This is a genomic window from Halanaerobium sp. ST460_2HS_T2, assembly GCF_003337665.1.
GTDB lineage: Bacteria > Bacillota > Halanaerobiia > Halanaerobiales > Halanaerobiaceae > Halanaerobium > Halanaerobium kushneri.
This window is the reverse complement of sequence record NZ_QPJF01000021.1, coordinates 16,764-71,432: the sequence shown is the minus strand read 5'-3', so window position 1 is coordinate 71,432 and position 54,669 is coordinate 16,764. Positions and strand designations below refer to the sequence as shown.

Genomic DNA, 54,669 nt, shown 5'->3' with positions numbered 1-54,669 from the left:
CATTTCCTTATTCAATTTTTTTAAATCTAAAAATTGAACTAAACCCATCACTTACAGTTTTTCACTATTTTCTTTGCCTATTTTGCAAACACCTAAAATTAAGTTTTAATTAATTCAATTTTACGACCATCTTTTTTTTGTAAAGTTTTTTTGAATTCAACAAATGAAAATTCCTTAAGCACCAGCTGCTGGTAAGCTTTAATTTCCTTAAGATAATGACTGTCAGAATTCTGCATAAACTGCAGATTTTTTATAAAAGGAAATTTATTTAAAAAAAATTCTGGATTAGTATTTTTGGATATTTCTACAGTACTCAACTCAAGTGTAGGTGGGATAAATCCAAGCTGAGAAACAATACTATTTTTTCGATCCAGATGAGAAGGTACAACAAGACCTCCCAACTCACAAACCATATTTAGACATTTTTCCAGATTCAAATCAACTGCAGCTGCAAGTAATCTGTTTACCTTACTCTGAAATTGATCATTATAATCACATTTTATTTGAGGTCCAAAAAAGTCCTCATCATTTGCCTGATTAGGTAGACTATCATAGACAATCTGCTGCCACTCAAAAAGTTTCATAAGATCTGGAAAATAACAAAGAATGTGAATTTCTTCTTTTGTCTCAACCTCCATTGCAGGAATGAAATTCAAATTATGATTTTCACAATGATACTTAAATACTTCTACATTTTCGGCACTATTATGGTCTGTTAAAGCCACAACTTCAATTCCTTCTGATTTTGCTTTTTTAACTATCTCCAGTGGAGTCATTAATAAATCTCCACAGGGTGAAAGTACAGAATGAAGATGAAGATCAGCTTTTAATCTCTGCATTTAAATATTACTTTCGTAAAGACTGCAGGCCAGATCATAACTTTTTTTCCCTGTTTTTAAAAGATTAACTCCCTTTTGACAGGCTTTTTGTATTGCATTTTCTTCATAATCGAAATCCTCCACCAGTATAACTGCTGATAGCTCAACCAGAAGAGCTACTGCCACCACATTCTGATGTCCCTGCACTGTCAGCCAGAGATTTCCTTTTTCTGCACGAGCCATTACATTACTCAATAAATCACCAATATAAGCTCCATCAATTTCTTTTTGTAAGTCCGGGCCAGCAATTACTTCCAAATCAAATTGATCTACAAGTTCTTTAACTGTCATCTGATTCCTCCTTTTGAGATGCCATAACAGGCGGAAGTTCGTGTGCCAGAATCGAAAGATCATCTGCAAGTTTACCAAGCTGTTTCCGCAGCATAAAAATACAATCTGCTCTGCTGGCACGACCATTAACTACATCTTCCGCAAAAGTCTTACAATCTGGAGCTCCACAGGCTGCACAATCTAAGCCAGGCAAAATATCAATTTCTTTCTGCAGCTGTTCAAGCTTCTGCATAGCCTTTTTAAAATCACTGTCCAGTTTGGAAACATTATCAGCAGTAATACTTTCGGAAAGTGCAAAATTATAAAACTGATCATCATCTTTCTCAAAGTCTAAATTATGTGCTTGAGTAATTTCCCTGATTTTTTTAATTCTTTCTTCCAAATTAAACTGAGCCTGAAATGGATTAATTACATTTAAAACTCCACCAATACATCCATTTGTGCAGGAAGTAAGTTCAAAATACCTAATTGCATCAGGTATATTATTTCTTTCAATTTCATTTAACAATTTTTTTGCCTCTTTAATCCCGGAAACACTCAGAGTATTAAGTTCCTGCCAGGATTTCAAAATACCCTCTTCTCCACCCTCACTACCCCAGATTGTCGCCAGAGTGATTACTCTTCCTGCTTCTGTTTTCAGTTCAATATCTGCAAGAGATTCATAAATCTTTTGATAAATATTTTCTACCCCAATTGCTCCACTTAAAAAACTTTCTTTCTGTCCGATAGCTCTGTTAACAGTCGTTAATTTTGCCGGACAGGGTGTTAAAAAGAAAATATCTGGATTAATATTTTTTTCTTCTTTAAACTTTCTCTCAATTCTTTCAGCAATTAATTCTACTGGAGATTTTAAAGGAATTAGCATTTCAATTAAATCAGGAAATTGAAGTTTAATCAATCTGACTATTACTGGACAGGAGGTTGATATATAACTTCCCTGATTATTATTTAGAAAATCAAGTGTTTTACGAGATAAGGCAGCTGCTGCCTCAGCAACATCAAAAACTGCTCGAAAACCTAAATTTTGTATGGCTTTTTTAATTTTTTGAGAAGATATTTCGGCCGAAAACTGACTATAGAAACTTGGTGGTATTAATAATACAGGATAATCCGAAGTCTTTACAATTTTTTCGAGCTGATCTGTTTTAGTATATTTAGCATGGTATTCGCAGGCTCTGATACACTCTGCACAATCAATACATAAATCTTCTTTAATCCAGGCTTTCCCCTGATGAACACGGATTGCTTTGGTAGGGCAGCCTTTAACACAATTAGTACAACCCTCACATTTTTCTTCTTTTAAGAGTACAGAATGCTTTCTGGTCATTATTAACCCCCTGCTGCGATTAGTTAATGCTAATTAGCTAAATTAATTATTACTTTCACATGTGTTCCAGCATCTTTTGACGATTTAACATCAATCTGATCTGCATATCGTTTAACATTAACAAGTCCCATTCCAGCTCCAAAACCCATCTCCCGAATTTCATCACTAGCTGTAGAAAAACCTGCTGTAAAAGCTTTATCAAGATCTTCAATTCCCGGGCCACTGTCATCAACCCTTATTTCAAGCTCATCTTCAGAAATCAAAGCTGTAATTTCCCCCCCAAGAGAATGGATTACAACATTCATTTCCAGTTCATAAGTAATTATTGCTGTTTTACGAACTATTTTTGATGGAACTCCCAGTTTGCGTAGAATATTTTTTAAATCACTGGAAGCTTCTCCTCCACTCTGAAAATCAAAACTATCAATTTCTTTATTCAATATCTGTTGTTTTTGCAAAGACAAAATCAACTCCCAACAAATTATTTGAAGGTTTCTATATAATTCATCTCTTCCGGTCCAATCCCATTTTTATACAAAAGACCACAGGCTTCAAATAAAGGCTTGTCTGTGGAATATAAAAATATATTTAACTGATTGGCTAAAGAAATAGTTTCTATCTGTGGCTCTTTGCCTCTAACAAAAATAATCACCTGAATCCCAATCATTTCAGCAGTGCGAACAACCTGAGGATTAGTCAAGCCAGTAAGCAAAAGAGTTTTTTCATTTGAAAAAGCCAGTACATCACTCATCAAATCTGCACCACAGGCATTTTTAACTTCTAACTCATCTTTTTCATCAGAAGCTTCAAAGATAGTTTCTGTATTAAGAAGAGACTTGACAGTTTTTAGTTTCATTTTTAACCTCCATAGTTAAATAATATCTCATTATTGCCATTTTTGCAATTTGTAAAATATTCCCACAAATGACTTATAGTGATAAAATTCACTTTAATCAATAAAAAATTACTCATCAAAAGTATATGATATTTTTTTCACACTGTCAAGAAGAAAAAACTTATCCAGGATAAGAATAATTTATAATTCAATTAAACCTAGACTTATTTCTATAGACTGGTTAACATCTTCTATTACATCCTCTCCTAAATGAGCTATATGTCTCTGCAGACGTTTTTTATCTAAAGTTCTTATCTGCTCCAGGAGAATTACCGAATCTTTATCTAGATTTGTATAATCAGCTGGAATCTCGACATGAGTTGGTAACTTAGCCTTATTAATCCGAGAAGTAATTGCAGCAACAATAACTGTTGGACTGTATTTATTACCTATATCATTTTGAATGATTAATACAGGCCGAACTCCCCCCTGCTCAGAACCAACAACTGGATTTAAGTTTGCGTAAAAAACATCACCCCTTTTTACTTTCAATTTTTTCACACTCCACCAGTCTCTGTTCATAGCATAAATATGAATAACACTCACTTGATAATCCTTCATCAGCTAACTGCTGATTAAGACCGGCCATTTTTTTATACCCATCCCGAAGATGATTGCGAACCTCTTCTTTTTTTAATTCTTTTAAATAAAACTTAACCGCCTGATTTAAAAAGCTATTTCGCTGCTGGTTATTAATTTTACAATAACGCTCAATTTCTTCTACCAGATAGACTGGAAGTTCAATATTTAGCTTTCTGCTCTCGGACAACTGACCCACCTCCACTGTTTTTAAGCTGTCTCTATTATATCATTCGGAAAATAATTATCAATCAAAGGGCTTAATTTTTAATGAAAATTAAGAAAAAAAGATGAGACTAATTAGCCCCATCCTTAAGTAGAGAAACATTTCGAATAAGATCATCATTTACTGCAGCCATTTTTTCATAGCCCTTTACCATCTCTCTGGCAATTTCTTCTTTTTCTGTCTTACTAAAATTTCTTTTGCGGCGCAGCCTCTCCACTGTTTAACCACCTCATTATAAAATGATTTTAAAACACTTTAGATAATGTAATTATACCTCAAAAATCAAATTCTGTCAATCAAAAAATCAGTCCGGATTACTGATATAACTGGATCGAGTTTAAATTTTATAGACCTGTAAAGCTATCCATTTATTTATAAATTATGGATATAAGCTATCAGGTCTATAAATCAGTAGTTAAAGCTTATAATAAAGTCCACTTTTTTTGATATATTTAAGGAGTTTTGCATATGCATCATACTCACAAATAGTACTGCTGTCACCAATAAATATCATTTTTCTTTTGGCCCGAGTTAGGGCAACATTCAGGCGGCGTAGATCTCTTAAAAAACCTATATTATTTTCCTGATTGCTTCGAACAGCAGAAAAAACTATCATTTCTTTTTCTCTACCCTGAAATGCATCTACTGTATCAATCTCAACATTTTTAAAACTATTATGCTGATTGATTAAATCAACCTGATCTTTATAAGCAGCAATCACTGCTATATCCGTTTCCGAAAGAGAAGATTTAAGGGCACGATCAAGTATATCAAGTACAATTTCTGATTCAACAGGATTATCATAAGAATTTGAGCCCTCAAATGATCTCTCATTTGCTTTCATTTCTTTAGTATCTAAAAAAACCATTGGATACTCTGTCTTAAGAGATTTTTCTGTAAAACACTGATCTTCATCAATTTTAACACCCAGATCGCTTAATTTTCGTCCGGCTACAGAATCAGCAGCTTTTAAACTATTATTATAAAAATAAATACTTGAAAAACCCATAATTTCTCTGTTCATCCGGTACTGAGTTTCCAGCATAGAACTCAGTTGGTCCGGATAAATTTCAATCAGTTTTTCAAAAAGAGAAACACTCAAGCCCTTTCTGACAGCTTCCTGATTTACTACTGTAGGAGGCAGCTGTTTATGATCACCAATTAAAATTGTTTTCTCAGCTTTTAAATAAGGAATTAATGCTGCTGGCTGTGTAGCCTGAGTAGCTTCATCAATTACACTTAAATCAAAATCTCTATTTTCAAGCAGTTCAGAACCCGCTGTAATGTTGGTAGTACAAATAACATCAGCCTGATCCAGCAGTTCTTCTACAGCTTTATTTTCAAGCTGTTCTATTTGTCTAAAATAGCTATCGATTTTTTCCTGTAGTTCCAGCCAGTTTGCCATTTCACCTATAACTTCTGGACTAATTCCTCTAACATGATGTTCTAAATCCTTTTCCGCATAATTTTTTATCTCCTGGTCAGATAAGCCTCTTCGATATTTACCACCTGGATAAATATAAGATTCCTGTCGATTGATTAAATCTGAAACCTCATCTCGCAATTTTTCGGCTTCGAGATAGTCAGGATGTTCCATAACTACTTCATCAAGAGTATGCTCTCTTAATTTTTTATTAACTCTGATTGGATGTCCGATTCTAATTACATTAAGCTCTTTTTCAGCCAGTAGCTCAAGTAGATTATCAACTGCTGTATTAGATTCTGCAGCAGCCAGCACTTTATTACCATAATCAACTGCTCTGGCAATTAACTCAACTGCTGTTACTGTTTTCCCGGTTCCCGGTGGTCCCTGAATTAAATATATATCTTCTGCTGCAAGAGCATTCTCGACCGCAGCTTTTTGCGACTGATTGAGATGTTCCAGCTCTAACTCTACTTTAGCAGCAGACTCCGCCTTTTTTCTTTCAAGTAAAATATCTCTTTTTTTCTCCTGCAGCTGATTCTCTGGATTTTTAATCTTATCAAGAGCAGTAAACATTCTCTGAAAAGTTGTATCATTAACAAACAAATCAAGCCTTACCCCTTTATTATAGATAAATTCAGGAGGATGACTCTCGAAAGCAACTGTGATTGAATAAGAAGTTTTTTCTACCACTGTTCCAGTTGGGTTATCAGGATGCAGAGGTTTGTCCAAACTAATCATTACTAGATCACCGGGAGTAATTTGAGTTTCTGCCAGTTTTTCACCTTTATATTTAGAAGTGAATTTAACCAGAGGCCGATGACCAAAAGTGGTTCCATTATCTTTTCCATGCAGTTCTAATAAAGCACGTCCCTTAGCCTGCCGCTCTCTTGCTGATAAATATTTTATTTCCAGCTTATGTCTATCTATCTCTTCCTGTCTTTCTAAATCAACTAATTCGTGAAACCGATTATAATAATTTATTATCTCCTTATCAATCAAATCATCTGGGTTTTTAGCACTTACCTGAACTTTAACTCCCCCAATTTGATTGTTGTCCATTGCTCTAATAATTTGAGGTGCTGATTCCCAATTAACCTCTACTTCAGCCTGTTTTTTATTTTTATCTATATTAATCTTACCTATATCATCACTTGCAGTCCCGGCTTCATTGATAAAAGCACCAACAATATCTCCGGGGCCAATTCTCTTATCTATTTCCGAAATTACCAAAGTTACCATAACTACACCTCCAGGTTTATCTTTTTTTATTTTCTGGATCTTTAAAAACTCTGGTTCCTACTGTGTTTTTTTGTCCCTGATATTTACCGCGATAAGGATTATCAGCTTCATTATCCATTGAGGCAAATACAAGCTGACAGATTCTGCGGTCTGATTCCAGTTTAATTGGTAGACGATTTGCATTATAAAGTTCCAGAGTTATCTGACCTTCAAAACCGGGGTCAACCCAACCCGCATTTTGAATAAAAAGACCCATTCTACCAATTGAGCTTCTGCCTTCAACAAAGGCTGTCAAATTATCAGGTAATTTGATGTATTCTTTTGTTGTGGCCAGTAAAAAAGAATGTGGGGGGATAATAATTTCTGAACCCCGCACTTCTTCGTAATTAACCTGATCATTTAATGTCATCAGTGGTAAAGAATTCTCATCTACTTTTAAAAAGTCATCTCCCAGCCTCATATCGACTGAAGCTGGTTGGATTTGCATTTCATCAATAGGATCTATAATTAATTCTTGTTTGCCTAACATTTTTTTTATTGTTTTGTCTGATAATATCATTTTCTACTCCTCTACAATATTTTATTTTAAAAACAAATACTAAACATATTTTTAAAAAACTTTTATTCTAAGCTCTGCCAGACCTGTGGCAGATTATCAATAATATCCGAAGCAATTAAAGCATAATTACTAGTTTTAGCTGCTGCAATTTCTCCAGCTCTACCGTGCAGATAAACAGCCAGTGCTGCAGCTTCAAAGCAGCTCATTTTCTGTGCTTTGAGAGCAGAAACTATACCTGTTAAAACATCACCACTGCCTGCTGTAGCCATGCCATTACAGCCACTCGTATTAATATAAGCTCTACCATCAGGAGCAGCCGTTATTGTTGCAGCTCCTTTTAAAATTAGGTTAACTCCATGCTCTTCTGCGAAATCTCGGGCAACCTCTATTCTATTATTATTGATCTCCTCAATACTAATCCCTGTCAATGCAGACATTTCACCAGGGTGAGGAGTTAAAATAAGTTCTCCTTTATATTTTTTTAACAGTTCTAGATTTTTAATTGCATTAATTGCATCGGCATCCAGAATCAGAGGCAGTTCTAATTCTTTTAAAATTTTTTCCATTAAATCAGATATTTCAGAACTTCTTCCCAGTCCCGGACCAGCAGCAAGCAAATCTACTTTTTTTGAAAATTGAAGAATTTGAGGAAATGAGTTAGCACTAACCATTCCCTTTTTTGAAACAAGTGGAATTCCAACAACCTCTTCTAACTGAACTGAAGTCTGGGCTTCAATTTCTTCTGCAGTTAAAAGGTAGACTAAGCCTGAACCACTTCTCAGGGCTGCCTTTGTACTTAAAAGTGGAGCTCCGGTCATCCCTCTAGAACCCGCGAGAACAGCCACTTTTCCGAAACTACCCTTATGCCCGTTATTTATTCGATCAGGTTTTAATCTAACTGCTTCCTGCTGCTTAAAAGCTTTAAGAGAGTCACTATTTTTTTCAATAGTTTCCGGCTGAATTCCAATACTAACTACCTTAATCTGACCACAATAATCTCTTCCGGGATATAATAGCAGTCCTCTCTTGTAGGCAGCCATTGTTACAGTATAATCAGCATTTAAAGCTTCACCAGCTATTCTTCCATTTTCACCTATCACACCTGATGGTATATCCACAGCAAGGGTTAATGGTTTTGACTGTCGTTTCTGATTAATTAGATTAATTATATTCTTAATATTACCTCTTAGTTCCCCTTTAATTCCAGTTCCCAGAAGTGCATCAATAATCAAATCACTATTTTCTATTTTACTTAAAAATTGAGCCTCTTTTAAATCACTAAAATGATAATATTTAACCTGGTTTAAACTGGCCAGTTCATAATTTTTGCTGTTAACTCCCTTTAATTTTTCAGCTTCTGTACTGAAAATAATTTCTGGCTGATAGCCCCAATTTTTTAATATTCTTGCAGCAGCCAGTCCATCACCACCATTATTACCTTTACCTACTAAAAAAGTTAACTTAAGTTCTGCTTTAGCTTTAAATTCAAATTCTTTTTTTAAAATTTCAACTGCTATTCTGGCAACTCCATAAGCAGCTGCTTCCATCAATAAGATTTCCGGATAACCTGAATCAATAGTTTCACGGTCACATTTTGCCATCATCTGGGGAGTTAAAACTTCCATTTAATCTGCTCCTTCCATAATAACCTGAGCAACACTGAAGTCTTTTTCGTGCGAAATAGAAATAAAGATTGAGCTTACATTAAGTTCCTTAGCTCTGAATTTTGTAGAGCCGGATAATTTGACTTCAGGTTTTCCTAATTCATCATTCAAAACTTCAATGTCCTGCCAGCTATTTTTTCTCATTCCTGTTCCCAGCGCTTTTAAAACTGCTTCTTTGGCAGCAAAACGTGCTGCAAAAGATGCTGCTGAATTAATTTTCTGCTGACAGTATTCAATTTCAGCCTCAGTATATATTTTTTTTAAAAATCGATCTTCATATTTTTCTATTAAGCTTTTAATTCGCTTATTTTTTACTATATCAATACCGGTTCCTAAAATCATATATTTCCTTTCTTCAAACCAAATTATTCTTAATCATTGTACTTTAATTATATTAAAATTATGAGCTAAATGCAAAAAACCGGACCTATTTATAGGCCCGGTTTGATGTCTGTTTTTGTCATATTATAATATAAACTTCAAAAAATAATCTTTTATTCTACAGTAACACTTTTTGCCAGATTTCGTGGCTGATCAATATCTTCCCCACAATTTAGAGCAGTATAATAGGCAAGCAATTGGAGTGGAATGATCGCCAGCAAACCAGCAAAATCCTTATTCAATAATGGCAGTTCGATTAAATGATCAACACTATCAGCTTCAAACTCCTGATCCTCTTCAGTAATTAAGAGGGTTTCAGCTCCGCGGGCTTTAACTTCCTTTAAATTACTAAACAGTTTTGGGAAAATATCAGCTCTACTGCCCAGAGCAACAACCGGTACATAATCTTCTATTAGAGCCAGTGTTCCATGTTTTAATTCACCAGCTGGATAGGCCTCTGCATGAATGTAAGAGATTTCCTTTAATTTTAAAGCTCCCTCAAGGGCAAGTGTATAATCTGTGTTACGTCCAATAAAAAAGATATTTTCTTTTTGAGCATATTTATCAGCAATCTGCTTAATTTTTTCTTTTGACTGTTCACTCAACTGTCTGATCATCTCAGGTAATTTAATCAAATCAGAAGTATATTTCTTTTCCGTTTCTTCTGCAATCTCCTGACGCTGCCTCATTCCATCAATTAGTAGAATATAAAAGGCTGCTACCATGTTTGTATAAGCCTTTGTAGAAGCAACTGCTATTTCTGGCCCGGCTTTTAAATAAATTACCATATCTGATTCCCGGGCAATGCTGCTGTCACGAGAATTAGTTAGAGCAAGCACCCTTGCCCCTTCTTTTTTTGCTAATCTTAAAGCTGCCAGGGTGTCAGCAGTTTCTCCTGACTGGCTAACTACAATCATTAAAGTCCGGTCATTAATGATTGGATTACGATAGCGATACTCACTTGCCACTTCAACTTCAACCGGAATTCGAAGTTTATCCTCAAGTAAATACTTGGCCAGTGCTCCCGAGTGATAGGCAGTTCCACAGGCTACAACATGAATTTTGTCATAATTATTCAGCCAATCGGATTCCAGGCCGCTTTTAGTTAAATCAATTTTTCCATCTTTTAAATTATCTTCCAGCAACCTTTTTAATGATTCAGGCTGTTCATGAATTTCTTTGAGCATAAAATGTTCATATCCCTGTTTCTCAGCCATCTCTGCATCCCAGTCAATTTTAGTCTTATTTTTATCAGTAATTACCTCACCGTTAAAAGAGTAAATACTGACCTTATCTTTTCTAATATCAGCAATTTCTCCGTCTTCCAGAATATAAAAATCATCTGTATGTTCAAGATAAGCGGGAATATCGGAAGCCAGAAAGTTTTCATTTTCGCCCAAACCAACAATTAAAGGACTATCTTTTCGCACAGCAATAATTCTATCTTTTTCTGTATAGGACATCACTGCCAGGGCAAAAGAACCCTCCAGCTTTTTAACTGCTTTAATCACAGCTTCCTTTAAATTGGTCTGCTCATAGTAGCTGGCAATCAAATGGGCAGCTACTTCTGTATCGGTCTCAGATTTAAATTGATGGCCTTTTTGGAGTAATTCTTCTTTTAACTCCCTAAAATTCTCAATAATTCCATTATGCACAATTACAATCTTCGAAAAAGAATCTGTATGAGGATGTGAATTTAAATCAGATGGTTTACCATGGGTAGCCCATCTGGTATGGCCGATTCCGGTTCCCCCAGTAAAAATTTCTTTTTCTGCACTTGATCTTAATTTATCTAATTTACCTTCCTTTTTAACAATTTTAACAGCTTCTTGTTCCTGAACAGCAATCCCAGCTGAATCATAACCTCTATATTCAAGCTTTTTCAGTCCAGAAAGCAGTATCGGAGCTGCCTTTTTTTCACCAATATAACCAACAATTCCGCACATATATTATCTTAACCTCCGTTTGTTTTTTTAATATTTAATTGTCAGCTGCTATTTATCCCCTTTGTCTCAGCAATTACCCGCTGATTTTAAGAAATAAAATTTAGGCAGAACAGCCACTGCCTGAAGGCATCCGCCGAAATTTCGATAACCTTCTTCCTCGTCCACCTGATTAAAATCCCGTTGCAATCAGGTTCTGGCGCTTTTCTCTCTCAACTTTTAAATCACCCCCCTTATTACTTTTAGCAATTTGGCAAATAAAATTGCACAAATACCAATAAAGACAAATTTAATTCTATTATAAATTACTATAAATAGCAAATTTTTAATTCAATTCTTCTCTAATTAACTCTTTTAGCCTGAACTCCCACTTATTTAAAAGCTCCTCTTCTTTACCTTCCAGCATTACTCGAATCAGCGGTTCGGTTCCAGAAGCACGAACAAAAACTCGACCTGAGCTTCCTATTTCATTTTTGGCTGCTTTAATTTCTGCAGTAATTTTGGAATTCTGTTCCCAGCCTTCTTTCTGATTTACTTCCACATTTGCCAGCAGCTGTGGCCAGTAGCTCATCACTTCTTTTAACTCAGAAAGTGACTTTTCTTTTTTCTTAATAATAGAAGCAATTTTAACTGCAGTTAAAATTCCATCACCTGTTGTATTATATTCACTAAAAATAATATGACCTGATTTTTCGCCACCAAGTTTATAGTCATTTTTCAGCATTTCTGCCAGCACGTAACGGTCTCCATTTTTGGTTATTACCAGTTCAGCTCCAACTTCAGCCAGACTCTCTTTTAAGCCCAGATTGCTGTACTTAGTGGTTACTACAGTCTTTTTATTCAATTTATTTTCGGTTATCATGTCCCTGGCAGCAACAGCCATAATATTGTCTCCTTCTACAATTTCTCCGTTTTCATCAATTAAAATTACTCGATCTGCATCACCATCATGAGCTATCCCCAGATCTGCTCCTGTCTCAATCACCTTTTCTGCTGCCAGTCCAGGAGCAGTGGAACCACAGTTAACATTAATTTCTTCGCCATTAGGATGATTATTAATTACAACAACTTCCGCACCTAGTTCCTCAAATACTGCAGGAGAGGCCTGATAAGCAGCTCCATTTGCACAGTCAATTACTACTTTTAAACCATTTAATTTTTGATTTGAGCTTTCAATTACAAAACTAATATATTCATCAATCCAGCTGTATTTTTCTTCCACAAGACCAATTTCTTTATCAATTGGATATGGTAATTCTTCTGAATGATCATTAAAAATTAATTCTTCAATCTCCAGTTCGGCCTGATCACTTAATTTGATCCCTTCTCCATCAAAAAATTTAATTCCATTGTCTGCTGTTGGATTATGAGAGGCTGAAATCATAATTCCACCTGCTACTTCTTTAGTCCTGCTTAAATAACAAACCCCGGGTGTTGGAATTATTCCTAATCTATAAACATCAATCCCAACTGAAGTCAAACCTGCCATTAATGCTGCCTCCAGCATATCACCAGACAGCCTTGTATCTTTACCGATTACCACCACCGGTTTTTCCTGCTCAGAATTTCTGCTTAAATAATAACCTCCAATTCTTCCCAGTTTAAAAGCAAGTTCCCCTTTTAATTCATGATTGGCCACCCCACGTACACCATCAGTACCAAATAACTTTTTTTCCAAAATACCCACCTCAGTTTAAATATTATCAAATAAATTTACAAACCAAAATATTGGACTAATCTTTTACTCTTCTTTCTTACTGACTTTAACCAGTATATAACCCGGATCTACTCCGAGCAATCTGGCGGAACTTGGTAATTCAATTTCAACTATTTTCATATTATCTCCCGGATCAACACTGCGTAAATCAACATAGGCTCTAATATCTGATCTGTTAATTTTAGAAAAATAAGAAACATAATCAACTCTAACTACTGCTCTTTCCACTGACATTGACTCCAGTTGATAATTTTCCGGTAAGTTCCTGACTTCAATATCCAGCAAAAAGGAAGCTGCCTGCTCTTCTCCATAATTAAAAACATTAGCCGTTTGATTATTAGCATAACCCCAGAGTAAAACTGCTATAAAAAACGCAAGAATTAATTTTTTTTGATTTTCAGTTAGAGAAAACATTTATAGATGCCTCCTCATAAAAGATTTTTCTTTAGATTTTTCAAAACTGTGAGCCAGAGTTTCTCTCAGTTCAGCTGTATCTAAATGACGGCTTAGCTGGCCATCTTCTGCAACTGAAATCACACCGGTCTCTTCGGAAACTACTATTGCAAGAGCATCAGATTCCTCTGTAATGCCAATCGCTGCTCGATGTCTTGTTCCCAAACGCGGATTAATGTCAGAACGAGTGGAAAGATTTAAAAAACAGCTTGCTGCCTGAACTGTACCATTTTCAATTATTACAGCTCCATCATGTAGAGGTGATTGATGTTGAAAAATACTGAATAATAACTGTTTACTAATTCTGGAGTCGAGTTCTATTCCTGTTTCTATATAATTTTTCAGGCCAACTCGACGTGAAATAACAATTAAAGCTCCTGTTTTTTGCTCTGACATTTCGGCTGTAGCCATTACAATTTCATTAATTTCTTTTGGCCCCCAGTTCTGCCAGAACTGTTCCTTAAGAAACCCTCCACGCCCAATTTGCTCCAGAGCTCTCCTTAATTCAGGCTGGAAAACTATTGGCAGTGCTACCATGATAATAGTCAAAAAGCTGTCTAAAAACCAATTAACAGTATTCAGCTCCAGGAGCTGAGCAAATAAAGCAACTAAAAAAATTAAGCCCAGTCCTTTAATTAACTGCACCGCTCTTGTGCCCGAGATAATATTAAGTAAATAGTAAATAATAAAAGCAATTATAAAGATGTCTAATAAACTAGTTATAACTTTCCAGGACAATTTTATCACCTCTTACTTTAAATATTCGGCAAAAGACAGCCCAAACCCTGCATATTTTTTAAAACAACACAAAAAATTAATATTTTAAAGGAATCATCAATTTTTAATAGAATTAGTAGAGAGGAGGTGATATTTTTGAAAAATAACATCTTTTCCGATCAGCGTCTTAACTACAAAGATTTTTTGATAGTTATTGCTGCCTGGTATTTAATAACCCTGAGCAGTTACTTTATTATCGAAAAAGATTTTACTTCTTTAATTTATATTAATGAAATTTTAGCTTTTGCTATTAATATCCTTTCTCATATTGTCTTTTTATTTATAATCTATAGTTATTTTAATCTGCTTTATGACTTCAGTTTTACTGACCTTGGTTTTAAATTTAGCGGAAAAAAAATTAATTTTAAATCCCTATTTATTGTCCTTATGCTTTTAACAGCTGGAGTAATTTTAATTAATCTTAGTTACAATCCTGAAGTTAAAGGAAGTTTTTTTCCTCTTCAGTTAAAAGGAGATATTTTAAAAGTTATCTATAGTGATTTACCTCTCTTAATTTTAGTTTTTATTATCCTTCTGTTTACGGCCAGTGTTGAACAATTTTTATTTAATAAAGTAATATTTTCATTATTTAATCTTTATCTACCTAGTTTTTTTGCCGTAATTTTTAGTGGTCTGTTTGCTTCAGTTCTGTTTTTAGAATTTAATCCGGGTTTTATCATGATTATTTTTCTTTCGGTAATCATAAGCAACTATCTTTATATTACAAGTGACTATAATTTATTTACTCCAATTGTTTTTTACAGCTATTTTTTAACACTTTACATAGTTTTTATTTATGGTTTCGATTTTGTGATTATTTAAATTAATTTTCTCAATAACGCAAAAGGCCGGCCAGCGGCCGACCTTTTTAATTCCATATTTAACTTACACTTACTCCCACAGCTTAAAGATTTTATTTACCTGATCAATCTTTGCTGCAATTTTTTCGTCATTATGGTTATGATATAAGTCTCCACTACACTTTTCACAATAGAGTGCACCAGACCAGTTCTGACTTCCACATACATCACATTTTACATTTTTGTTTCTCATTATTAAGCCCTCCTTATTAGTCTTATAGTATTATATGAGCTTAACTAGAGTATAGCAGCACTAATAATTGCTGTCAAGCTAATTTATAAAAAAACAAAATTTAAAATTATTTGATAATTATCATTTGCTTTAGTACGTTTTTATTAGCAGCAAAAAATTTAGAAAGTTACCAATTTATAGTCAATCAGCAGCGAAATTTCCATAATTAAAATTCACCATATAATTCTGTACCACATTCAGGACATTTATTATTTTCAAGCATATTTTTTACCTGATAAGCTTTTCTCTTAATTAACTTCTCTCCACATTTATTACAGTAAGTATCAGCAGTATTTTCTATAATTGCATTTCCTAAATAAACATGGTCCAGATGCTTTTTGGCTAAATGATAGGCTTTTTTCATTATTTCTAAATCTGTAGGAGGTTTATTTAATTTATAAGCTGGATGATACCTGCTCAAATGAAGAGGTATTTGTCTATTAATTTGAGCCAGCCATTTAAAAAGTTCTTCTATCTCGCTCAGATTATCATTTAATTCAGTAATAATTAGATTTGTTATTTCCAGATGTACTTCGTGAGCAAGTATTTCAATTGTTCTTTTTACCGGCTCTAATGACCCACCACACTCTTTTTGATAAAAATTCTGATTAAATGCTTTTAAATCAATATTTGCTGCATCTAAGAATGGAATAAGCTTTTCTAAAGGTTTTTGATTAATAAAACCATTACTAACCAGAATATTTTTCAAACCCTTCTCAGACGCAATTTTAGCTGTCTCAAGCATATATTCATAAAAAACTGTAGGTTCTGAATAGGTATAGGCAATTAAACCAATATCTTTTTTAAGAGCAGTTTCAACAATCTCGTCAGGTTTAAATTCTCTCAATTCCGGTTTCTGCTGACTAATCTGCCAGTTCTGACAGAAGGTACAGCTCATGTTACAGCCCCAGCTGCCAAGAGAAAGCACTCTTTTTTGCGGATGAAAATGATAAAGTGGTTTCTTTTCGACAGGATCAATCCCCAGAGAAGATACCTGGCCATAATTTAATGAATATAATTTTCCCTTAATATTTTTTCTAACCTGACATATTCCAGTTTTATTACTGGAAATCCGACAATTATGAGGACAGAGATCACATTTAACAATTCCTTTATCCGTCCGCTGATAAAACTGTGCCGGGTAAAGTTCAGTCATTTTCATCAAACCTGCTTACAGTAAAACGGTAAATCTCTACCTCAGCATCTTCCCTTAATCCAGCCTTTCTTTTGGCAATATTCAGCTGTTTCTCAGCTGTTTTAATCCCTTCTAAATCAGGTAATAAAAGACCTGTTTGATGACCACCTTTAACCAATATACCATATTTTTTAGGATCAAGTTCAGACTTATCTCTCACTCTTTCCGGCTCAGATAAAATATCTACAGAAATTGAAATCTCATTTAACTCCTCTTTTTTTACTTCTGGAAAACGAGGATCATTTTCAGCAGCTGTCATAGCATTACTGATAATTTCATAAGCTGCATTTTTCTGTACAGGTCTAAAAGTTCCCATACAGCCCCTTAACTTACCATTTTTCTTTAATGTTACAAATACTCCTGCTTCTTTTTTTAAAATTTCTGGCAGCTCAGTTTCTTCAAATTCCGTTTCTTTACCTGAAACAATGTATTCTTCAACTGCTCTTCTGGCTAAATCAGTAATAAACTTAGCTTCTTTCATCATAATCACTCCTCACTACTAATTAAAAATAATTTATATTGATTCTGCTTTGATAAAAATAGTTCCATAACCGACACCAAAAGGTCCTTCGTAGGAATTAACTTTAAGCTCAACCTCCAAATTATTAAGTGCTCCCAACATAGTTACAATTGGCCGCAAACCACATTCTCCAGCTTTTTCAACCAGCTTTTGATCAAAATTTAAGATAGAATCAAAATCCTTTGCTTTAAAATATTCAATCAGTTTCTCATCAAAAATGTGTGCTTCAGAATTATAGCCGGCAGGAGCTCCTTTCTTTAAACGATGTGATAGATCACCACTGGCAATGACAGCAATTTTATAATCCAGCTCAGCTGCCGTTCTTGCGATTTCCTTACCTATTTTATAAAGTTCCTGATAGGAGATAAAGCCAATAGATATTGGAAGTAAAGGTTTTTTAATCCCTGATTTTTCTAAATAATTTAAAGGTACCATAATCCCATGATCCAGTTCCTGATCAATTCCATAATTCACTAAGTCATCTTTTCTAAGTGCCTGTAATGCCAGATTTTTTTCTCCGGTATTTGCCAACAATTTTTCAGCAAAATTAGTGTCAGATTTTTCTTTAAATTTAAGCTTTGAAAAACCAAAATCTCCAAAGTCACCTTCAAGCTGATCCTTAATTATTAAGGAAGCTGTGGAACGAAAAACTGGCCCATGGGGAGTAATAAAAACAATTAAATCAAGTTCATTTTTAAATTCTGCTATTTCTGCAGCCGTCTTTTTAAAACCCTGAACAGTCTTCTCTGCCTTTTTTAACTCCCTCCCGCCAATTTCTTCGATCACAATCGGTGGATGGGGCAACAGAGCAGCACATTTAACTCCCATAAATTTCACCTCCGGTTTATAAGCATTCAACAAATACAGTTAAAGTTTAATGTTCTTTTGAAAAATTAAACTTTAGAACTAATTTCTCTATAATATATTATACAACAAATCAACTGATAAAAAAACACCTAAGACCCGAAGGCATGTTTTTTTACTTTTTTATAATCTATTTAAATATTTTATTTTAAAACTGAGCATCAAAATGAGTGACTAAAAAATTATTTTATTATAACTTGATGAATAAAAGAGCTTAGGGCAGCCGAAGAGCACGGACGCTCTGAGCTGAGCTAGAAACAGGAGGTTTCTTTGCTCAGACAGCTGTACTAAGTTCTTTTATGAGTCTTAGTTATTGTAATAATTTTTTCTGGATTGATATTTTGATGCTCAGTTTTAAAATAATTAACTAAAAGTAAGATTATAAAAAAGAAAAAAGCAGAGCCTGAGCTCTGCCTGTAATAAAATGAAAATAAATATTATCTTTTTGAGAACTGTGGACTTTTTCTCGCTTTTTTGCGACCATATTTCTTTCTCTCAACCATACGGGAGTCTCTAGTTAAGTAACCAGCTTTCTTAAGTGGTCCACGATAATCTTTGTCAACTTCAAGCAGTGCTCTAGCAATACCATGACGAACTGCTCCAGCCTGTCCTGAAAGTCCTCCACCTTTTACATTAACTAAGACATCAAAAGTTCCATCGGTATTAGTTAATTCTAAAGGTGACATAATATCTTTAATTAAAGATTTTCTATTAAAATAGTTATCAATTTCTTTGTCATTTACTAAAAACTTTCCATCTCCAGGCAGCAGGCGTACACGAGCTGTAGAAGTTTTTCTACGACCTGTACCTCTATATTGTACTTCAGAAGCCATCTATTAAATTCCTCCTTTCAGAATTAAAGTTCTAATTTTTCTGGCTGTTGAGCCTGATGTGGATGATTAGGTCCACTATATACTTTTAATTTTTTAAACATCTTTCTACCAAGTTTATTGTGTGGTAACATACCCTTAACTGCTTTTTCAATAATAAATTCAGGATCTTTGTCACGAAGTTCTTTATAAGTAACTTCTTTAATACCACCAGGATGATTTGTATGACTATAATGTTTCTTGTCATCCCACTTCTTTCCACTTAATTTAACTTTTTCCGCATTTACTACAACTACATAGTCTCCCATATCTACATGAGGAGTAAAAGTAGGTTTGTGCTTTCCTCTTATATACTGAGCAATCTCAGATGCCAGTCTACCTAAAGTTTTATCTGCAGCATCAACTACATACCAGTTGCACTCTACATTTTCGTTTTTGGCCATATATGTTGACATAAATCTATACCTCCTTAATTAAAATACTCTCTATAATTACATGAAATTATTCTCAACGGGGCTAGTTGTTGGACAGAATAATTCATAGTAATTTTAATACAATCTTCTGCTTTTGTCAAGTTAAACGAATATAAATTAACCATAAAAGACTTCTAATAAAGTTAAACCCTGAGCCGGAGCAGTAAAACCAGCATTATTTCGATCACAACTCTGCAGAATATATTTCATTTCTGACAGGCTTCTCTTACCAAGACCGGTTTCAATAAGTGTACCGGCTAAAATTCTAATCATATTATATAAAAAACCATTTCCCATAACATCAATCCAAATTTCACCATTATCAGCTGCATAAAGATCTAAAGAATAAATTTCTCTTACTGTTGATTCAACAGAAGATCCTGCAGCACAAAAAGCAGCAAAATCATGAGAGCCTACAAAAACATTGGCTGCTTTCTGCATAATTTTTATATCAAGTTTTTTATAAACATTATAAACAAAATTGCGGACAAAAACTGAATTAAAATTACTGTTTAAAATTCTATATCTATATTTTTTGCCCCGTGCATCGTAACGAGCGTGGAAATCTTCCTCCACTTTTTCAGCTTTTTTACAAATAATATCAGCAGGTAATTCACTATTTAAGGCAATAGGAATTTTATGAGGTGGTATATCTACATCCAGAAAGAAATTTGCCGTCTGACCAGCCGCATGAACCCCGGCATCTGTCCTTCCAGCACCTGTAATTCTAACCCTTTTTTTATTAATTTTAGTAAGAGCATTTTCTAACTTCTGCTGTATTGTTTGACTGGTATTTTTTTGAATCTGCCAGCCACTATAATTACTGCCATCATATTCTATTATAATTTTATAATTTTGTTTCATTTTTTATCTCACCTAATAAAATGATACAGCAACTGCCAGAATAACAATAATGATTAAAGCAATAAAATCATAATATCTAAATTCTAGTTCGTGTAATCTTGTTCTTCCTTCTCCTCCTCTATAGCATCTGGATTCCATGGCAAGAGCAAGATCATCAGCCCTTCTAAAAGCACTAATAAATAATGGTACCAGTAAAGGAATTAAACTTTTAGCTCTCTGAATTAAATTCCCAGATTCAAAATCAGCTCCTCTGGCCTGCTGAGCTTTCATAATTTTATCTGCCTCTTCCAGCAAAGTTGGAATAAACCTTAAAGCAATTGTCATCATCATGGACAGTTCGCTGGCCGGTACTCCAAATCTTTTTAAAGGTGATAAAATATACTCTATTCCATCAGTAAGCTGTAAGGGAGAAGTAGTTAAAGTTAAGAGTGAGGTAAACAGTATTAAAATAAAAATCCTACTTACCATAAAAAAACCAGTATATACTCCTTCGGATTCAATAGAAATAAATTTCCAGGACCAAAGAACTTGACCGCCTTTGGTTAAAAATATATGAATAAAAAGAGTAAACAATACCAGAATCAGAATTGGTTTTAATCCCTTGAGTACTTTTTTGATTGAGATTTTGGATAATAAGACAACTACCAGAATAAAGGCAGAAAAAAATCCAAATCCACTAAATGTATCAATTGTAAATAAAGCAATTATTAAAATAGTTGTTATTATAATTTTTATCCTGGCATCCAGAGCATGTATAATAGAATCACGAGCTATATATTGACCAATTGTTATATCTTTAAGCATATTATTTGCTCCTCAACGCTTTAATTATTTCGGCTGATGCCTCAGATATAGAAAATAAATCAGTATTTACTTTCAAACCCTTTTCATCTAAACGATGTAGAATTTCTGTGATTTGAGGAAGATCAAGAGAAAGTTTATGCAGCTCCTGTTCTCGAGAAAAAACTTCAACAGGAGTATCATCAATTACAATTTCTCCCTGATGCATTACAATAACTCTACTGGCAAGTTCAGCTATCTCTTCCATCCGATGAGAAATTAATATAACTGTCATTTCAAGCTCCTGGTAAAGATATTTTAATAGTTCTGCCAGCTGTTTTCTTCCCTGTGGATCCAGTCCTGCACTGGGTTCATCCAGAACTAATACATCTGGTTTTAAAGCCAGCACACCAGCTATAGCAACTTTACGCTGCTGACCACCGCTTAAATTAAATGGAGATCTATCCTTAAATTCCTGATAATCCAGTCCCACCAGCTCCATAACTTCTTTAACTCTGTTCTGAATCTCATCCTTATCTAAACCAAGATTTTTAGGCCCAAAAGCTATATCCTGATATACAGTTTCTTCAAATAATTGATGCTCAGGATACTGAAAAACCAAACCAACGTGACGTCTGGTTTCTTTTAGATTACTTTTTTCATTAGTAATGTTTTTTCCATTAACTTTAACAGTGCCAGAACTTGGTATAATCAGACCATTAAAAAGCTGCACTAAGGTGGATTTACCGGAACCAGTATGTCCTACTATACCAATAAATTCTCCACGACTGATTTCTAAATTAATATCAGTTAAAGCTTTAACATTATTTTCATCCTGATAGACATGGCTTACGTTATCTAATTCAATTAGCATAAAGCATCCACCAACTCGTCTATGCTCAAAATATCAGGAATTTCTATCTTTTCCCGCCGCAGATATTCAGCAACTTCAACTGCAACAGGTATATCTAAGTTTACGTCTTTTAACTGCTCAACTAATCTAAAAATGGATTTTGGACTCCCTTTATGCAAAATCTGACCCTGGTTCATAACAATAACCTTATCTGCATTTATCGCTTCCTCCATAAAGTGAGTTATATGGACAACAGTAATTCCTTTTTCTTTGTTTAAATATTGTACTGTTTCCATCACTTCTTTTCTACCCTGCGGATCAAGCATTGCAGTCGGTTCGTCAAGAACTATACAGTCAGGTTCCATGGCAATAACCCCGGCAATTGCGACTCTCTGTTTCTGCCCACCAGATAATTTATGAGGGGCAAATTTTTGAAATCCAGCCATTCCTACCATTTCAAGAGATTTATCCACTCTCTGACGAATCTCTTCGGTTGGAATCCCTAAATTTTCAGGTCCAAATGCTACATCATCTTCTACCATGGAAGCAACAAGCTGATTATCAGGATTTTGAAAAACCATCCCTACTTTTTGTCTAATCTTCCAGGTATTATCACGATTATTAGTATTTAAACCGGATACAAAAATTTCTCCTTTAGAGGGAGTTAAGAGTACATTTAATAACTTTGCCAGGGTAGATTTGCCCGAACCATTTGAACCAATAATAACAGCAAAATCACCGGCCTCTATCTGCAGGTTAATATTCTGCAGTGCCGGTCTATCACTGTTGTCATTTTGATAAAGAAAATCTACCCCATTTATTTCTATCAGGCTCATATTAACACCTACATTCAGTATTATTCTACCAGTTCAATAATTGCTTTCTTTGCTGCATCTCCTCTACGGGGATACATCTTTAAAATCCTTGTATAACCACCAGGTCTTTCTGCATACTGAGGTGCAATTTCATCAAATAATTTAGTAACTACTTCTTTATCTTTGATTTTACTCATCACTCTGCGTCTTGAGGCCAGATTATTAGTCTTAGCAGCAGTAATAAGTTTCTCAGCATAAGATCTTAATTCTTTAGCCTTAGGTAGTGTAGTTTCGATTCTTCCCTCACGAAACAGTGATGTTGCCATATTTCTAAACATCGCCTGACGATGAGAAGATCTTTTCTGTAATTTACGCTTAGCCACCTAAAATCCCTCCTTAAATTTCATTCTCTTTTAAATCTAAATCAAGTTCATCTAATTTATCTTTAATTTCCTGTAAGGATTTTTTACCCAGATTACGAACCTTCATTAGATCATCTTCAGTTTTATCAACAAGTTCTTCAACTGTGTTGATACCGGCCCGCTTTAGACAATTAGAAGAACGAACAGAAAGCTCTAATTCTTCAATTGTTGTATCTAAGATTTTATCCTTTTCTTCTTCCTCTACTTCTACCATAATTTCTACATCTTCAATTTCATCTGTCAAATTAATAAACAGTTCAAGATGCTCAACCATGATTTTAGCAGCAAGACTGATAGCATCATCAGGATGAATACTACCATTAGTATTTACTTCCAGTACCAGACGGTCAAAATCAGTTACCTGACCAACTCTGGTATTTTCGATATTAAAATTGGCTCTTTCAATAGGACTGTAAGAAGAGTCTATTGGAATTAAACCAATCACATTATCAAAAAGATCCTTGTTTTCTTCAGCGGTATGATAACCTCTACCTTTATCGACAGTTGCTTCTAAAACAAGTCTTCCATCCTCTGCTAAAGTAGCAATATGGTGATCTTTATTAACAACCTGTACATCACCTGAAGAAATAAAGTCACCAGCAGTTACTTCTCCTTCTCCTTCTGCTTCTAAGCGAATAGTTGTCTGTTCTTCTCCAGAATACTTAACAACTACCTCTTTTAGATTCAAAATTAGATCTGTCATATCTTCAACTACTCCTGGAATAGCCGAAAACTCATGCTTTACACCCTCTACTTTAACTGAAGTAAGTGCAGCTCCAGGTAGAGAAGAAAGCAAGATGCGACGCAGTGAATTACCAAGAGTAGTCCCATATCCTCTTTCTAAAGGAGAAATTTCATAACGACCATAGTTTTCATCACTTTCAAGTCTTTCCACACGTGGTTTTTCAATTTCTATCATCTTATCAGCTTACCCTCCTTAAATTAACAATTTTATGACTGAGGGTATTCATTTACCGTGAATAATACTCGACAATCAGGTGCTCTTCTACCGGATAATCGATATCTTCCCTCTCTGGTAATGCAACAACTGTACCTTCAGCTTTTTCAAGATCAGAATTAATCCATTCCTGTGTAGCAAAGTCAGCATTATATTCAAAGATTTCTTTAAAACGTTTGGACTTGCGGCTGGAATCCTTAACACTAATAACATCATCTACATCAATTTCATAGGAAGGAATGTCAACCTTGCGTCCATTAACTTTAATATGTCCGTGTAATACAAACTGTCTTGCTTCACTGCGGGAGCTTGCAAAACCCATTCTATAAACAACATTATCCAATCTTCTTTCTAATAACTGGAGGAAATTTACACCTGTAACACCAGTCTCATTTTCAGCCTTTTCGAAGTAATTACGGAACTGCTTCTCCATAATTCCATAAATTCTTCTAACTTTCTGCTTTTCTCTTAACTGAGAACCATATTCGGATACCTTCTGACGTCCCTGACCATGTTCACCTGGAACATAAGGTCTGCGATCAAAAGAACATTTATCACTATAACAGCGGGCGCCTTTTAAATATAATTTTTCACCTTCACGCCTGCATAATTTACAAACTGAACCTGTATATCTTGCCATTTTTACACCTCAACTTTCTATTATATAATTATATACGTCTTCTTTTTGGGGGTCTACATCCATTATGTGGAATAGGAGTAATATCTTTAATTAAAGTAATGTTTAAACCTGCAGACTGTAGAGTTCTAATTGCAGACTCTCTACCGGATCCAGGACCTTTAACATAGATTTCAACTTCTTTAAGACCCATTTCCTTTGCTTCTTCAGCAGCATTTTCTGCAGCCAGCTGAGCAGCAAAAGGAGTACTCTTTCTGGAACCTTTGTAACCAACTTTTCCAGCACTTGACCAGGCAATTACCTTTCCTTCTTCATCAGTAATTGAAATAATTGTGTTATTAAATGTAGATTTAATATGAGCCTGACCTTTTTCTATATTACGCTTAACCTTTTTTCTTCTACGTGATTTTTTCTTCTTATTTTTAGCCATTAATTAAATTCCCTCCTTACTTAGCTGGTTTTGATCTTGTAACACCAACAGTTTTCTTAGGTCCTTTACGTGTACGAGCATTTGTTTTAGTTCTCTGTCCACGTACTGGTAAACCTCTGCGGTGACGAAGACCACGGTAACAACCAATATCCTTTAATCTTTTGATATCAGCTCTTCTTTCTCTTCTTAATTCACCTTCAACAATATAATTTTCATCAATTTCACTTCTTAATTCTGAAATTTCAGCTTCAGTTAAATCCTTAATTCTTGTATCAGGATCAATGCCTGTGCTCTCAAGAATTTTTTGAGAAGTAGTTTTACCGATACCATAAATATATGTCAATCCAATCTCTACCCTTTTATTTCTAGGAAGATCAACACCTTCAATTCTAGCCATGATTTCACCTCCAGTATTTTTTATCCCTGACGCTGTTTATGCTTGGGATTTTCACAAATAACCATTACTTTACCATTGCGTCTGATAACCTTACATTTATCACAAATCGGCTTAACTGATGGTCTTACTTTCATTAACAATCACCCCTTGTGGTAATTTATTTCGCTTTATGTCGATAAGTAATCCGGCCACGACTCAAGTCATAGGGAGAAAGTTCTACTGTTACCTTATCACCAGGTAAGATTCGTATAAAATTCATCCTCATTTTTCCTGAAACATGTGCCAGAACTTTATGTCCGTTTTCCAATTCTACTCTAAACATTGCATTTGGCAGGGGTTCAACAACTGTACCCTGGACTTCAATAGGATCTTCTTTTGCCATAAATTATTTGACCTCCTCTTTACTGAGATAATCCTTTAAAATTAAGCGAACATCTTCACTGCGAACTCGTTTCTTCTTTTTCAAATCTCTTAAAAACTCTGCTGCAATCTGACCTGTGCTTTCTAAATGTCTGCTATTTTTATATTTTGGATTATTAAATTTCCTCTTCACACCATCGACAACTTTTATTTTTCTATTAGACTGATTACCTATCACTAGATAATAAGTATCTTTATCTCTGCCGGCAGTCGACTTTACAATTTCGCCAACTTTAAAAGCAGTATCCAAAAATATCACTCATTTCTTCACTCTCTCTTTTTAACACGCACTGTACATTATACCATAGATAAGACAGACTCTGCAATAAAAGTTAAAGTTTACTTAATATTTCAACTCCAGCTTTAGTTATTGCAATTGTATGCTCAAAATGAGCAGAAAGACTTCTATCTTTTGTTACTACAGTCCAGTCATCCTCGAGGGTCTCGACTTCATAACCACCAATGTTAACCATTGGCTCTATAGCAAGGGTCATCCCTTCTTTTAATTTTGGACCTTTACCTGCCGGCCCAAAATTAGGTATCTGTGGATCTTCATGCATATCACGACCAATTCCATGACCTACATAATCTCGAACCACAGAAAACCCATTTTCCTCAACATATTCCTGTACAGCATGAGAAATATCAAATAATCTGTTGCCGATAACTGCTTTTTCAATTCCTTTCAGAAGAGATTCTTCAGTTACTTTCAATAATTTGCTGGCATTTTCAGAAATTGAACCAACTGCATGTGTTCTGGCAGCATCACCATTAAAGCCTTCATAAAAAGTTCCAATGTCAATACTTACTATATCACCAGCTTCTAAGAAACGATGATCAGCAGGAATACCATGTACAACTTCTTCATTAATTGAAATACAAATAGAGGCTGGGAAACCCTGATATCCTTTAAAAGACGGAACTGCTCCTTTACTACGAATAAATTCGTCAGCAAGCTGATCCAGTTCAGCTGTGGATATCCCTGGTTTAATATTTTCTGCCAGATAAGCATGTGTTTCTGCTACTATCTGATTTGCTTCACGCATTATATCAATTTCACGCCTCGATTTCAAGATAATCATTATTTATTCGCCTCAATTAATTTCATTAGTCTCTGCTGTACCTTTTCGATTCCACCGGTACTCTGTACTTCATGCAGTATTCCTTTATTTTGATAGTAATCTGCAAGTTTAGCAGTTTTTTCTTTGTTAACTTCAATTCTTTTCTTAACAGTTTCTTCCTGGTCATCACTGCGCTGAATTACATCACCACCACATACATCACATACACCTTCAACTTCAGGTGGGTCATTTTTAACATGATAGGTGGCACCACAATCAACACAAACTCTGCGTCCAGCCAGTCTTTCAACTAAAATATCAATTTCAGCCTGTAAATAAATTGCTAAATCAAGCTCTCTATTCTGCTCAGCTAAAATTTTATCCAGAGCCTCTGCCTGTGCAATTGTGCGTGGAAATCCATCCAGAATAAAGCCATCTTCACAATCATCCTCTTTTAATCTTTCTTCAACAATTCCGATTGTAACTTCATCTGGCACTAATTCACCGGCATCAATAAATGATTTAGCCTTTTTACCAAGAGGTGTCTCATTTTTAATGGCCTTTCTGAAAATATCACCAGTAGCAATATGAGGAATTTCCAGAGTTTCTTCTAATTTTTTAGCCTGAGTTCCTTTGCCAACTCCGGGCAAACCCAGTAAAATCATATCCATTTTAGTTCCTCCTTTTTATTTCATGAAACCTTCATAGTGTCTCATCAGGAGATGGGATTCGATCTGTTCCATAGTTTTTAAAGCTACACCTACCATAATGATCAGCGATGTACCACCAAAACTAATTGTAACCCCAGTTAGTGGCTGCATAGCAAAAGGAAGTAATGCAACAATTGTTAAGAATATAGCTCCTGCTAGTGTAACTCTCATTAATACTCTATCTAAATAATTAATAGTTGGTCTTCCAGGACGAATTCCAGGAATAAAACCACCATATTTTTTCATATTATCTGCAACCTCTTCTGGATTAAAGGTAATTGCAGTATAGAAATAAGTAAAGAATAAAATCATTAGACCATACAGTACCATATACAGTCCTGAACCAGGACTAATAGCATTTGCAAGGCCTGTAGCCCAGTCATAAGGCAAAACCTGAGCAATAATTCCCGGGAATAAAAGTACAGATGAGGCAAAAATTACTGGAATAACTCCAGCCTGATTAATCTTCATCGGAATATGTGTACTTCTACCTCCGTAAACTCGGCGGCCCACAATTCTTTTTGAATATTGAACCGGAATTCTTCTTTCACCTTGCTGAACAAAGATAATACCAGCAATAATTATTATAGCCAGTACAGCAAAAATTAGCACATTTAAAATTGAGATTGTGCCTGCCTGTAATAACTCATATGTGTTATACATATCGGACGGGAAGCGAGAGATAATAGATGTAAAAATGATAATAGAAATACCATTACCAATTCCCTTATCTGTGATCTGCTCACCCAGCCACATTAAGAAGGCTGTTCCTGCAGTTAAACTAACAATAATTAGAGCGATATCAAAAGCTGTTGCATTAGGTACTGCTCCAAACCGTCTAATATACATTGTAATTCCTACTGCCTGAATAACAGCCAGCACAATAGTTCCGTATCTTGTATACTGTGCAATTTTTTTGCGGCCCTCATTACCCTGTTTAGAAAGTTCTTCTAATTTAGGAACAACTACAGTAAGTAGCTGCAGAATAATTGAAGCAGTAATGTAGGGCGTAATGCTCATCGCGAAAATTGTAAAGTTTTTTAAAGCACCACCTGCAAATAAATCCAAAAAGTCAAGTGCTCCACCAAAGTTTCCACCGAAAAGTCTTTCCTGAAGTAATGCAACATCTACTCCAGGAACTGGTATATGAGCTCCTAGACGATAGACAGCCATCATAGCGAGCATAAATAAAACTTTATTTCTAAGTTCTTTTACTTTAAAAACATTACCGAGAGCCTTTATCAACTTATATCACCTCTGACTTTCCGCCAGCAGCTTCTATCTTTTTTCTGGCAGAAGCAGTAAAAGCCTGTGCTTTAACATCTAAAGCAACATTAACTTCACCTTTACCAAGTATTTTAACACCGTTTTTAGCGATACCATCAATAATTCCCTTTTCTAATAAAACTTCAGGTGTTACAGTTTCATCAGCGGAAAATTTATTTAATTGATATACATTAACTTCATTAAATTCTTTTTTAAATTTATTGTTAAACCCTCTTTTGGGAAGACGTCTAAACAGAGGAGTTTGTCCACCCTCAAATGTTGGACGTACTCTTCCACCTGCACGAGAGTTCTGTCCGTTTGCACCTCTACCGGATGTATAGCCACGACCGGAGCCAGTACCACGACCAACTCTTTTGCGATCCTTTTTATATCCTGCAGCAGGTTTAAGATTATTTAATTTCATACTTACACCTCCTTGATAATTATCCAATTAATTCTTCTACAGACTTACCTCTTAATTTGGCAACTTGTTCTGCGCTTTTAAGTTCTTTAAGACCAGTAATTGTAGCATTGATCATATTAATCGGATTGGATGTTCCAAGAGATTTAGTTAAAATATCACTAATTCCTGCAAGCTCGATTACCGCACGCACAGGACCACCAGCAATAACACCAGTACCAGGAGCAGCGGGTTTCAGTAGTACTCTACCAGCACCAAAAACTCCAGTTTTCTCATGCGGAATTGTTGTATCCACAATTGGAACTTCGATTAATTCTTTTTTAGCTGCATCAATACCTTTTCTAATGGCTTCAGGCACTTCATTTGCTTTACCGATACCTGCACCAACATGGCCTTCTTTGTCCCCTACAACTACCAGGGCACTAAAGCTAAATCTACGGCCACCTTTTACAACCTTGGCAACACGATTAATGTTAACCACGCGTTCCTCAAGATCGAGTTTATCAGCGTTAATTTTACTCATTAATTTACCTCCTTATTTAAAACTTTAGCCCTTCCTCGCGGGCAGCATCAGCCAGAGCTTTAACTCGGCCGTGGTATTTATATCCACTTCTGTCGAAAACTACTGTATCTATTCCTTTCTCCAGTGCTCTACTGGCAGCTAATTCTCCTACCATTTTAGCAGCTTCCCTGTTACTTGCTACTTCAATTGAATCGCGAAGAGCTGGATCAAGAGTAGATGCAGAAGCAACAGTTTCTCCAGATAAATCATCTATAATCTGCACATACATGTGCTTTAAAGTACGGGTTACATTCATTCTTGGACGATTGGGTGTACCCACAACTTTATTTCTAATTCTCTGATGGCGCTTTTGTCTTGCTTCTCTTTTACCCATCACATTCACTCCTTTCTATTAACCAGTTTTACCGACCTTACGTCTAATATGTTCTCCAACATATTTAATTCCTTTACCTTTGTAAGGTTCTGGTTTTCTTACTTCACGAATCTTAGCTGCTGTATCACCAACACGCTGCTTATCAATACCTTTAACTGTGATATTTGTGTTTTTTTCAACTTCAAAAGAAATATCACCTTCAGCTTCTATAATTACAGGGTGTGAATATCCAACTTCAAGTTTCAGCTTATCACCTTGAACCTGAGCATTATATCCTACACCTACCATTTCTAATTTTTTCTCAAAGCCCTTGCTAACTCCCTCAACCATACCTTCGATTAAACTTCTAACCAAACCGTGCATGGAGCGAGATTCAATATCTTCGCCATTGCGTTCAACAACAACTTCATTTTCATCAACTTTGATATCAATACCAGGTTTAAAAGTTCTTTCCAATTCACCTAATGGACCCTTAACTTTAACAGTCTGGCCATCAACAGTTACTTCAACTTTCTCTGGTATTTCTATAGGTAGATCACCAATACGTGACATAAATTTCACCTCCGAAATATTTTATCTTAGAAAAGTTCTCTCAAGCAGAAGCCATCAGCCAGATCTTAGAGACAATTGTAAACACCTCTAACTTCCAACCTCTGACGCGCTCGATGCGCTAATACTAACCTGACAATACGTTTATAAATGAAAGGTTAGTGCAACTTCTAATCTCCAGTCTACCAGACGTAACAGAGAACCTCTCCACCGATACCTTTTTCTCTTGCCGCTTTATCACTCATAACACCCTGGGAAGTTGAAATCACAGCGATTCCTAAACCACCAAGAACCTGTGGCACTTCGTCCTTGCCAACATAGACTCTCAGACCAGGCTTACTGATTCTTTTAATTCCACTTATTACTTTTTCATCATTATCTCCATATTTTAAATAAACCCGAATCATATTCTGAGGTTTTCTTTCAACTAATTTTACATCATTAATGAAACCTTCATCTTTTAAAAGTTCACCAATGCTGGTTTTAACCTTAGAAGCGGGAATATCAACTCTATCTTTCCCAACACTATTAGCATTGCGAATCCGGGTCAGCATATCTGCTATTGGATCTGTTAAATTCATTTACAAACCTCCTTCCAGTTTTACCAGCTTGCTTTTTTAACTCCAGGAATTTCGCCTTTATGGGCTAATTCTCGGAAACAAATTCTGCATAAATCAAATTTTCTCATATATCCACGTGAACGTCCACATCTACTGCAGCGATTCACTTTACGTGTTTCATATTTAGGCTCTTTATTGGCCTTTTCAATTAAAGCTTTACGTGCCAAACTAAACCCTCCTTCAATTTATAGGTCTTTACTTCTTATATGGCATTCCCATCAATGATAATAATTCAAATGCTTCTTCGTCCGTTTCAGCAGAAGTCACAATGGTAATTTCCATACCATGAACATTATCAACATCATCGATATTAATTTCTGGGAAAACAGTGTGTTCGCTTATTCCTAAGCTGTAATTACCGCGACCGTCAAATGATTTAGGAGATACACCTCTAAAATCTCGGATACGTGGCATTGTAATGTTAACCAATTTATATAAAAACTCAAACATCTGCTCACCGCGAAGAGTAACCTTAACTCCAACCGGCATACCCTCTCTAATTTTAAAATTAGCAATGGATTTCTTTGCTCGAGTTACAGTAGGACTCTGTCCGGTTATTCTTGCGATCTCATCAACAACAGTATCCAGAAGTTTAGTATCTTCTTTAGCATCTCCCAACCCAACATTAACAACAATTTTTTCTAATTTAGGAGCTTCCATTACATTATTGTAATCAAATTTCTCCATCAGCTGGGGTAGAATTTCTTCCCTGTATTCATTAGCTAATACTGACATTTCTGGACCTCCTTCCGCTTATTTATTTATCAACAACTTCGTCACATTTTTTGCATGTTCTTACTTTAGTACCATCATCTAAACGCTCTGCTCCAACCCTTGTCTTTTCGTCACAACGGGGGCAGACGAGCTGAACATTCGAAGCATGTATTGGTGCTTCATTTTCTATAATTCCACCCTGCGGCATATCCTGTGTAGGACTAACATGACGGTGCACAATATTTACACCCTCAACAATTACGCGATCTTTTTTAGGATCTACCTTTAAAATCTCACCGCGTTTACCTTTATCTTTTCCGGATATTACTTCCACAGTGTCACCTTTTTTAATTCTCAATCCAATCCCCTCCTTCTATAATACCTCCGGTGCAAGGGAGATAATCTTCATATAATTCTTTTCCCTCAGTTCACGGGTCACAGGACCAAAAATACGTGTACCCTTAGGATTATTATTGTCATCTATTATTACTGCTGCATTTTCGTCAAATCTAATATAGGTGCCGTCTTTGCGTTTTAAGGACTTTTTGGTTCTAACAACTACTGCTTTAGCAACCTCACCTTTTTTTACCATTCCGTCTGGAATAGCTTCTTTAACGCTGACTACTATTGTATCTCCAACTTTAGCATATTTCTTTTTGGAGCCTCCAAGTACCTTAATACATAAAAGTTCGCGGGCACCTGAATTATCCGCTACCTTTAAACGGCTTTCAGATTGTATCATTTTCAGGCCCTCCTTTCTACTTCCAGGACTTATTTTGCTTTTTCAATAATTTCTACTAAACGCCATCTCTTAGTCTTACTTAAGGGACGTGTTTCCATAATTCTTACAGTGTCACCTTCATTACAAACATTCTCTTCATCATGAGCTGTATATTTTTTAGTTTTCTTGACAACTCTTTTATATTTAGGATGCTGTGTTCTGCGCTCTACAGCTACTGTGATAGTTTTATCTCTCTTATCACTAACTACAACACCTTTACGTTCTTTACGACTATTTCTTTCCATGAGAAACCTCCTTTCAAAAAAGAATTAAGCCCTCTCTATACCAAGTTCCTTTTCCCGCAGAATAGTTTTAATTCGGGCAATAATTCTTTTAACCTCTTTTATCCTCATAGGATTATCCAACTGTGCTGTTGCATGTTGAAAGCGTAGGTTAAATAACTCTTCTTTAAATTCGCGGGCTTTCTGTTCTAACTCTGCTTCTGTTAAATTTCTTAATTCATCAGCTCTCATCGGCCTCACCATCCATTCCCTCTCTTGCTACAAATTTAGTTTTAATAGGTAGTTTGTGAGATGCAAGGCGCATCGCTTCTCTGGCAACCTCTTCCGGTACACCAGCCAGCTCAAACATAATTCTACCTGGTTTAACAACTGCTACCCACTTCTCAGGTGCACCTTTACCACTACCCATACGTGTTTCAGCAGGTTTTGCGGTTACAGGCTTGTCCGGGAAAATTTTAATCCAAACTTTACCTCCACGCTTAATGCTTCTAGTAAGGGCAACACGAGCAGCCTCTATCTGTCTATTGGTAATCCATACGGGTTCTAAGGCCTGCAGGCCATATTCACCAAAGGTGATTTTATTTCCCCGATGAGCTTTACCTTTCATTCTTCCTCTCATTTGCTTACGATGTTTTACTCTTTTAGGTACTAACATCAAAGAGCCTCCTTTCCTGCATAATCTATCTATTCATCATCTATTTCTGGAAGTATTTCTCCCTTATTGATCCAAACTTTTACTCCAATTAAACCATATGTTGTATCAGCTTCTGCAAATCCGTAATCTATATCAGCTCTCAGTGTATGCATTGGAACACTACCTTCACTGTAGCCTTCACGTCTGGCCATTTCTGCTCCACCAAGACGGCCACTGCTCTGAACCTTAAAACCTTCAGCTCCCATGCGCATTGCACGATTCATTGCCTGCTTCATTGCTCTCCGGAAAGAAATTCTTCTAACTAACTGAGAAGCAATATTTTCAGCAACTAGCTGAGCATTCATTTCTGGATCTTCAACCTCTACAACATTAATCTGTACAGTTTTTCCTGTTAAAGCTTCAACTTCGTTTCTTAAAGCCTCAACTTCAGATCCTCCACGTCCAATAACCATTCCTGGTCTGGCAGTGTGAACATCTAATTTCAATCTATTAGCAGCTCTTTCAATTACAACTTTAGAAATTCCAGCTTCAAACATCTTCTCCTTAACATGATTTCTAATCTCGCGATCTTCATTTAAAAGTTTGGAATAATCATTTTTATCCGCATACCATTTTGCATCCCAATCTTTTATAACTCCAACTCGGAGACCATGTGGATTTATTTTATTACCCAAATTTTATCCCTCCTTTGTATCGCTTAAAACGATTGTGATATGGCTGGTTCTTTTGTTAATAGGACTAGCCGATCCCTGTGCACGAGCTTTCCATCTCTTCATTGTAGGACCCTCGTCAACAAAAGCTTTCTTTACATAAAGGTCATCTACAAACATATCATGATTATTTTCAGCATTTGCTGTAGCTGAATTTAATACTTTTTCTACCATTTTAGCAGCTTTTTTCGGTGTGCTTTTTAAAATTGCAACTGCAGTATTAACGTCCTTACCCTTAATTAAGTCTGTAACCAGACGGGCTTTGCGCGCAGTAATACGCAGATGCTTTGCAACTGCTTTTGCTTCCATTTTAAAACCCCCTTACTCTATCTACAAAATTTCTTATTTAAGTGCTGTTGAACGTTCTGTATGGCGGCTGTGACCTCTAAAGATTCTGGTTGGAGCGAACTCTCCTAATTTATGTCCTACCATCTCTTCAGATATATATACTGGCACATGCTTACGACCATCATGGACAGCAATTGTATGTCCAACCATTTCAGGGAAAATGGTTGAGCTTCTTGACCAGGTTTTAACAACCTGTTTTTTTCCACTCTCATTCATTTCTCTGATTCTGGCAATTAGTTTCTCTGAGACAAAAGGTCCCTTTTTTATAGATCTAGCCATCAATAATCCTCCTTTCTACTATTTGCGCTTCTTGGCGTGACGTGAACGGATAATATACTTATCTGAGCGCTTTGGTTTACGTGTCTTTTTACCCATAGTAGGTTTACCCCACGGAGTTACAGGATGTCTACCAGCAGGTGATTTACCTTCTCCACCACCGTGTGGGTGGTCATGAGGATTCATAACTACACCGCGTACATGAGGTCTTTTACCCTTCCAGCGGCTGCGTCCGGCTTTACCGACAGTAATATTTTCGTGATCAATATTACCAACCTGTCCAACAGTAGCTTTACATACATTATGAATTAATCTAACTTCACCCGAAGGCATTTTTAAGTGTACAAATTTACCTTCTTTTGCAAGAATTTGAGCCATGGTTCCAGCAGAACGAGCAATTTGACCGCCTTTTCCTGGCTGCATTTCTACATTGTGTACAATTGTACCTACAGGAATATCTTTTAATTGTAGTGCATTACCGGCAGTAATATCTGCATCTATTCCAGTATCTAAGGTGTCACCAACTTCTACTTTGTTTGGCGCAAGAATATATCTTTTTTCTCCATCTGCATACTGCAGTAGAGCAATTCTTGCAGAACGATTTGGATCATATTCTATAGTCTTTACTTTAGCAGGAATTCCATCTTTGTCCCGCTTAAAATCTATTAAACGATAGCGGCGCTTATGTCCACCACCCTGATGACGGCTGGTAATTCTACCATTTGCATTACGGCCACCCTTCTTTTTCAATGGAGCCAGCAGGCTCTTTTCTGGCTTATCTGTTGTAATTTCATCAAAACTGGCAACAGTCATATAACGCCTTGAAGGTGTGGTTGGTTTAAAACTTTTAATCGCCATCTTTTTTCCCTCCTTTTTGAATTATTTTTTAGAGGCCTTCGTAAATTTCTATTTCATCGCCCTCAGCCAGCTTAACTAAAGCTTTTTTCCAGTCAGGTTTTTTACCAACATGGAAGCCGAGTCTTCTTTTTTTACCTCTAACATTCATTGTATTTACTTTTATAACATTTACAGAGAAGATTTCTTCTACTGCATTTCTAATTTCAACTTTATTTGCATTTTTGGCAACCTTAAATGTATAGGTATTTGCCTCCTGCATTTGATCCATTGTATTTTCAGAAATAATAGGTGCTATGATGATATCTCTTGCATCTTTCATTCGCCCAGCACCTCCTCAACCATTTTAACCGCTTCTTCGATAAAAATAACCATTTCATTATCTAAAAGATCATAGGCATTAATTGAACCGGCCAGCAGAGTCTTTACATTTGGAATATTTCTAGCTGAAAGATATAAGTTTTTATCCTTTTCAGGCATTACTAAAACAACTTTTTTATCTTCTAGATTTAAGTCAGCTAAAATGTTAACTACTGCTTTTGTTTTTGGTTGATCAAGCTCAATCTTATCAACTAAAATTAACTCATCTCTGTCAACTTTATCAGTTAAAACAGATCTTAAAGCCAATCTTCTCATCTTTTTAGTTAACTTTTTATCATAACTGCGAGGGGAAGGTCCAAAAGTGATTCCTCCACCTACCCATAATGGAGAACGAATACTTCCGTGGCGAGCACGTCCAGTTCCTTTCTGTCTCCAGGGTTTGCGGCCACCACCGCGAACTTTACCTCTTGTCTTTGTAGAAGCGTTTCCGCCTCTGCGAGCAGCTAATTGAGCATTAACTACCTGATGTACAACATGCTTATTTATTTTATCATTAAAAACAGAATCATTTAATTCTACTTTTTCGAGTTCTTTTCCACTCTGATTGAATTTTGCTACCTGCGGCATCAAAAATCCTCCTTTCTAAACTTATTTAGTTGTTAACAGATTTGATTTCAAGCACTGCTTTTTTGGCTCCTGGTACTGGACCAGCAATCAATAAAACATTACGCTCTACATCAACTTTTACTATTTCTAGATTTCTTTCAGTCACTCTATCGTGACCCATTCTACCTGGCATTTTAAAGCCTTTAAATACTCTTCTAGCATCAACAGCACCGATTGAACCAGGTGCACGATGGAAATGTGAACCGTGTGTTTTGGGTCCTGTATTATGGTTCCATCTCTTAATATTACCGGCAAATCCTTTACCTTTAGAAATTCCGCTAACATTAACTTTTTCTCCCACTTCGAAGAGATCAGCTTTAATTTCACTACCTTCACTCAGTTCCAGATCAAGTCCTTTAAATTCTCGAAGATGTTTCTTGGGCTCGAGATCACGACTTTCAAACTGACCAAGTTCTGGTTTGTTAAGTCTGTGTTTTTTTACTTCACCAAATCCAAGCTGTACTGCATCATAACCATCTTTTTCTGTAGTCTTAATCTGTGTTACAACACAGGGACCGGCCTCAACTACAGTTACAGGTACCAGCTCTCCATTATCTTTAAAATACTGAGTCATACCCAGTTTTTTTCCTAATATAGCTTTCGCCATGGCCTAATACACCTCCTGACATTAAAGTTTAATTTCTATATTTACTCCTGCGGGCAAATCAAGCCTCATCAGTGAGTCTACAGTTTTTGATGTAGGATCGAGAATATCGATCAGTCTTTTATGGGTTCTCATTTCAAATTGTTCTCTTGCATCTTTATGAACATGAGGTGAGCGAAGTACTGTAAATACCTCTTTTTCTGTTGGTAGAGGTACTGGACCAGATACATCTGCACCAGTTCTTTCAGCAGTAGCAACAATCTTTTCTGCTGATTGATCCAGGAGCTCATGTTCAAAAGCTTTAAGGCGAATCCTAATTTTTTCGTGTTTTGCCATTTGCTTACCTCCTTAATCTTTACGATTTAAGCTCAGTTAGGAGCATAGAAAAAGCGAGGAGGCTGCCTCCTCTGCTTTTTTATCCTTACTCAATAATTTCAGTTACAACTCCAGCTCCTACTGTGTGACCACCTTCACGGATTGCAAAACGTAGTCCTTCTTCCATAGCTATTGGAGTAATTAACTCTCCTGTCATCTCAATGTTATCTCCAGGCATTACCATGTCTACTCCTTCTGGTAACTCAATTGTTCCTGTTACATCTGTTGTACGGAAGTAGAACTGTGGTCTGTATCCATCAAAGAATGGTGTGTGTCTTCCACCCTCATCTTTACTTAGTACATATACCTCAGCATAAAACTTTGTATGTGGTGTAATACTTCCTGGCTTTGCCAGTACCTGACCTCTTTCGATGTCTTCTCTTTTTACACCTCTTAATAATGCTCCAATGTTATCTCCCGCTACTGCTTCGTCTAACATCTTACGGAACATCTCTACTCCTGTTACTACTGTTGTTTCTGTTTCTTTGATTCCTACAATCTCTACCTCATCTGATGGATGTAGTGTTCCTCTCTCAATTCTTCCTGTTGCCACTGTTCCTCGTCCTGTGATTGAGAATACATCCTCTACTGGCATTAAGAATGGCTTTTCTGTATCTCTTTCTGGCTCTGGAATGTAGCTATCTACTGCATCCATAAGCTCAATGATCTTCTTACCCCATTCTCCTTCAGGATCTCCATTTTCGGCAGCTTTTAATGCTGATCCTACTATTACTGGAATATCGTCTCCTGGGAATTCGTATTCGTTTAAGAGTTCTCTTACTTCCATCTCTACAAGTTCGATTAACTCTTCATCGTCTACCATATCTGCTTTGTTTAAGAATACTACTATTGATGGTACGCCAACCTGACGAGCTAAAAGAATGTGCTCTCTTGTCTGTGGCATTGGTCCATCTGCTGCAGATACTACTAAGATTGCTCCGTCCATCTGTGCTGCACCTGTAATCATGTTCTTTACATAGTCAGCGTGTCCAGGACAATCTACGTGAGCATAGTGTCTTGTTTCTGTTTCATACTCTACGTGAGAGGTCGCAATTGTAATTCCTCTTTCTTTTTCTTCTGGAGCGTTATCAATTGAATCAAATGCTCTTACTTCTGCTCCACCGTAGTTTGCTAACACATTTGTGATAGCTGCTGTCAGTGTTGTTTTTCCATGGTCAACATGTCCTATTGTTCCTATGTTAACATGTGGTTTTGTTCTTTCAAATTTTGCTTTTGCCATTTTTTATTCCTCCTTAAAAATTTATCTATTCTCCAATAATTTCTTCAGCAATACTTTTTGGTGCCTGCTCATAGTGAGAGAACTGCATTGTATAAGTTGCTCTACCCTGAGTTTTAGAACGGAGATCTGTTGAATAACCAAACATCTCAGAAAGTGGTACATGAGCACTAACAACCTGAGCATTACCTCTAGGTTCCATACCCTCAACTTTACCGCGACGTCCATTAAGGTCACCCATAACATCTCCCATGTATTCTTCGGGAGTAACAACTTCAACACTCATTACAGGTTCTAAAATTGCAGGACCAGCTTTTTTAGCTCCCTGTCTAAAGCCCATTGAACCAGCAATTTTAAATGCCATTTCAGATGAATCGACATCATGATAACTACCGTCATTCAATGTAACCTTCACATCTACAACTGGATAACCGGCAATAATACCATTTTCCATTGCTTCTCTGATTCCATCTTCTACAGAAGGAATGTATTCACGTGGGATTGCTCCACCGGTAATTTTGTCTTCAAATTCAAATCCTTCGCCTGCATCCTGAGGCTCAATATCGATCACAACATGACCGTACTGACCACGACCACCAGACTGACGGATAAATTTACCTTCAACACCGGTAACTTTCTTAGTGATTGTTTCACGATAAGCTACCTTCGGTTTACCAATATTAGCATCAACTTTAAATTCTCTTAAGAGACGGTCAACAATAACTTCAAGGTGTAATTCTCCCATACCTTCAATAATTGTCTGTCCTGTTTCCTCATCAGTGTGAACTCTAAAAGTTGGATCCTCTTCAGCTAATCTCTGTAATGCTTCACCCAGTTTATCCTGATCCGCTTTACTCTTAGGTTCAATGGCAACTCCAATAACTGGTTCCGGGAATTCCATTGATTCTAAAATAATTGGATTATCCTGATCACAGATTGTATCACCTGTACTTGTATTTTTAAGACCAACTAAAGCTCCAAGGTCACCAGCATAAATTTGATCTCTTTCTTCACGACGATTAGCGTGCATCTGCAAGATACGGCCAACTCTTTCGCGAATATCTGCTGTTGCATTATATACATATGATCCTGCTTCTAAAGTTCCAGAATAGGATCTAAAGAAGGCTAATTTACCAACATAAGGATCAGACATAATTTTAAATGCCAGACCGGAAAATGGAGCATCATCAGAAGCTTCTCTTGTTTCAGTTTCTTCTGTTTCCGGATTAATACCTTCAATAGCCGGTACATCAGTTGGAGAAGGTAAGTAATCTAAAACTGCATCCAGTAACATCTGTACACCTTTGTTTTTAAAAGCAGATCCACATAATACTGGAATAACATTTACATTAAGTACTGCCTGACGCAGTAAATCCTTAATATCATCAGTGCTTACTTCACCTTCTAAATATTTCATCATAAATTCGTCATCTTCTTCAGCCAGCACTTCCATTAAAATTTCTCTGTATTCTGCTGCCTGATCTTTCATATCTTCAGGAATCTCAACTCTTTCAAAATTAACACCAAGCTCATCTTCATAAACAATAGCGTCCATTTCTACTAAGTCAACAACTCCATCAAAGCTGTCTTCACTTCCAATTGGAAGCTGAATTGGCACTGCATTAGCACCAAGTCTATCTTTCATCATATCTACAGCTCTAAAAAAGTCTGCTCCCGTTCTATCCATTTTATTTACAAATGCAATTCTGGGAACTCCATATTTATCTGCCTGTCTCCATACAGTTTCAGACTGTGGTTCAACACCACCTACAGAACAGAATAAAGCAATTGCTCCATCTAAAACTCTCAGAGATCTTTCTACCTCAACTGTAAAGTCCACGTGTCCGGGCGTATCTATAATATTAATTCTGTTTTCACGCCACTGACAGGTAGTAGCAGCAGAGGTGATTGTAATTCCTCTTTCCTGTTCCTGCTCCATCCAGTCCATAACAGATGCACCATCATGAGTTTCACCCATTTTATGAACTCGACCTGTATAATAAAGAATTCTTTCTGTTGTAGTTGTCTTACCTGCATCAATATGTGCCATAATACCAATGTTACGTGTTTTTTCTAGTGGAAATTGTCGGGCCACTATTCTCCCCCCTTATATAAAAATTATATACATCACGCAACTAAATTACCATCTATAATGTGCAAAAGCTCTGTTGGCTTCAGCCATACGATGGACTTCTTCTTTCTTTCTAACTGCGCCGCCTGTATTGTTATATGCGTCCATAATTTCTCCGGCAATTCTTTCTCTCATTGTTCTTTCACTGCGAGCTCTAGCTGCGGTTACTAACCAGCGTAATGCTAAAGTTCTTTTTCTATCTTCATCCACTTCTACTGGTACCTGATAGTTTGATCCACCAACACGTCTTGATTTAACTTCAAGAGCTGGTTTGATATTCTCCAGCGCTTCATTCACTACTGTTAAACCATCTTCACCAGTTTTTTCGGAGATGATATCAAGAGCACTGTAAAATGCTTTTTCCGCCAGTCCTTTTTTGCCATCCAGCATTAATTTGTTAATAATTCTGCTGACAACAACATTATCATATACTGGATCTGGTACTACATCTCTTTTTTCTGCTCTATTTTTGCGCACTAAAATCCCTCCTTTTACTTAGGTTTTTTTACACCATATTTGGAACGTCCCTGTTTTCTGTCTTCAACACCAGCTGTATCGAGTGCTCCTCTTACAATATGATATCTAACACCTGGTAAATCCTTTACTCTTCCACCTCTTACTAATACAACAGAGTGTTCCTGTAAGTTATGTCCAATTCCCGGAATATAGGCTGTTACCTCTTTTCCATTGGTTAAACGTACACGAGCTACCTTTCTTAAAGCTGAGTTAGGCTTCTTAGGAGTAGCAGTATATACTCTAGTACAGACACCCCTTTTCTGTGGAGAACCCTCCAAAGCAGGAGCGGAAGTCTTCTTTTTAGTCTTTTCTCGTCCTTTACGGATTAACTGACTAATTGTCGGCATGCAATCCCACCTCCTTCCAATTATTTCAATAGAGCTGCAGAAGCTGCAGAAACATCGATCCCACAAATTCTGCCCAATTCATTTTTGCTTTCTACAATCTCAAAAGGAATATTATTATTATTAACAGCCTCAAGTATTTTAGCTTTTAAAGGCTGGTCAATATCTTTAGCTAAAAATATCTTTTTAACCTGATTTTCTGCTATAGCTTTCAAAGTCTGTTTGCTGCCAACAAGCAGCTCATCAGTACGTATTTCGCTTAGCATTTTAAGCAAACCTCCAGATCAAACTTTGTTGAGCACACTTAAGTATTTTAACAGCTTTAGAGTTCCATGTCAAGCAAAAATTAAAAAGAGTTTCCCCTTTTATTGATATTGTAAATTGTGAACCAATTAATAAATTTTCCAGTCCAAAATTCACCTGACAATATGGGGGAAACTCTTCTAATTTATTTATATTTTAATATAAGATTAAACTGATGGATCTGAATGATATTTATTCAACATCAGTTAGATCTTCAGTCAAATCTCCAAACATAGTACCATCTTCTTTAACTACATCAATATCTCTATAATATTTCATTCCGGTACCTGCTGGAATCAGCTGTCCAATTATTACATTTTCCTTAAGCCCCAGCAGTGGATCAACTTTTCCATCCAGCGAAGCTTCTGTCAGGACTCGGGTGGTCTCCTGGAAAGAAGCAGCAGATAAGAAAGAATCTGTAGCCAGTGAAGCTTTTGTAATACCAAGCAGCTCCGGCTTAGCAACTGCAGGCTCATTATTTCCTTCTGCAGCTTTTTTATTGGCCTCACGATAATCATATCTGTTTACCAGACTTCCAGGTAATAAATCAGTATCACCAGGCTTTACAATCTTAAGTTTCTTCATCATCTGACGAACTATTACTTCAATGTGCTTATCGTTAATTTCAACACCCTGGGAGCGATAAACATTTTGTACTTCTTCTAAAAGATAATTCTGTACAGCCTTTTCTCCCTTAACTTTAAGCAGAACATTCGGATCAAGCGGACCTTCAGTCAGCTTGTCTCCAGCTGTTACGTAGTCATCATCTTTGACAATCATCTTAGATCCGTAAGGAATCTTATATGTCTTCTTTTTTCCATCTTCGTTTTCTACAACTACTCGTTTGGAGTTCTTCTTCTCGACAACAGTTACATAACCTTCTCTTTCAGTCATAATTGCCTGTCCTTTTGGAGTTCTACCTTCGAAAAGCTCTTCAACTCTTGGTAGACCCTGAGTGATATCATCACCCGCAACTCCTCCGGTGTGGAAGGTACGCATTGTTAACTGAGTACCGGGCTCACCAATTGATTGGGCTGCGACTATACCAATTGATTCTCCGATATCAACCGGCTGGCCTGTTGCCAGGTTGCGCCCATAACATTTACGGCAGACTCCATGCTGAGCTTCACAGGTCAGAACTGATCTAATCTTAACCCGATCAATACCTGCAGCTTCAATTTGGTCCATTTTCTTTCTATTAATTAAAGTGTTATCTTCAACAATAACATCTCCACTTTCTGGATCTACAATTTCTTCTGCAGTATAACGTCCAATACAGCGTTCTGATAAAGGCTCAACTGCATTTTTACCCTTTGGTCCGATTGCTTCAACATAAATACCTTCTTCAGTTCCGCAGTCATCTTCTCTAACGATAACATCCTGGGAAACATCAACCAGACGTCTGGTTAGATAACCTGAATCAGCGGTTCTAAGGGCTGTATCAGCAAGACCCTTACGAGCACCGTGAGTTGATAGGAAATATTCCAAAACATCCAGACCTTCACGGAAACTGGAACGAATTGGAACATCAATAATCCGTCCAGAAGGGTCAGCCATCAAACCACGCATACCAGCAAGCTGAGAAATCTGAGATGTATTACCACGGGCACCTGAAATAGCCATAATGTAAATATTATTGCTTTCGTCAAGGTTATCAAGCAAAGCATCTGTTACATCATCTTTTGCCTGGTTCCAGATATCAACAACTTTATGATACCTTTCATCCTCAGTAATTGCTCCGCGACGATAGTGGTTCTCGATCTGATGAACCTCATCTTCCGCTTTAGAAACAATCTCTGGTTTGGAAGGTGGAATTTCCGCATCACTTACTGCAATAGAAATACCAGATCTAGTAGCATAATCATATCCCATTGCTTTAATATTATCCAGTGTTTCAGCAGTTTTATCATTACCTACTTCTTCATATAAGTCAGTAATTAAATCCCCCAGATCACTTTTACCTATTCTGTCGTTTACAAATTCAACTTCTTCCGGTAAAGCTTCATTAAAGATCACTCTACCAATAGAAGTTTCAATAATTTCGCCATTCATCCTTACTTTAACAGGTGCCTGCAGGTGAGCACGGTCTGTATCATAAGCTTTGATAGCTTCATCTGCATTAGCAAAGATCTTTCCGGCCCCTTTTCTGTCTTCTTTAATTGTTGTTAAATAGAAGACACCCAAAACCATATCCTGTGTAGGAATAGTAATTGGCCCTCCATCAGATGGATTTAAAATATTGGTGGTTGCCAGCATTAACAACCTTGATTCAGCCTGAGCTTCAACAGATAATGGCAGGTGAACAGCCATCTGGTCTCCATCAAAGTCAGCATTATAAGCTGGACATACTAATGGGTGTAACTTAATAGCTTTTCCTTCTACAAGTACCGGCTCAAAAGCCTGAATACCTAATCTGTGAAGAGTTGGCGCCCGGTTTAAAAGAACAGGATGATCTTTGATTGCCTCTTCTAAAATACCCCAGACTGCCTCATCAACGTCTTCTACCATTCTTTTAGCATTCTTAATATTATGAGCATGACCTTCTTCAACCAGGCCTCTCATAACAAAAGGCTTAAATAATTCCAAAGCCATTTTTTTCGGCAGACCACACTGATGCATTTTAAGATCCGGTCCAACAACGATAACTGAACGACCAGAATAGTCAACACGTTTACCCAGAAGGTTCTGACGGAAACGTCCCTGTTTACCTTTAAGCATATCACTTAAAGATTTAAGCGGTCTATTTCCAGCCCCAGTAACCGGTCTTCCTCGCCTTCCGTTATCAATTAGTGCATCTACTGATTCCTGCAGCATTCTTTTTTCATTACGAATAATGATTTCTGGTGCTCCAAGATCAAGCAATCTTTTCAATCTATTATTCCTGTTAATAACTCTTCTGTATAAATCATTTAAGTCAGAGGTAGCAAAACGACCACCATCAAGCTGGACCATCGGTCTTAAGTCAGGTGGAATAACGGGAATTGCATTCAGGACAAGATTAGCAGGATTTAAGCCTGATTCCAATAAACCATCCATAACTTCAAGTCGGCGAACTGCCCTTTTGCGCCGCTGTCCACTTGCTTCTTTGACCTCTTTTTTTAATTCTTTAACTTCAGCTTCAACATCAATTCTTCCCAGTAGTTCCTGAATAGCTTCTGCTCCCATTGCAGCTTTAAAAGTATTACCATATTTAGATTTAGCTTCTCGGTATTCACTTTCAGGCAGCAGCTGTTTTTCACTTAATGGTGTATCACCGGGGTCAGTTACAATGTAATGAACAAAATAAATTACTTTTTCTAATGCCCTTGGTGACATATCCATTATTAAACCCAGACGACTGGGGATACCTTTGAAATACCAAATGTGTGTGCATGGTGCAGCCAGTTCAATGTGCCCCATTCTTTCTCTTCTCACTTTGGATCTAGTTACCTCTACTCCACAGCGGTCACACACAACACCTTTATAACGGACCCGCTTATACTTACCACAGTGACATTCATAATCCTTGGTAGGACCAAAGATTTTTTCACAGAATAAACCATCTTTTTCAGGTTTTAAAGTTCTGTAATTAATTGTCTCCGGTTTTTTAACCTCTCCGCGGGACCATTCACGTATCTGCTCTGCAGAAGCAACTCCGATCCTCATTGAATCGAAATTATTCACATTTAACAAGGGTCTCTCCCCTTTCTATATTGGAATTATTCGTCTTCATCATCATTATCACGACTTAATTTTAAGTCTGTATCTAATCCAAGTTTTTGTGCAGTTTCCATCATTTCATCTTCATTTTCAGCAACCTGCAGTTCTTCTTCATCAGAAGTAAAGATTCGAGCATCAAGTCCAAGACTCTGCATCTCTTTAATCAATACTTTAAATGATTCTGGAATACCAGGATCAGGAACATTTTCTCCCTTAACAATTGCCTCATAAGCCTTAACTCTTCCTACAACATCATCAGATTTAACAGTCAGCATTTCCTGTAAAGTATAAGCGGCCCCATATGCTTCCAGTGCCCAAACTTCCATCTCACCAAATCGCTGGCCACCAAACTGAGCTTTACCACCCAGCGGCTGCTGTGTAACAAGAGAATAAGGTCCTGTTGAACGCGCATGTAATTTATCATCAACTAAATGATGGAGTTTTAGAATATACATAACTCCAACCGTTACTCTTTCTTCAAATCTTTCGCCAGTTCTACCATCGTAAAGAACAGTTTTACCATCTCTGGCAAGGCCTGCTTCTTCCAGGATATCCTCCACTTCTTCCTCAGTAGCTCCATTAAAGACCGGGGTTTCAGTATAAATCCCCAGAGCTCGAGCAGCCATACCAAGATGAGTTTCCAGTACCTGTCCAATATTCATACGAGAAGGTACTCCAAGTGGATTCAGTACTACTTCTACTGGTTCACCATTAGGTAAGAAAGGCATATCTTCTTCAGGTAGAATTCTTGAAATAACACCTTTATTCCCATGACGACCAGCAAGCTTATCCCCAACAGATATTTTACGCTTAGTTGCAACATATACTCTCACCAGACGGTTAACACCTGGTTTTAGGTCATCTCCCTGTTCACGAGAAAAGACTTTAACATCAACAACTATTCCCTCTTCCCCATGGGGAACTTTTAAAGATGTATCTCTAACTTCACGTGCTTTTTCACCAAAAATAGCTCTCAAGAGTCTTTCCTCAGCTGATAACTCAGTTTCTCCCTTTGGAGTAACCTTACCAACTAAGATATCTCCTTCTTCAACTTCAGCTCCGACTCTAATAATTCCGCGCTCATCCAAATTCTTAAGTGCACTTTCACCTACATTTGGAATATCACGGGTAATTTCTTCCGGACCAAGTTTAGTATCCCTGGCTTCTGCTTCATGTTCTTCAATATGAATAGTTGTAAATGCATCTTCTTTAACCAGATTTTCGCTGATTAAAATAGCATCCTCATAATTATATCCTTCCCAGGGCATAAAAGCGATAAGAGAGTTACGGCCAAGTGCCATTTCACCTTTTTCAGTTGAAGCACCATCAGCAATAATATCTCCAGCCTCAATCTGATCACCCTTAGCAACTATTGGTTTTTGATTCATACAGCTGCCCTGATTGGATCTTTTATATTTCATTAATTTATAGCTATCAATTAATCCTTCATTATTTTTAATCATAATTTTATTGGAAGTTACACTGACAACTTCACCATCTTTTTCAGCAACAATAACTGCTCCAGAATCCTTAGCAGCCTTATATTCCATACCTGTAGCAACCATTGGTGCATCAGTAATCATCAGCGGAACTGCCTGACGCTGCATGTTGGCTCCCATCAGAGCACGGTTAGCATCATCATTTTCTAAGAAAGGAATCATAGCTGCAGATACCCCTACCATCTGTTTAGTAGAAACATCCATATAATCAATATCTTCAGGATGAACCTCAAGGATATCTCCTCTCTTACGGGCAATTACAAATTCATTTGTAAAGTTACCCTCTTCATCTATTTCCGCATTTGCCTGAGCAATAATATGCTTATCTTCCTCATCAGCAGTTAAATAATCAATTTCATCAGTAACCTGTGAATCATCTACTCTACGATAGGGAGTTATAATAAATCCAAATTCATTTGTTTTGGCATATGTTCCCATAGTACCAATCAGTCCAATATTTGGACCCTCAGGTGTTTCAATGGGACAAATACGTCCATAATGTGAGTGATGAACATCACGAACATCAAAACCAGCTCTTTCTCTACTCAAACCACCAGGTCCCAGAGCGGATAATCTTCTTTTATGAGTTAGCTCTGACATTGGATTAGTTTGATCCATAAATTGAGAAAGCTGAGAACTACCAAAGAATTCCTGGATTGAAGCTACAACAGGTCTGGTATTGATTAAAGCCTGAGGAGTAACTACATCCACATCCTGAATTGTCATTCTTTCTCTAACTACTCTTTCCATTCTGGAAAGTCCAATTCTAAACTGATTCTGTAATAATTCACCTACAGTTTTTAAACGACGATTACCAAGATGATCTATATCATCAATATATGCTTCCGGATCATTATAGATCAATTTGATCATATATTTCACAGTTTCTGCAATATCATCTATATGAAGATATTTACGATCTTTATCAATATCCAATTCTAACTTTTTATTTAATTTATAACGTCCTACTGCTGCCATATCATATCTTTTATGATCAAAAAACAGCGAATCTAAAAGATTGGTAGCACTTTCTACTGTTGGCGGCTCTCCAGGACGTAATCTTTTATATAATTCAATTAAAGCTTCTTCTTTAGATTCAGTATTATCTCTTTCTAAAGTATCATGTAATACCTCAGAATCACCAAATTCGTCAATAATCTTTGCATCTGTACCAAAACCAAGTGCACGCAGCAAAACAGTTGATGGAAGTTTTCTTGTTCTATCAACTCTTACAGAAATTATTCTCTTTTTATCATATTCAAATTCTATCCAGGCCCCTCTATTAGGTATAATACTACCTGTAATCAAACGGCGGCCATCTTTTGTTCTCTCATCACTAAAATAGACTCCAGATGATCTAACAAGCTGATTAACCACTACTCTTTCGGCACCATTGATAATAAATGTTGCCTTATCAGTCATAAGTGGAAAATCACCCATAAACACTTCCTGTTCCTTAACCTCACCGGTTTCTTTGTTAATTAAACGAACCTTAACCTGCAAAGAAGCCGAATAAGTATCATCCCTATCCCGACATTCTTCAACTGTATACTCGGGATCTTCCAAATAATAATCTACAAATTCAAGCACCAGATTTTCAGAAAAATCCTCAATTGGAGAGATTTCGTTAAAAACCTCCTGCAGTCCCTCTTCTAAAAACCACTGATAAGAATTTAATTGTGTATAAATCAGATCTGGCAAGTCCATCGCGTCATCAATTTTACTAAAAGTATGTCTTTCCCTTGCCGTTGACATCATTGCACCCCCAGGAAATTCTAATAATTAGCTGAAACTATCCCATAATAATCATTTTCTTATTACCTTATAGACATCTAATAATGATAGCACAGGAAAAATCTCTTGTCAAGAGATTTTTAATGAAATTCTCTCATTTACACTCTTTTGTATTATTTATTATTTTCATAATAAATATAAAATTCAACTTGTTAATTAAATAAATTTTATCCAATAAAGTCACAAATTATATAAATTATAAAAATAATAAATAAATGTATATAAAAGAGAGAATTTCACATTACATCATGAAAAAATAGTCCCACTGTATATGTAAGATAAACCATACAGCAGGACTATTATCATAATTGTTATATTGTAATGCTGGATTTACTTAAGTTCTACAGTTGCTCCAGCTTCTTCTAATTTTTCTTTCATTTCTTCTGCATCTTCTTTAGCTAAACCTTCTTTAACATTACCAGGTGCATCATCAACAACAGCCTTAGCTTCTTTTAAGCCTAAACCTGTTAACTCACGAACAGCTTTAATAACTTTAATTTTCTTGCCACCAACATCAGCTAAGAAAACATCAAATTCTGTCTGTTCTTCTTCTGCTGCTCCACCACCAGCTGCTCCACCAGCTACTGCAACAGGTGCAGCTGCACTTACACCAAACTTTTCTTCTAATTCTTCAACCAGCTCAGATAATTCTAAAACACTCATTTCCTCAATTGCACTAATAATTTCTTCTTTATTCATTATAATAATCCTCCTTAATATTTTTAAGCTTTCTCTTCTTTAATTTGATTTAACACCTGTACTAAGCCGCGGATATTACCCTGCAATACGTTGACCAATCCAGATAGGGGTGCTTTCATACTTGCAAAAGCCTTTGCGAGCAATTCTTCTCTGGAAGGAATTTCTGCCAGGGATTCCACTTTATCTTTACTTATGATTTCACCATTTAAAAGACCAGCTTTAATTTCTAAAACATCATGATCTTTGGCAAATTCAACTAAAATTTTCGCAGGAGACACAGCATCATCTTCACCAAAAGCTATAGCTGTAGGTCCCGAGAAGTATTCTGTCATTTCTTCCATTTCAACATCATTAGCAGCAATAGTAGCCAGAGTATTTTTTACAACTTTAAATTCTACTCCCGCTTCTCTTAACTTGCTTCTTAATTCTGTCATTTCGGCAACATTCAAACCCAGATAATCTGTAATAACTAGTGACTTTGCACCGGTAAATTTATCAGTAAGTTCTTTAACAACCGCTTCTTTTTCTGGTCTTGCCACATTTTCACCCCCTCAAAATATGAGCTCAACAATAAATCTTTTTATAAATTGAAAAAACCTCCTGTAGACAGTCAGGAGGTATAAATGCAAAAATTACATTTGCAGAAAGTTGCCCTCGGCAGGAAATTTAAGCATTACGCCCCTACTGTCTTCGGTTAGGTTATTTTCTTGTCTCAATAAATATAACACAAAAAACTTAACAGGTCAAACTTTTTTTAGCGTCCAATAAAAGACATTGTAGCTGCTGGATCAATTTTAACTCCAGGTCCCATTGTTGGTGAGATAGCTAAAGATCTAAAGAATTTACCCTTAGCTGCAGCTGGACGTTCTTTGGCAAGAGTATCCATTATTTTATGGTAGTTATTTAAAAGCTCTTCTTCAGTAAAAGAAGCTTTACCGATTGGCAAATGTACAATACCAGTTTTATCTACCCTGTATTCCAATTTACCAGCCTTAAATTCTGCTACTGCTTTTTCTAATTCAAAAGTTACAGTACCAGCCTTAGGATTAGGCATTAAGCCTTTAGGCCCTAAAACTCTACCCAAACGACCAACAACACTCATCATATCAGGTGTAGCAATTGCTAGATCAAAATCTAACCAGCCACCTTCAATTTTTTCTGCGAGTTCCTCTCCACCTACAAAATCTGCTCCAGCTTCTTCAGCTTCTTTGGCTTTTTCACCTTTAGCAAAAACAACTAAAGTTACTTCCTGACCTGTACCTTCCGGTAAAACAACAGTTCCTCTTATATTCTGATCAGCATGTTTAGGATCTACTCCCAATCTTGCTGAAAGCTCAATTGTTTCGTCAAAGTTTGCAGTTGCAAGTTCTTTAACTAATCCAAAAGCTTCTTTGGGCTCATACAACTTTTCACGATCGTACTTATCTAAAGTTTCTGCATAACGTCTGCTTTTTGCCATTATTATTCCTCCTTTGTGGTATTAGCGGAATCTTTCCTCCCACTGAATTACGTCTATTAATTTAAAATAATTATTTCCTGTTCAACAAGTAAAAATAAATTTTACTCGACTAGAATTCCCATACTTCGTGCTGTACCTTCAATCATGCTCATAGCAGCTTCTAAACTACCAGCATTTAAATCCTGCATTTTTGTTTCTGCAATCTTCTGCACAGCATCTTTGCTTACAGTAGCAACTTTGTTTACATTTGGTTCTCCAGAAGCAGTATCAATTCCTGCAGCCTGCTTTAACAATACAGCAGCCGGTGGAGTTTTAGTAATAAAATCAAAAGAACGGTCCTGGTATACTGTAATTTCTACCGGAATTAATGTTCCCTGATTATCTTTAGTTTTAGCATTGAAAGATTTACAGAATTCCATAATATTAACACCGTGCTGTCCAAGAGCAGGACCTACAGGTGGTGCAGGGTTAGCCTGTCCGCCAGGAATCTGTAATTTAATTACTGTCATAACCTGTTTAGCCATTTTAAAACACCCCTTTCTTCAAAATAATTATCTATATAAAAAGATAAACTAATGTTTCTCAAATTGATCAAATTCTAACTCAACTGGAGTTTCTCTTCCAAACATTGAAACAAGAATTTTCGCTTTACCCTGTTCAGGATGTATTTCTTTAATAACTCCATCAAAGTCTTCAAAAGGACCATCTTTTACAGTTACCTGATCTCCAACCTCAAAATCAACGGAAACTTTTTTAGCTTTTTCGCCCATACTGCTTAAAATAGCATCGACTTCTGACTTTTCGACAGGAAGAGGTTTAGTCCCTCCACTAACAAAGCCAATCACACCAGGTGTGTTTTTTACAACATACCATGATTTATCATTCATTTCCATCTGCAGTAAAATATAACCAGGGAAAATTCTTTTTTTAACTACCTCATCTTTCCCTTTTTTCTTTTCAATTTTTTCTTCAGTTGGAACTAAAATACGAAAAATACTATCTTCCATACCTGTACTGGCTATTCTTTTTTCAAGATTTGCCTTAACTTTTCTTTCATGTCCTGAATATGTATGAACAACATACCAGGGCACATCTTCTCTTGCCTTTTCTAATTCTTCATTTAACTTGCTTTCTTCATTCATATTTAAGGATTCTCTAAAGAATCCTCACCTCCTCAATTACGAAATTAGTGGAGTAATTATATTAGCCAGTGCCAGATCTATCAAACCAATAAATGATATCAAAGCAATTACTGTAACAATTACAACTAATGTATTTGAAGTAATTTCTTCTTTGTTTGGCCAGTTTACTTTTTTAAGTTCAGATTTAACTGATTTAAAAAATTTAGCTATTTTACCAAAAAACCCGAGTTCTTTTGCCATCTTTAAATCACTTCCTCAGCTAAAGTATTAATGATTCTACTTTGTTTCACGATGGAGGGTATGCTCCTTGCAAAACTTACAATATTTTTTTAGTTCCAGTCTATCTCTGGTATTCTTCTTATTTTTTTTGGTAGAATAATTGCGGTTTTTGCATTCTGTACATTCTAGTGTAATAATTTCTCTCACCGTAAATCCACCTCCTCAATCAAACAGATCCTGCTTGAAAATCTTATATTTAAGAGAGTTGTTTAATAAATCTCCCTCTATTTATTCTATATTTTTTCTGATTCTTAACCTTAATTAATTTACCATATTTAAAGACTAATGTCAATGTTTTTTTAGAAAAAAAGCATGTGCAGCTCAGTTCTGCACATGCTTATGGAATTAAATTTAAGTTTTAATAACTTAGAATATCAAGTATCTGCCGTACTTACTCAATAATTTCAGTTACAACTCCAGCTCCTACTGTGTGACCACCTTCACGGATTGCAAAACGTAGTCCTTCTTCCATAGCTATTGGAGTAATTAACTCTCCTGTCATCTCAATGTTATCTCCAGGCATTACCATGTCTACTCCTTCTGGTAACTCAATTGTTCCTGTTACATCTGTTGTACGGAAGTAGAACTGTGGTCTGTATCCATCAAAGAATGGTGTGTGTCTTCCACCCTCATCTTTACTTAGTACATATACCTCAGCATAAAACTTTGTATGTGGTGTAATACTTCCTGGCTTTGCCAGTACCTGACCTCTTTCGATGTCTTCTCTTTTTACACCTCTTAATAATGCTCCAATGTTATCTCCCGCTACTGCTTCGTCTAACATCTTACGGAACATCTCTACTCCTGTTACTACTGTTGTTTCTGTTTCTTTGATTCCTACAATCTCTACCTCATCTGATGGATGTAGTGTTCCTCTCTCAATTCTTCCTGTTGCCACTGTTCCTCGTCCTGTGATTGAGAATACATCCTCTACTGGCATTAAGAATGGCTTTTCTGTATCTCTTTCTGGCTCTGGAATGTAGCTATCTACTGCATCCATAAGCTCAATGATCTTCTTACCCCATTCTCCTTCAGGATCTCCATTTTCGGCAGCTTTTAATGCTGATCCTACTATTACTGGAATATCGTCTCCTGGGAATTCGTATTCGTTTAAGAGTTCTCTTACTTCCATCTCTACAAGTTCGATTAACTCTTCATCGTCTACCATATCTGCTTTGTTTAAGAATACTACTATTGATGGTACGCCAACCTGACGAGCTAAAAGAATGTGCTCTCTTGTCTGTGGCATTGGTCCATCTGCTGCAGATACTACTAAGATTGCTCCGTCCATCTGTGCTGCACCTGTAATCATGTTCTTTACATAGTCAGCGTGTCCAGGACAATCTACGTGAGCATAGTGTCTTGTTTCTGTTTCATACTCTACGTGAGAGGTCGCAATTGTAATTCCTCTTTCTTTTTCTTCTGGAGCGTTATCAATTGAATCAAATGCTCTTACTTCTGCTCCACCGTAGTTTGCTAACACATTTGTGATAGCTGCTGTCAGTGTTGTTTTTCCATGGTCAACATGTCCTATTGTTCCTATGTTAACATGTGGTTTTGTTCTTTCAAATTTTGCTTTTGCCATTTTCTTT

73 protein-coding genes and 1 other annotated feature are annotated in these 54,669 nt (G+C 36.3%); of the genes, 1 reads left to right on the top strand and 72 read right to left on the bottom strand.

Features of this window, described 5'->3' with window-relative positions; translation table 11 throughout:
* Positions 1-98 precede the first annotated feature (98 nt).
* From DFR80_RS11065 to cdaA, 16 genes are all read right to left on the bottom strand, one after another.
* On the bottom strand, positions 99-839 hold the full coding sequence (locus DFR80_RS11065) for a PHP domain-containing protein (protein ID WP_114489966.1): 741 nt from the start codon (positions 837-839) through the stop codon (positions 99-101).
* Positions 840-1,169, bottom strand: a complete 330-nt coding sequence (locus tag DFR80_RS11060) for a serine kinase (protein WP_114489965.1) — start codon at positions 1,167-1,169, stop codon at positions 840-842. It lies immediately after the preceding gene.
* On the bottom strand, positions 1,159-2,496 hold the full coding sequence (locus DFR80_RS11055) for a [Fe-Fe] hydrogenase large subunit C-terminal domain-containing protein (RefSeq protein ID WP_114489964.1): 1,338 nt from the start codon (positions 2,494-2,496) through the stop codon (positions 1,159-1,161). The genes DFR80_RS11060 and DFR80_RS11055 overlap by 11 nt, the downstream gene beginning before the upstream one ends.
* 29 nt (positions 2,497-2,525) lie before the next feature.
* Entirely contained in the window at positions 2,526-2,936 is a 411-nt protein-coding gene (locus DFR80_RS11050) for an ATP-binding protein (protein ID WP_233493832.1), read from the bottom strand.
* Between the two features lie 41 nt (positions 2,937-2,977).
* Positions 2,978-3,352: a hypothetical protein gene (locus tag DFR80_RS11045; protein ID WP_076544772.1), complete on the bottom strand. Its 375-nt coding sequence runs from the start codon at positions 3,350-3,352 to the stop codon at positions 2,978-2,980.
* Positions 3,353-3,532: 180 nt separating this feature from the next.
* Entirely contained in the window at positions 3,533-3,883 is a 351-nt protein-coding gene (locus tag DFR80_RS11040) for a type II toxin-antitoxin system PemK/MazF family toxin (protein ID WP_076544771.1), read from the bottom strand.
* The gene (locus tag DFR80_RS11035) at positions 3,864-4,169 is read right to left on the bottom strand and encodes a CopG family transcriptional regulator (protein ID WP_233493831.1); all 306 of its coding nucleotides are present in this window, start codon (positions 4,167-4,169) and stop codon (positions 3,864-3,866) included. The genes DFR80_RS11040 and DFR80_RS11035 overlap by 20 nt, the downstream gene beginning before the upstream one ends.
* A gap of 97 nt (positions 4,170-4,266) precedes the next feature.
* Positions 4,267-4,413 (bottom strand): hypothetical protein, encoded by a 147-nt coding sequence (locus DFR80_RS15280; RefSeq protein ID WP_199505810.1) that lies wholly within the window; start codon positions 4,411-4,413, stop codon positions 4,267-4,269.
* Between the two features lie 198 nt (positions 4,414-4,611).
* Positions 4,612-6,861 carry an IGHMBP2 family helicase gene (locus DFR80_RS11030; protein WP_076544769.1) on the bottom strand — a complete coding sequence of 750 codons (2,250 nt, stop codon included), beginning with the start codon at positions 6,859-6,861 and terminating at the stop codon, positions 4,612-4,614.
* A gap of 16 nt (positions 6,862-6,877) precedes the next feature.
* Positions 6,878-7,420 carry a dCTP deaminase gene (dcd, locus tag DFR80_RS11025; RefSeq protein ID WP_076544768.1) on the bottom strand — a complete coding sequence of 181 codons (543 nt, stop codon included), beginning with the start codon at positions 7,418-7,420 and terminating at the stop codon, positions 6,878-6,880.
* A gap of 62 nt (positions 7,421-7,482) precedes the next feature.
* On the bottom strand, positions 7,483-9,045 hold the full coding sequence (locus DFR80_RS11020; protein WP_076544767.1) for a bifunctional ADP-dependent NAD(P)H-hydrate dehydratase/NAD(P)H-hydrate epimerase: 1,563 nt from the start codon (positions 9,043-9,045) through the stop codon (positions 7,483-7,485).
* On the bottom strand, positions 9,046-9,426 hold the full coding sequence (gene acpS / locus DFR80_RS11015) for a holo-ACP synthase (RefSeq protein ID WP_076544766.1): 381 nt from the start codon (positions 9,424-9,426) through the stop codon (positions 9,046-9,048).
* A 152-nt stretch (positions 9,427-9,578) separates the two neighbouring features.
* Complete coding sequence (gene glmS / locus DFR80_RS11010) at positions 9,579-11,411, bottom strand: glutamine--fructose-6-phosphate transaminase (isomerizing) (RefSeq protein ID WP_114489963.1); 1,833 nt, start codon at positions 11,409-11,411, stop codon at positions 9,579-9,581.
* Positions 11,412-11,733: 322 nt separating this feature from the next.
* Positions 11,734-13,086, bottom strand: a complete 1,353-nt coding sequence (gene glmM, locus DFR80_RS11005) for a phosphoglucosamine mutase (RefSeq protein ID WP_114489962.1) — start codon at positions 13,084-13,086, stop codon at positions 11,734-11,736.
* 63 nt (positions 13,087-13,149) lie between these two features.
* Positions 13,150-13,539, bottom strand: coding sequence for a hypothetical protein (locus DFR80_RS11000; protein WP_114489961.1), 390 nt, complete (start codon positions 13,537-13,539; stop codon positions 13,150-13,152).
* On the bottom strand, positions 13,540-14,316 hold the full coding sequence (gene cdaA / locus DFR80_RS10995) for a diadenylate cyclase CdaA (protein ID WP_076544762.1): 777 nt from the start codon (positions 14,314-14,316) through the stop codon (positions 13,540-13,542). It lies immediately after the preceding gene.
* Positions 14,317-14,451: 135 nt separating this feature from the next.
* On the opposite strand from cdaA, the gene DFR80_RS10990 reads away from it, so the two are divergent.
* On the top strand, positions 14,452-15,177 hold the full coding sequence (locus DFR80_RS10990) for a hypothetical protein (protein WP_076544761.1): 726 nt from the start codon (positions 14,452-14,454) through the stop codon (positions 15,175-15,177).
* A gap of 69 nt (positions 15,178-15,246) precedes the next feature.
* Here the strand turns inward: DFR80_RS10990 and DFR80_RS15275 are convergent, their stop codons facing one another.
* The 56 genes from DFR80_RS15275 to tuf (DFR80_RS10715) all read right to left on the bottom strand — a co-directional run bounded on the left by DFR80_RS15275 (position 15,247) and on the right by tuf (DFR80_RS10715) (position 54,662).
* Positions 15,247-15,408, bottom strand: coding sequence for a hypothetical protein (locus DFR80_RS15275; RefSeq protein ID WP_199505809.1), 162 nt, complete (start codon positions 15,406-15,408; stop codon positions 15,247-15,249).
* Between the two features lie 205 nt (positions 15,409-15,613).
* Positions 15,614-16,603 carry an AmmeMemoRadiSam system radical SAM enzyme gene (gene amrS / locus DFR80_RS10985; protein WP_076544852.1) on the bottom strand — a complete coding sequence of 330 codons (990 nt, stop codon included), beginning with the start codon at positions 16,601-16,603 and terminating at the stop codon, positions 15,614-15,616.
* Positions 16,596-17,123 (bottom strand): AmmeMemoRadiSam system protein A, encoded by a 528-nt coding sequence (amrA, locus tag DFR80_RS10980; RefSeq protein ID WP_114489960.1) that lies wholly within the window; start codon positions 17,121-17,123, stop codon positions 16,596-16,598. The genes amrS and amrA overlap by 8 nt, the downstream gene beginning before the upstream one ends.
* Positions 17,124-17,156: 33 nt before the next feature.
* The gene (gene amrB / locus DFR80_RS10975) at positions 17,157-17,990 is read right to left on the bottom strand and encodes an AmmeMemoRadiSam system protein B (RefSeq protein ID WP_076544759.1); all 834 of its coding nucleotides are present in this window, start codon (positions 17,988-17,990) and stop codon (positions 17,157-17,159) included.
* A gap of 473 nt (positions 17,991-18,463) precedes the next feature.
* A complete protein-coding gene (rpsI, locus tag DFR80_RS10970) occupies positions 18,464-18,859 on the bottom strand; it encodes a 30S ribosomal protein S9 (RefSeq protein WP_076544758.1) in 396 nt (131 codons plus the stop codon).
* A 23-nt stretch (positions 18,860-18,882) separates the two neighbouring features.
* Positions 18,883-19,311: a 50S ribosomal protein L13 gene (gene rplM, locus DFR80_RS10965; protein ID WP_076544757.1), complete on the bottom strand. Its 429-nt coding sequence runs from the start codon at positions 19,309-19,311 to the stop codon at positions 18,883-18,885.
* A gap of 135 nt (positions 19,312-19,446) precedes the next feature.
* Complete coding sequence (truA, locus tag DFR80_RS10960) at positions 19,447-20,193, bottom strand: tRNA pseudouridine(38-40) synthase TruA (protein WP_076544756.1); 747 nt, start codon at positions 20,191-20,193, stop codon at positions 19,447-19,449.
* A gap of 12 nt (positions 20,194-20,205) precedes the next feature.
* A complete protein-coding gene (locus DFR80_RS10955; protein ID WP_076544755.1) occupies positions 20,206-20,997 on the bottom strand; it encodes an energy-coupling factor transporter transmembrane protein EcfT in 792 nt (263 codons plus the stop codon).
* A gap of 1 nt (position 20,998) precedes the next feature.
* Complete coding sequence (locus tag DFR80_RS10950) at positions 20,999-21,847, bottom strand: energy-coupling factor transporter ATPase (RefSeq protein ID WP_076544754.1); 849 nt, start codon at positions 21,845-21,847, stop codon at positions 20,999-21,001.
* Positions 21,841-22,662: an energy-coupling factor transporter ATPase gene (locus DFR80_RS10945; RefSeq protein WP_114489959.1), complete on the bottom strand. Its 822-nt coding sequence runs from the start codon at positions 22,660-22,662 to the stop codon at positions 21,841-21,843. The genes DFR80_RS10950 and DFR80_RS10945 overlap by 7 nt, the downstream gene beginning before the upstream one ends.
* Before the next feature lie 20 nt (positions 22,663-22,682).
* Positions 22,683-23,024 carry a 50S ribosomal protein L17 gene (gene rplQ / locus DFR80_RS10940; protein WP_076544752.1) on the bottom strand — a complete coding sequence of 114 codons (342 nt, stop codon included), beginning with the start codon at positions 23,022-23,024 and terminating at the stop codon, positions 22,683-22,685.
* A 13-nt stretch (positions 23,025-23,037) separates the two neighbouring features.
* Positions 23,038-23,982: a DNA-directed RNA polymerase subunit alpha gene (locus tag DFR80_RS10935; protein ID WP_114489958.1), complete on the bottom strand. Its 945-nt coding sequence runs from the start codon at positions 23,980-23,982 to the stop codon at positions 23,038-23,040.
* Positions 23,983-24,034: 52 nt separating this feature from the next.
* Positions 24,035-24,661 (bottom strand): 30S ribosomal protein S4, encoded by a 627-nt coding sequence (gene rpsD / locus DFR80_RS10930; protein WP_114489957.1) that lies wholly within the window; start codon positions 24,659-24,661, stop codon positions 24,035-24,037.
* A 28-nt stretch (positions 24,662-24,689) separates the two neighbouring features.
* A complete protein-coding gene (rpsK, locus tag DFR80_RS10925; protein WP_076544749.1) occupies positions 24,690-25,088 on the bottom strand; it encodes a 30S ribosomal protein S11 in 399 nt (132 codons plus the stop codon).
* A gap of 16 nt (positions 25,089-25,104) precedes the next feature.
* The gene (gene rpsM, locus DFR80_RS10920; protein ID WP_076544748.1) at positions 25,105-25,485 is read right to left on the bottom strand and encodes a 30S ribosomal protein S13; all 381 of its coding nucleotides are present in this window, start codon (positions 25,483-25,485) and stop codon (positions 25,105-25,107) included.
* A gap of 20 nt (positions 25,486-25,505) precedes the next feature.
* Entirely contained in the window at positions 25,506-25,619 is a 114-nt protein-coding gene (gene rpmJ, locus DFR80_RS10915; RefSeq protein ID WP_005487032.1) for a 50S ribosomal protein L36, read from the bottom strand.
* Between the two features lie 23 nt (positions 25,620-25,642).
* Complete coding sequence (gene infA / locus DFR80_RS10910) at positions 25,643-25,867, bottom strand: translation initiation factor IF-1 (protein WP_005487029.1); 225 nt, start codon at positions 25,865-25,867, stop codon at positions 25,643-25,645.
* Positions 25,868-25,870: 3 nt separating this feature from the next.
* Positions 25,871-26,155 (bottom strand): KOW domain-containing RNA-binding protein, encoded by a 285-nt coding sequence (locus DFR80_RS10905; protein WP_076544747.1) that lies wholly within the window; start codon positions 26,153-26,155, stop codon positions 25,871-25,873.
* Between the two features lie 82 nt (positions 26,156-26,237).
* Entirely contained in the window at positions 26,238-26,987 is a 750-nt protein-coding gene (map, locus tag DFR80_RS10900; protein ID WP_076544746.1) for a type I methionyl aminopeptidase, read from the bottom strand.
* Entirely contained in the window at positions 26,987-27,637 is a 651-nt protein-coding gene (locus tag DFR80_RS10895; RefSeq protein WP_076544745.1) for an adenylate kinase, read from the bottom strand. Before DFR80_RS10895 ends, map begins: the two co-directional genes overlap by 1 nt.
* Positions 27,638-27,652: 15 nt before the next feature.
* Entirely contained in the window at positions 27,653-28,921 is a 1,269-nt protein-coding gene (gene secY / locus DFR80_RS10890; RefSeq protein ID WP_076544744.1) for a preprotein translocase subunit SecY, read from the bottom strand.
* Position 28,922: 1 nt separating this feature from the next.
* Positions 28,923-29,366, bottom strand: coding sequence for a 50S ribosomal protein L15 (rplO, locus tag DFR80_RS10885; protein ID WP_076544743.1), 444 nt, complete (start codon positions 29,364-29,366; stop codon positions 28,923-28,925).
* Positions 29,367-29,385: 19 nt separating this feature from the next.
* A complete protein-coding gene (gene rpsE / locus DFR80_RS10880; protein WP_076544742.1) occupies positions 29,386-29,886 on the bottom strand; it encodes a 30S ribosomal protein S5 in 501 nt (166 codons plus the stop codon).
* Positions 29,887-29,902: 16 nt separating this feature from the next.
* On the bottom strand, positions 29,903-30,259 hold the full coding sequence (rplR, locus tag DFR80_RS10875) for a 50S ribosomal protein L18 (RefSeq protein WP_076544741.1): 357 nt from the start codon (positions 30,257-30,259) through the stop codon (positions 29,903-29,905).
* Positions 30,260-30,277: 18 nt separating this feature from the next.
* Positions 30,278-30,811, bottom strand: a complete 534-nt coding sequence (gene rplF, locus DFR80_RS10870) for a 50S ribosomal protein L6 (RefSeq protein ID WP_076544740.1) — start codon at positions 30,809-30,811, stop codon at positions 30,278-30,280.
* A 179-nt stretch (positions 30,812-30,990) separates the two neighbouring features.
* Positions 30,991-31,389, bottom strand: coding sequence for a 30S ribosomal protein S8 (rpsH, locus tag DFR80_RS10865; protein ID WP_076544739.1), 399 nt, complete (start codon positions 31,387-31,389; stop codon positions 30,991-30,993).
* Between the two features lie 20 nt (positions 31,390-31,409).
* Positions 31,410-31,595, bottom strand: a complete 186-nt coding sequence (locus DFR80_RS10860) for a type Z 30S ribosomal protein S14 (protein WP_005487017.1) — start codon at positions 31,593-31,595, stop codon at positions 31,410-31,412.
* Positions 31,596-31,623: 28 nt separating this feature from the next.
* Entirely contained in the window at positions 31,624-32,163 is a 540-nt protein-coding gene (rplE, locus tag DFR80_RS10855; protein ID WP_114489956.1) for a 50S ribosomal protein L5, read from the bottom strand.
* A gap of 22 nt (positions 32,164-32,185) precedes the next feature.
* On the bottom strand, positions 32,186-32,500 hold the full coding sequence (rplX, locus tag DFR80_RS10850; RefSeq protein ID WP_076544737.1) for a 50S ribosomal protein L24: 315 nt from the start codon (positions 32,498-32,500) through the stop codon (positions 32,186-32,188).
* Positions 32,501-32,515: 15 nt separating this feature from the next.
* Positions 32,516-32,884 (bottom strand): 50S ribosomal protein L14, encoded by a 369-nt coding sequence (gene rplN, locus DFR80_RS10845; protein ID WP_076544736.1) that lies wholly within the window; start codon positions 32,882-32,884, stop codon positions 32,516-32,518.
* A 29-nt stretch (positions 32,885-32,913) separates the two neighbouring features.
* Complete coding sequence (gene rpsQ / locus DFR80_RS10840; protein WP_076544735.1) at positions 32,914-33,168, bottom strand: 30S ribosomal protein S17; 255 nt, start codon at positions 33,166-33,168, stop codon at positions 32,914-32,916.
* A 24-nt stretch (positions 33,169-33,192) separates the two neighbouring features.
* Complete coding sequence (rpmC, locus tag DFR80_RS10835; protein ID WP_076544734.1) at positions 33,193-33,396, bottom strand: 50S ribosomal protein L29; 204 nt, start codon at positions 33,394-33,396, stop codon at positions 33,193-33,195.
* Positions 33,386-33,820: a 50S ribosomal protein L16 gene (gene rplP / locus DFR80_RS10830; protein WP_005487011.1), complete on the bottom strand. Its 435-nt coding sequence runs from the start codon at positions 33,818-33,820 to the stop codon at positions 33,386-33,388. The genes rpmC and rplP overlap by 11 nt, the downstream gene beginning before the upstream one ends.
* Before the next feature lie 29 nt (positions 33,821-33,849).
* Positions 33,850-34,494, bottom strand: coding sequence for a 30S ribosomal protein S3 (rpsC, locus tag DFR80_RS10825; protein ID WP_076544733.1), 645 nt, complete (start codon positions 34,492-34,494; stop codon positions 33,850-33,852).
* A 3-nt stretch (positions 34,495-34,497) separates the two neighbouring features.
* Positions 34,498-34,839 (bottom strand): 50S ribosomal protein L22, encoded by a 342-nt coding sequence (gene rplV, locus DFR80_RS10820; RefSeq protein ID WP_076544732.1) that lies wholly within the window; start codon positions 34,837-34,839, stop codon positions 34,498-34,500.
* 33 nt (positions 34,840-34,872) lie between these two features.
* Positions 34,873-35,157 (bottom strand): 30S ribosomal protein S19, encoded by a 285-nt coding sequence (gene rpsS / locus DFR80_RS10815; RefSeq protein ID WP_076544731.1) that lies wholly within the window; start codon positions 35,155-35,157, stop codon positions 34,873-34,875.
* An 18-nt stretch (positions 35,158-35,175) separates the two neighbouring features.
* Complete coding sequence (gene rplB, locus DFR80_RS10810; RefSeq protein WP_076544730.1) at positions 35,176-36,012, bottom strand: 50S ribosomal protein L2; 837 nt, start codon at positions 36,010-36,012, stop codon at positions 35,176-35,178.
* A 28-nt stretch (positions 36,013-36,040) separates the two neighbouring features.
* Entirely contained in the window at positions 36,041-36,331 is a 291-nt protein-coding gene (gene rplW, locus DFR80_RS10805) for a 50S ribosomal protein L23 (protein WP_076544729.1), read from the bottom strand.
* Positions 36,328-36,957, bottom strand: coding sequence for a 50S ribosomal protein L4 (gene rplD, locus DFR80_RS10800; protein ID WP_076544728.1), 630 nt, complete (start codon positions 36,955-36,957; stop codon positions 36,328-36,330). Before rplD ends, rplW begins: the two co-directional genes overlap by 4 nt.
* Before the next feature lie 25 nt (positions 36,958-36,982).
* Positions 36,983-37,603: a 50S ribosomal protein L3 gene (rplC, locus tag DFR80_RS10795; protein WP_076544727.1), complete on the bottom strand. Its 621-nt coding sequence runs from the start codon at positions 37,601-37,603 to the stop codon at positions 36,983-36,985.
* A gap of 21 nt (positions 37,604-37,624) precedes the next feature.
* Positions 37,625-37,936 (bottom strand): 30S ribosomal protein S10, encoded by a 312-nt coding sequence (rpsJ, locus tag DFR80_RS10790; protein ID WP_014553831.1) that lies wholly within the window; start codon positions 37,934-37,936, stop codon positions 37,625-37,627.
* Positions 37,937-38,021: 85 nt separating this feature from the next.
* Positions 38,022-39,215 carry an elongation factor Tu gene (gene tuf, locus DFR80_RS10785; protein ID WP_114489953.1) on the bottom strand — a complete coding sequence of 398 codons (1,194 nt, stop codon included), beginning with the start codon at positions 39,213-39,215 and terminating at the stop codon, positions 38,022-38,024.
* A 25-nt stretch (positions 39,216-39,240) separates the two neighbouring features.
* The gene (fusA, locus tag DFR80_RS10780; RefSeq protein WP_076546208.1) at positions 39,241-41,307 is read right to left on the bottom strand and encodes an elongation factor G; all 2,067 of its coding nucleotides are present in this window, start codon (positions 41,305-41,307) and stop codon (positions 39,241-39,243) included.
* 45 nt (positions 41,308-41,352) lie between these two features.
* Entirely contained in the window at positions 41,353-41,820 is a 468-nt protein-coding gene (gene rpsG / locus DFR80_RS10775; RefSeq protein WP_076546207.1) for a 30S ribosomal protein S7, read from the bottom strand.
* 14 nt (positions 41,821-41,834) lie between these two features.
* Positions 41,835-42,206, bottom strand: a complete 372-nt coding sequence (gene rpsL, locus DFR80_RS10770; protein ID WP_005488205.1) for a 30S ribosomal protein S12 — start codon at positions 42,204-42,206, stop codon at positions 41,835-41,837.
* A 20-nt stretch (positions 42,207-42,226) separates the two neighbouring features.
* Positions 42,227-42,469: a ribosomal L7Ae/L30e/S12e/Gadd45 family protein gene (locus DFR80_RS10765; protein ID WP_076546206.1), complete on the bottom strand. Its 243-nt coding sequence runs from the start codon at positions 42,467-42,469 to the stop codon at positions 42,227-42,229.
* 229 nt (positions 42,470-42,698) lie between these two features.
* Positions 42,699-46,178: a DNA-directed RNA polymerase subunit beta' gene (gene rpoC / locus DFR80_RS10760; protein ID WP_076546205.1), complete on the bottom strand. Its 3,480-nt coding sequence runs from the start codon at positions 46,176-46,178 to the stop codon at positions 42,699-42,701.
* A 26-nt stretch (positions 46,179-46,204) separates the two neighbouring features.
* Positions 46,205-49,459: a DNA-directed RNA polymerase subunit beta gene (gene rpoB / locus DFR80_RS10755; protein ID WP_114489955.1), complete on the bottom strand. Its 3,255-nt coding sequence runs from the start codon at positions 49,457-49,459 to the stop codon at positions 46,205-46,207.
* A gap of 369 nt (positions 49,460-49,828) precedes the next feature.
* The gene (rplL, locus tag DFR80_RS10750) at positions 49,829-50,197 is read right to left on the bottom strand and encodes a 50S ribosomal protein L7/L12 (RefSeq protein WP_076546203.1); all 369 of its coding nucleotides are present in this window, start codon (positions 50,195-50,197) and stop codon (positions 49,829-49,831) included.
* A gap of 23 nt (positions 50,198-50,220) precedes the next feature.
* Entirely contained in the window at positions 50,221-50,736 is a 516-nt protein-coding gene (gene rplJ, locus DFR80_RS10745; RefSeq protein WP_076546202.1) for a 50S ribosomal protein L10, read from the bottom strand.
* Positions 50,737-50,777: 41 nt separating this feature from the next.
* Positions 50,778-50,909: a sequence feature (ribosomal protein L10 leader region), on the bottom strand.
* Between the two features lie 42 nt (positions 50,910-50,951).
* Positions 50,952-51,656, bottom strand: coding sequence for a 50S ribosomal protein L1 (rplA, locus tag DFR80_RS10740; protein WP_076546201.1), 705 nt, complete (start codon positions 51,654-51,656; stop codon positions 50,952-50,954).
* A gap of 101 nt (positions 51,657-51,757) precedes the next feature.
* Positions 51,758-52,180 (bottom strand): 50S ribosomal protein L11, encoded by a 423-nt coding sequence (rplK, locus tag DFR80_RS10735; protein WP_076546200.1) that lies wholly within the window; start codon positions 52,178-52,180, stop codon positions 51,758-51,760.
* 48 nt (positions 52,181-52,228) lie between these two features.
* A complete protein-coding gene (gene nusG / locus DFR80_RS10730) occupies positions 52,229-52,798 on the bottom strand; it encodes a transcription termination/antitermination protein NusG (protein WP_114489954.1) in 570 nt (189 codons plus the stop codon).
* A gap of 36 nt (positions 52,799-52,834) precedes the next feature.
* The gene (gene secE, locus DFR80_RS10725) at positions 52,835-53,038 is read right to left on the bottom strand and encodes a preprotein translocase subunit SecE (protein WP_076546198.1); all 204 of its coding nucleotides are present in this window, start codon (positions 53,036-53,038) and stop codon (positions 52,835-52,837) included.
* A gap of 36 nt (positions 53,039-53,074) precedes the next feature.
* Positions 53,075-53,224 (bottom strand): 50S ribosomal protein L33, encoded by a 150-nt coding sequence (rpmG, locus tag DFR80_RS10720; protein ID WP_014553844.1) that lies wholly within the window; start codon positions 53,222-53,224, stop codon positions 53,075-53,077.
* Positions 53,225-53,468: 244 nt separating this feature from the next.
* Positions 53,469-54,662 (bottom strand): elongation factor Tu, encoded by a 1,194-nt coding sequence (tuf, locus tag DFR80_RS10715; protein WP_114489953.1) that lies wholly within the window; start codon positions 54,660-54,662, stop codon positions 53,469-53,471.
* Positions 54,663-54,669 lie beyond the last annotated feature (7 nt).

Coding starts and splice junctions, on each gene's coding strand:
- DFR80_RS11065 (WP_114489966.1), bottom strand. CDS start 839: ATGCAGAGATTAAAAGCTGATCTTCATCTTCATTCTGTACTTTCACCC.
- DFR80_RS11060 (WP_114489965.1), bottom strand. CDS start 1,169: ATGACAGTTAAAGAACTTGTAGATCAATTTGATTTGGAAGTAATTGCT.
- DFR80_RS11055 (WP_114489964.1), bottom strand. CDS start 2,496: ATGACCAGAAAGCATTCTGTACTCTTAAAAGAAGAAAAATGTGAGGGT.
- DFR80_RS11045 (WP_076544772.1), bottom strand. CDS start 3,352: ATGAAACTAAAAACTGTCAAGTCTCTTCTTAATACAGAAACTATCTTT.
- DFR80_RS11030 (WP_076544769.1), bottom strand. CDS start 6,861: ATGGTAACTTTGGTAATTTCGGAAATAGATAAGAGAATTGGCCCCGGA.
- dcd (WP_076544768.1), bottom strand. CDS start 7,420: ATGATATTATCAGACAAAACAATAAAAAAAATGTTAGGCAAACAAGAA.
- DFR80_RS11020 (WP_076544767.1), bottom strand. CDS start 9,045: ATGGAAGTTTTAACTCCCCAGATGATGGCAAAATGTGACCGTGAAACT.
- acpS (WP_076544766.1), bottom strand. CDS start 9,426: ATGATTTTAGGAACCGGTATTGATATAGTAAAAAATAAGCGAATTAAA.
- glmS (WP_114489963.1), bottom strand. CDS start 11,411: ATGTGCGGAATTGTTGGTTATATTGGTGAAAAAAAGGCAGCTCCGATA.
- DFR80_RS11000 (WP_114489961.1), bottom strand. CDS start 13,539: ATGTTTTCTCTAACTGAAAATCAAAAAAAATTAATTCTTGCGTTTTTT.
- DFR80_RS15275 (WP_199505809.1), bottom strand. CDS start 15,408: ATGAGAAACAAAAATGTAAAATGTGATGTATGTGGAAGTCAGAACTGG.
- amrS (WP_076544852.1), bottom strand. CDS start 16,603: ATGACTGAACTTTACCCGGCACAGTTTTATCAGCGGACGGATAAAGGA.
- amrA (WP_114489960.1), bottom strand. CDS start 17,123: ATGAAAGAAGCTAAGTTTATTACTGATTTAGCCAGAAGAGCAGTTGAA.
- amrB (WP_076544759.1), bottom strand. CDS start 17,990: ATGGGAGTTAAATGTGCTGCTCTGTTGCCCCATCCACCGATTGTGATC.
- rpsI (WP_076544758.1), bottom strand. CDS start 18,859: ATGGCTTCTGAAGTACAATATAGAGGTACAGGTCGTAGAAAAACTTCT.
- rplM (WP_076544757.1), bottom strand. CDS start 19,311: ATGTCAACATATATGGCCAAAAACGAAAATGTAGAGTGCAACTGGTAT.
- truA (WP_076544756.1), bottom strand. CDS start 20,193: ATGAAACAAAATTATAAAATTATAATAGAATATGATGGCAGTAATTAT.
- DFR80_RS10955 (WP_076544755.1), bottom strand. CDS start 20,997: ATGCTTAAAGATATAACAATTGGTCAATATATAGCTCGTGATTCTATT.
- DFR80_RS10950 (WP_076544754.1), bottom strand. CDS start 21,847: ATGCTAATTGAATTAGATAACGTAAGCCATGTCTATCAGGATGAAAAT.
- DFR80_RS10945 (WP_114489959.1), bottom strand. CDS start 22,662: ATGAGCCTGATAGAAATAAATGGGGTAGATTTTCTTTATCAAAATGAC.
- DFR80_RS10935 (WP_114489958.1), bottom strand. CDS start 23,982: ATGATAGAAATTGAAAAACCACGTGTGGAAAGACTTGAAAGTGATGAA.
- rpsD (WP_114489957.1), bottom strand. CDS start 24,661: ATGGCAAGATATACAGGTTCAGTTTGTAAATTATGCAGGCGTGAAGGT.
- rpsK (WP_076544749.1), bottom strand. CDS start 25,088: ATGGCTAAAAATAAGAAGAAAAAATCACGTAGAAGAAAAAAGGTTAAG.
- rpsM (WP_076544748.1), bottom strand. CDS start 25,485: ATGGCTAGAATTGAAGGTGTTGATCTTCCTAGAAATAAAAGGGTAGAG.
- rpmJ (WP_005487032.1), bottom strand. CDS start 25,619: ATGAAAGTAAGACCATCAGTTAAGCCGATTTGTGATAAATGTAAGGTT.
- infA (WP_005487029.1), bottom strand. CDS start 25,867: ATGGCAAAAGAAGATCCTATTGAAGTCCAGGGTACAGTTGTTGAACCC.
- map (WP_076544746.1), bottom strand. CDS start 26,987: ATGATTATCTTGAAATCGAGGCGTGAAATTGATATAATGCGTGAAGCA.
- DFR80_RS10895 (WP_076544745.1), bottom strand. CDS start 27,637: ATGGATATGATTTTACTGGGTTTGCCCGGAGTTGGCAAAGGAACTCAG.
- rplO (WP_076544743.1), bottom strand. CDS start 29,366: ATGAAATTAAATAATCTTAAACCTGCTGCAGGATATAAAAAGGATCGC.
- rpsE (WP_076544742.1), bottom strand. CDS start 29,886: ATGAGTAAAATTAACGCTGATAAACTCGATCTTGAGGAACGCGTGGTT.
- rplR (WP_076544741.1), bottom strand. CDS start 30,259: ATGGGTAAAAGAGAAGCAAGACAAAAGCGCCATCAGAGAATTAGAAAT.
- rplF (WP_076544740.1), bottom strand. CDS start 30,811: ATGTCACGTATTGGTGATCTACCTATAGAAATACCAGAGAAAGTTGAA.
- rpsH (WP_076544739.1), bottom strand. CDS start 31,389: ATGAATTTAACAGATCCAATAGCAGATATGCTGACCCGGATTCGCAAT.
- rplE (WP_114489956.1), bottom strand. CDS start 32,163: ATGTCAGTATTAGCTAATGAATACAGGGAAGAAATTCTACCCCAGCTG.
- rplN (WP_076544736.1), bottom strand. CDS start 32,884: ATGATACAATCTGAAAGCCGTTTAAAGGTAGCGGATAATTCAGGTGCC.
- rpsQ (WP_076544735.1), bottom strand. CDS start 33,168: ATGGAAAGAAATAGTCGTAAAGAACGTAAAGGTGTTGTAGTTAGTGAT.
- rpmC (WP_076544734.1), bottom strand. CDS start 33,396: ATGAGAGCTGATGAATTAAGAAATTTAACAGAAGCAGAGTTAGAACAG.
- rplP (WP_005487011.1), bottom strand. CDS start 33,820: ATGTTAGTACCTAAAAGAGTAAAACATCGTAAGCAAATGAGAGGAAGA.
- rplV (WP_076544732.1), bottom strand. CDS start 34,839: ATGGAAGCAAAAGCAGTTGCAAAGCATCTGCGTATTACTGCGCGCAAA.
- rpsS (WP_076544731.1), bottom strand. CDS start 35,157: ATGGCTAGATCTATAAAAAAGGGACCTTTTGTCTCAGAGAAACTAATT.
- rplB (WP_076544730.1), bottom strand. CDS start 36,012: ATGGCGATTAAAAGTTTTAAACCAACCACACCTTCAAGGCGTTATATG.
- rplW (WP_076544729.1), bottom strand. CDS start 36,331: ATGAAAGATGCAAGAGATATCATCATAGCACCTATTATTTCTGAAAAT.
- rplD (WP_076544728.1), bottom strand. CDS start 36,957: ATGCCGCAGGTAGCAAAATTCAATCAGAGTGGAAAAGAACTCGAAAAA.
- rplC (WP_076544727.1), bottom strand. CDS start 37,603: ATGGCGAAAGCTATATTAGGAAAAAAACTGGGTATGACTCAGTATTTT.
- rpsJ (WP_014553831.1), bottom strand. CDS start 37,936: ATGGCAAAACACGAAAAAATTAGGATTCGCCTTAAAGCTTTTGAACAT.
- tuf (WP_114489953.1), bottom strand. CDS start 39,215: ATGGCAAAAGCAAAATTTGAAAGAACAAAACCACATGTTAACATAGGA.
- rpsL (WP_005488205.1), bottom strand. CDS start 42,206: ATGCCGACAATTAGTCAGTTAATCCGTAAAGGACGAGAAAAGACTAAA.
- DFR80_RS10765 (WP_076546206.1), bottom strand. CDS start 42,469: ATGCTAAGCGAAATACGTACTGATGAGCTGCTTGTTGGCAGCAAACAG.
- rpoB (WP_114489955.1), bottom strand. CDS start 49,459: ATGTCAACGGCAAGGGAAAGACATACTTTTAGTAAAATTGATGACGCG.
- rplL (WP_076546203.1), bottom strand. CDS start 50,197: ATGAATAAAGAAGAAATTATTAGTGCAATTGAGGAAATGAGTGTTTTA.
- rplA (WP_076546201.1), bottom strand. CDS start 51,656: ATGGCAAAAAGCAGACGTTATGCAGAAACTTTAGATAAGTACGATCGT.
- rplK (WP_076546200.1), bottom strand. CDS start 52,180: ATGGCTAAACAGGTTATGACAGTAATTAAATTACAGATTCCTGGCGGA.
- nusG (WP_114489954.1), bottom strand. CDS start 52,798: ATGAATGAAGAAAGCAAGTTAAATGAAGAATTAGAAAAGGCAAGAGAA.
- secE (WP_076546198.1), bottom strand. CDS start 53,038: ATGGCAAAAGAACTCGGGTTTTTTGGTAAAATAGCTAAATTTTTTAAA.
- tuf (WP_114489953.1), bottom strand. CDS start 54,662: ATGGCAAAAGCAAAATTTGAAAGAACAAAACCACATGTTAACATAGGA.